This window comes from Halomonas sp. ANAO-440, assembly GCF_019915905.1.
In the GTDB taxonomy this organism is placed as follows: domain Bacteria; phylum Pseudomonadota; class Gammaproteobacteria; order Pseudomonadales; family Halomonadaceae; genus Halomonas; species Halomonas chromatireducens.
The window spans coordinates 153,141-201,884 of record NZ_JAHXBV010000011.1; the positions used below are offsets into that span (position 1 = coordinate 153,141).

At 56.7% G+C, this 48,744-nt stretch carries 39 protein-coding genes, 5 tRNA genes and 2 pseudogenes; 33 read left to right on the plus strand and 13 right to left on the minus strand.

The window, feature by feature from the left end:
• Positions 1-151: 151 nt before the first annotated feature.
• The 10 genes from KZO25_RS09995 to KZO25_RS10040 all read left to right on the plus strand — a co-directional run bounded on the left by KZO25_RS09995 (position 152) and on the right by KZO25_RS10040 (position 4,790).
• Positions 152-227, plus strand: a tRNA-Glu gene (locus tag KZO25_RS09995).
• An 8-nt stretch (positions 228-235) separates the two neighbouring features.
• Positions 236-310: transfer RNA gene (locus KZO25_RS10000), tRNA-Gly, on the plus strand.
• Between the two features lie 4 nt (positions 311-314).
• Positions 315-390, plus strand: a tRNA-Glu gene (locus KZO25_RS10005).
• Between the two features lie 32 nt (positions 391-422).
• A tRNA-Gly gene (locus tag KZO25_RS10010) sits at positions 423-497 on the plus strand.
• 393 nt (positions 498-890) lie between these two features.
• Entirely contained in the window at positions 891-1,853 is a 963-nt protein-coding gene (locus KZO25_RS10015; protein WP_223136834.1) for an ABC transporter ATP-binding protein, read from the plus strand.
• A complete protein-coding gene (locus tag KZO25_RS10020; protein ID WP_066450000.1) occupies positions 1,850-2,623 on the plus strand; it encodes an ABC transporter permease in 774 nt (257 codons plus the stop codon). The genes KZO25_RS10015 and KZO25_RS10020 overlap by 4 nt, the downstream gene beginning before the upstream one ends.
• A 4-nt stretch (positions 2,624-2,627) precedes the next feature.
• Positions 2,628-3,458, plus strand: coding sequence for an NADPH-dependent 7-cyano-7-deazaguanine reductase QueF (gene queF, locus KZO25_RS10025; protein ID WP_223136835.1), 831 nt, complete (start codon positions 2,628-2,630; stop codon positions 3,456-3,458).
• A 72-nt stretch (positions 3,459-3,530) separates the two neighbouring features.
• Complete coding sequence (locus tag KZO25_RS10030; protein WP_223136836.1) at positions 3,531-4,091, plus strand: nitroreductase; 561 nt, start codon at positions 3,531-3,533, stop codon at positions 4,089-4,091.
• A gap of 2 nt (positions 4,092-4,093) precedes the next feature.
• Positions 4,094-4,597, plus strand: a complete 504-nt coding sequence (locus KZO25_RS10035) for a YiiD C-terminal domain-containing protein (RefSeq protein ID WP_223136837.1) — start codon at positions 4,094-4,096, stop codon at positions 4,595-4,597.
• A 105-nt stretch (positions 4,598-4,702) separates the two neighbouring features.
• A tRNA-Ser gene (locus KZO25_RS10040) sits at positions 4,703-4,790 on the plus strand.
• Positions 4,791-5,156: 366 nt separating this feature from the next.
• On the opposite strand, the gene KZO25_RS10045 is transcribed toward KZO25_RS10040, so the two are convergent.
• The gene (locus KZO25_RS10045; RefSeq protein WP_223136838.1) at positions 5,157-6,050 is read right to left on the minus strand and encodes a hypothetical protein; all 894 of its coding nucleotides are present in this window, start codon (positions 6,048-6,050) and stop codon (positions 5,157-5,159) included.
• 475 nt (positions 6,051-6,525) lie between these two features.
• Here KZO25_RS10045 and KZO25_RS10050 point away from each other — a divergent pair, with 475 nt between their 5' ends.
• Complete coding sequence (locus tag KZO25_RS10050; RefSeq protein WP_223136839.1) at positions 6,526-6,726, plus strand: helix-turn-helix transcriptional regulator; 201 nt, start codon at positions 6,526-6,528, stop codon at positions 6,724-6,726.
• Positions 6,727-6,859: 133 nt separating this feature from the next.
• On the opposite strand, the pseudogene KZO25_RS10055 reads toward KZO25_RS10050, so the two are convergent.
• The 6 genes and pseudogenes from KZO25_RS10055 to KZO25_RS10085 form a co-directional block, all read right to left on the minus strand.
• A pseudogene (locus KZO25_RS10055) lies at positions 6,860-7,347 on the minus strand (JAB domain-containing protein).
• Positions 7,348-7,358: 11 nt separating this feature from the next.
• Positions 7,359-7,970 carry a lambda exonuclease family protein gene (locus KZO25_RS10065; protein WP_223136841.1) on the minus strand — a complete coding sequence of 204 codons (612 nt, stop codon included), beginning with the start codon at positions 7,968-7,970 and terminating at the stop codon, positions 7,359-7,361.
• A 58-nt stretch (positions 7,971-8,028) separates the two neighbouring features.
• Complete coding sequence (locus KZO25_RS10070; protein ID WP_223136842.1) at positions 8,029-8,787, minus strand: ERF family protein; 759 nt, start codon at positions 8,785-8,787, stop codon at positions 8,029-8,031.
• Between the two features lie 10 nt (positions 8,788-8,797).
• A complete protein-coding gene (locus KZO25_RS10075; protein ID WP_223136843.1) occupies positions 8,798-8,983 on the minus strand; it encodes a hypothetical protein in 186 nt (61 codons plus the stop codon).
• Positions 8,984-9,098: 115 nt separating this feature from the next.
• Positions 9,099-10,067, minus strand: a complete 969-nt coding sequence (locus KZO25_RS10080) for a DUF932 domain-containing protein (protein WP_223136844.1) — start codon at positions 10,065-10,067, stop codon at positions 9,099-9,101.
• Positions 10,068-10,198: 131 nt separating this feature from the next.
• On the minus strand, positions 10,199-10,531 hold the full coding sequence (locus tag KZO25_RS10085; RefSeq protein WP_223136845.1) for a hypothetical protein: 333 nt from the start codon (positions 10,529-10,531) through the stop codon (positions 10,199-10,201).
• A 612-nt stretch (positions 10,532-11,143) separates the two neighbouring features.
• Between KZO25_RS10085 and KZO25_RS10090 the strand changes: the two genes are divergently transcribed.
• Together KZO25_RS10090 and KZO25_RS10095 are read left to right on the plus strand one after the other, a co-directional pair.
• Complete coding sequence (locus tag KZO25_RS10090; RefSeq protein WP_223136846.1) at positions 11,144-12,289, plus strand: inovirus-type Gp2 protein; 1,146 nt, start codon at positions 11,144-11,146, stop codon at positions 12,287-12,289.
• A 268-nt stretch (positions 12,290-12,557) separates the two neighbouring features.
• Positions 12,558-12,800 carry a helix-turn-helix transcriptional regulator gene (locus KZO25_RS10095; protein WP_223136847.1) on the plus strand — a complete coding sequence of 81 codons (243 nt, stop codon included), beginning with the start codon at positions 12,558-12,560 and terminating at the stop codon, positions 12,798-12,800.
• 284 nt (positions 12,801-13,084) lie between these two features.
• Here the strand turns inward: KZO25_RS10095 and KZO25_RS10105 are convergent, their stop codons facing one another.
• Positions 13,085-14,374, minus strand: coding sequence for a hypothetical protein (locus tag KZO25_RS10105; RefSeq protein WP_223136849.1), 1,290 nt, complete (start codon positions 14,372-14,374; stop codon positions 13,085-13,087).
• Between the two features lie 220 nt (positions 14,375-14,594).
• On the opposite strand from KZO25_RS10105, the gene KZO25_RS10110 reads away from it, so the two are divergent.
• The 12 genes from KZO25_RS10110 to KZO25_RS10165 all read left to right on the plus strand — a co-directional run bounded on the left by KZO25_RS10110 (position 14,595) and on the right by KZO25_RS10165 (position 35,073).
• Positions 14,595-15,257, plus strand: coding sequence for an SH3 domain-containing protein (locus KZO25_RS10110; protein WP_223136850.1), 663 nt, complete (start codon positions 14,595-14,597; stop codon positions 15,255-15,257).
• A gap of 222 nt (positions 15,258-15,479) precedes the next feature.
• Positions 15,480-18,746, plus strand: coding sequence for a DUF499 domain-containing protein (locus KZO25_RS10115; protein WP_223136851.1), 3,267 nt, complete (start codon positions 15,480-15,482; stop codon positions 18,744-18,746).
• Between the two features lie 9 nt (positions 18,747-18,755).
• On the plus strand, positions 18,756-19,388 hold the full coding sequence (locus KZO25_RS10120; protein WP_223136852.1) for a hypothetical protein: 633 nt from the start codon (positions 18,756-18,758) through the stop codon (positions 19,386-19,388).
• A gap of 133 nt (positions 19,389-19,521) precedes the next feature.
• On the plus strand, positions 19,522-22,812 hold the full coding sequence (locus tag KZO25_RS10125) for a DUF1156 domain-containing protein (protein WP_223136853.1): 3,291 nt from the start codon (positions 19,522-19,524) through the stop codon (positions 22,810-22,812).
• Between the two features lie 12 nt (positions 22,813-22,824).
• On the plus strand, positions 22,825-24,219 hold the full coding sequence (locus KZO25_RS10130; protein ID WP_223136854.1) for a DUF3696 domain-containing protein: 1,395 nt from the start codon (positions 22,825-22,827) through the stop codon (positions 24,217-24,219).
• Positions 24,216-24,755 carry a hypothetical protein gene (locus tag KZO25_RS10135; protein WP_223136855.1) on the plus strand — a complete coding sequence of 180 codons (540 nt, stop codon included), beginning with the start codon at positions 24,216-24,218 and terminating at the stop codon, positions 24,753-24,755. Before KZO25_RS10130 ends, KZO25_RS10135 begins: the two co-directional genes overlap by 4 nt.
• Positions 24,748-25,431, plus strand: coding sequence for an RNA ligase family protein (locus tag KZO25_RS10140; protein WP_223136856.1), 684 nt, complete (start codon positions 24,748-24,750; stop codon positions 25,429-25,431). Before KZO25_RS10135 ends, KZO25_RS10140 begins: the two co-directional genes overlap by 8 nt.
• Before the next feature lie 31 nt (positions 25,432-25,462).
• Positions 25,463-27,163 carry a DUF262 domain-containing protein gene (locus KZO25_RS10145; RefSeq protein ID WP_223136857.1) on the plus strand — a complete coding sequence of 567 codons (1,701 nt, stop codon included), beginning with the start codon at positions 25,463-25,465 and terminating at the stop codon, positions 27,161-27,163.
• 15 nt (positions 27,164-27,178) lie between these two features.
• Positions 27,179-30,958: a helicase-related protein gene (locus tag KZO25_RS10150; protein ID WP_223136858.1), complete on the plus strand. Its 3,780-nt coding sequence runs from the start codon at positions 27,179-27,181 to the stop codon at positions 30,956-30,958.
• A 14-nt stretch (positions 30,959-30,972) separates the two neighbouring features.
• A complete protein-coding gene (locus tag KZO25_RS10155; protein WP_223136859.1) occupies positions 30,973-32,427 on the plus strand; it encodes a hypothetical protein in 1,455 nt (484 codons plus the stop codon).
• A 38-nt stretch (positions 32,428-32,465) separates the two neighbouring features.
• A complete protein-coding gene (locus KZO25_RS10160; protein WP_223136860.1) occupies positions 32,466-34,226 on the plus strand; it encodes a hypothetical protein in 1,761 nt (586 codons plus the stop codon).
• 202 nt (positions 34,227-34,428) lie between these two features.
• Positions 34,429-35,073 (plus strand): HEPN domain-containing protein, encoded by a 645-nt coding sequence (locus tag KZO25_RS10165; protein ID WP_223136861.1) that lies wholly within the window; start codon positions 34,429-34,431, stop codon positions 35,071-35,073.
• Between the two features lie 207 nt (positions 35,074-35,280).
• On the opposite strand, the gene KZO25_RS10170 is transcribed toward KZO25_RS10165, so the two are convergent.
• Together KZO25_RS10170 and KZO25_RS10175 are read right to left on the minus strand one after the other, a co-directional pair.
• Complete coding sequence (locus KZO25_RS10170) at positions 35,281-36,363, minus strand: helix-turn-helix transcriptional regulator (protein WP_223136862.1); 1,083 nt, start codon at positions 36,361-36,363, stop codon at positions 35,281-35,283.
• A 59-nt stretch (positions 36,364-36,422) separates the two neighbouring features.
• Positions 36,423-37,055 carry a DUF2201 family putative metallopeptidase gene (locus tag KZO25_RS10175; protein ID WP_223136863.1) on the minus strand — a complete coding sequence of 211 codons (633 nt, stop codon included), beginning with the start codon at positions 37,053-37,055 and terminating at the stop codon, positions 36,423-36,425.
• Positions 37,056-37,353: 298 nt separating this feature from the next.
• Between KZO25_RS10175 and KZO25_RS10180 the strand changes: the two genes are divergently transcribed.
• Together KZO25_RS10180 and KZO25_RS10185 are read left to right on the plus strand one after the other, a co-directional pair.
• Positions 37,354-38,205 (plus strand): hypothetical protein, encoded by an 852-nt coding sequence (locus KZO25_RS10180; protein WP_223136864.1) that lies wholly within the window; start codon positions 37,354-37,356, stop codon positions 38,203-38,205.
• 30 nt (positions 38,206-38,235) lie between these two features.
• Positions 38,236-39,669, plus strand: coding sequence for a hypothetical protein (locus KZO25_RS10185; protein WP_223136865.1), 1,434 nt, complete (start codon positions 38,236-38,238; stop codon positions 39,667-39,669).
• A 63-nt stretch (positions 39,670-39,732) separates the two neighbouring features.
• Here the strand turns inward: KZO25_RS10185 and KZO25_RS10190 are convergent, their stop codons facing one another.
• From KZO25_RS10190 to KZO25_RS10200, 3 genes are all read right to left on the minus strand, one after another.
• Complete coding sequence (locus tag KZO25_RS10190) at positions 39,733-40,923, minus strand: tyrosine-type recombinase/integrase (protein ID WP_223136866.1); 1,191 nt, start codon at positions 40,921-40,923, stop codon at positions 39,733-39,735.
• Between the two features lie 484 nt (positions 40,924-41,407).
• Positions 41,408-42,679: a Y-family DNA polymerase gene (locus KZO25_RS10195; protein WP_223136867.1), complete on the minus strand. Its 1,272-nt coding sequence runs from the start codon at positions 42,677-42,679 to the stop codon at positions 41,408-41,410.
• 2 nt (positions 42,680-42,681) lie between these two features.
• On the minus strand, positions 42,682-43,122 hold the full coding sequence (locus tag KZO25_RS10200; protein WP_223136868.1) for a LexA family protein: 441 nt from the start codon (positions 43,120-43,122) through the stop codon (positions 42,682-42,684).
• A gap of 508 nt (positions 43,123-43,630) precedes the next feature.
• Here KZO25_RS10200 and KZO25_RS10205 point away from each other — a divergent pair.
• The 6 genes and pseudogenes from KZO25_RS10205 to KZO25_RS10230 form a co-directional block, all read left to right on the plus strand.
• The gene (locus KZO25_RS10205; RefSeq protein ID WP_223136869.1) at positions 43,631-44,488 is read left to right on the plus strand and encodes a tyrosine-type recombinase/integrase; all 858 of its coding nucleotides are present in this window, start codon (positions 43,631-43,633) and stop codon (positions 44,486-44,488) included.
• Positions 44,481-45,632 (plus strand): IS91 family transposase, encoded by a 1,152-nt coding sequence (locus tag KZO25_RS10210; RefSeq protein ID WP_223136870.1) that lies wholly within the window; start codon positions 44,481-44,483, stop codon positions 45,630-45,632. The genes KZO25_RS10205 and KZO25_RS10210 overlap by 8 nt, the downstream gene beginning before the upstream one ends.
• 351 nt (positions 45,633-45,983) lie before the next feature.
• Complete coding sequence (locus tag KZO25_RS10215; protein WP_223136871.1) at positions 45,984-46,841, plus strand: hypothetical protein; 858 nt, start codon at positions 45,984-45,986, stop codon at positions 46,839-46,841.
• Between the two features lie 111 nt (positions 46,842-46,952).
• Entirely contained in the window at positions 46,953-47,387 is a 435-nt protein-coding gene (locus tag KZO25_RS10220) for a hypothetical protein (protein ID WP_223136872.1), read from the plus strand.
• A 357-nt stretch (positions 47,388-47,744) separates the two neighbouring features.
• A complete protein-coding gene (locus KZO25_RS10225; protein WP_223136873.1) occupies positions 47,745-48,158 on the plus strand; it encodes a hypothetical protein in 414 nt (137 codons plus the stop codon).
• 269 nt (positions 48,159-48,427) lie between these two features.
• A pseudogene (locus tag KZO25_RS10230) lies at positions 48,428-48,700 on the plus strand (sodium:calcium antiporter); the annotation flags it as partial.
• Positions 48,701-48,744: the final 44 nt, after the last annotated feature.

Below are 48,744 nucleotides of genomic sequence, written 5' to 3' on the forward strand. Positions count from 1 at the left end.
GCCTTGCCAAGGCGAGGGTCGGGAGTTCGAATCTCCTTTCCCGCTCCAAATCCTGCTTCGGCAGGTATGAGCAAGTCTAGGTGAAGATCGTGAGCTGGTAAGCCAGCTGGCCGATCTCCACTGTTGCTCAAGAGGTTACGGAAGTCATTGCGTCCCATTCGTCTAGTGGTCCAGGACACCGCCCTTTCACGGCGGGAACAGGGGTTCGAACCCCCTATGGGACGCCACTCGTTTTGCGGGAATAGCTCAGTGGTAGAGCATCGCCTTGCCAAGGCGAGGGTCGGGAGTTCGAATCTCCTTTCCCGCTCCAGTTCGTCCCATTCGTCTAGTGGCCTAGGACACCGCCCTTTCACGGCGGGAACAGGGGTTCGAACCCCCTATGGGACGCCATACAGTCTGATGTATCCAGGCAACACTAATAAGCGGGAATAGCTCAGTGGTAGAGCATCGCCTTGCCAAGGCGAGGGTCGGGAGTTCGAATCTCCTTTCCCGCTCCAGTTTCTTTTTCCAAATTCGAACGTGCCAAGGCTCGGCCCGAGAGCCGGAGCGCCGGACCGTCGAGTCTCCTTTCCCGCTCCAGTTTTCTTCTCAATCTCCAAGATGCCAAGGCTCGGCCCGAGAGCCGGGGCGCCGGACCGTCGAATTTCCTTCCCGCTCCAGTTTCTTTTTCCAAATTCGAATGTGCCAAGGCTCGGCCCGAGAGCCGGGGCGCCGGACCGTCGACTCTCCTTTCCCGCTCCAGTTTCTCCCCCTATAGAATTTGATTACCTTGCCCATGGGCGAGGGCTTCTGCGTTTTTCCCGGTCACGACTTGAAAAAATGCTTCGCGCCCTAATCTCTTGAACTTGCATTCTGTCCCAACGCAAGCTACCCCAACCCAAGGATGTTTCATGGCCGAACCGGCGCTGTCGATCCGTGGCCTGACCAAGGTCTACGGTAATGGCTTTCACGCCCTCAAGGGTATCGATCTCGACGTCGAGCAGGGCGACTTCTTTGCCATGCTGGGCCCTAATGGTGCCGGCAAGTCCACGACCCTCGGTATCGTATGCTCGCTGGTGCAGAAGAGCGCCGGCAAGGTTTCGATCTTTGGCATCGACATCGACAGTAACTTCGCCAAGGCCAAGTACCTCATGGGCGTGGTGCCACAGGAATTCAACTTCAACCAGTTCGAAAAGGTGATCGATATCGTGCTGGCCCAGGCGGGCTACTTTGGCATGACTCGCCGCGAGGCACTGCCCCGGGCCGAGCGGTTGCTGAGGGACCTGGGGCTTTGGGACAAGCGCAACGGTAACGCCCGCATGCTCTCCGGCGGCATGAAGCGCCGCCTGATGATCGCCCGGGCGCTGATGCATCGCCCCCAATTGCTGATCCTCGACGAGCCCACTGCCGGGGTCGATATCGAGCTGCGGCGCAGCATGTGGGAGTACCTGCGCCGCATCAATCGCGAGCAGGGAACCACCATTATCCTGACCACCCACTATCTCGAGGAGGCGGAGAGCCTCTGCCGCAACGTGGCGATCATCAACCACGGTGAGATCATTCGTAACACCAGCGTGCGAGGCCTGCTCGCCGAGCTCGATACCGAGACCTTCCTGCTCGACCTGGCCCATCCGGTGAGCGAGGCGCCGGCCATCGAGGGCTTCGACGTTCGCCAGGTGGACGCCGCCCAGCTGGCGGTAGTGGTACATCGCGGACAGCGTGTGAACGATATCTTCACCGCGCTGAGTGAGCAGGATATTCAGGTGGTTTCCATGCGCAACCGAGCCAATCGGCTGGAAGAGATGTTCGTTACCATGGTCGAGCAGGGCAACGAGGCAAAGGCAGAGGCTGAACGCACGGAGGCCCGTTCATGAATCCGATCCAGACCGCCATCGCCCTGTGGACCCTGGTACACAAGGAGATCAAGCGCTTCACGCGGATCTGGCCGCAGACACTCCTGCCGCCTTCGATCACCATGACCATGTATTTCATCATCTTCGGCAACCTGATCGGGGCGCGCATTGGCGAGATGGATGGCTTCAGCTACATGGATTTCATCGTCCCCGGGCTGATCATGATGGCGGTGATTACCAACAGTTACTCCAACGTGGCTTCGAGCTTCTTCTCCAACAAGTTCCAGCGCTCCATCGAGGAAATGATGGTCTCGCCCATGCCCAACTGGGTAATCCTGGCCGGCTTTGTGCTCGGTGGCATGGCCCGCGGATTGGGGGTGGGGCTTATCGTCACCATCGTGTCGCTCTTCTTTACCCGCATCAGCGTGGCACATCCATTCCTGACCATCGGCGTGGTGGTGCTGACGGCAGCACTGTTTTCCATCGGCGGCTTCATCAACGCACTGCTGGGCAAGAAATTCGATGACATCTCGATCGTGCCGACCTTCATCCTGACGCCGCTGACCTACCTGGGCGGGGTCTTCTACTCGATCTCGCTGCTGCCGACCTTCTGGCAGGGGGTGTCGATGCTCAACCCGATCCTGTATATGGTCAACGTGTTCCGCTACGGCTTCCTGGGTGTCTCCGACATTCCGGTTGGCTGGGCGCTGGTCGCGATCGTCACCTTCATCGTGGTGCTGTTCGGCATCGCCCTATGGATGCTGGAGAATGGCAAAGGCATCAGGAGTTAAGAATATGGATCGCCCTGACACCCTCGAGCACGCCCCGCTGGGGCGCGAGTCCGCCTACCCGGAGCGCTACGACGCCGGGCTGCTCTATCCCATTCCCCGTGCCGCCAATCGGGCGCCGCTTGGCATCGATGAGGGCAGCCTGCCCTTCGTCGGCGAGGACGAGTGGCATGCCTTCGAGGTGAGCTGGCTCAACGGGCGTGGCAAGCCGATCGTTGCCGTGGCGCGCTTCCGCCTGCCGGCAGACTCGCCGAAACTGATCGAGTCCAAGTCCTGGAAGCTCTATCTCAACGGCTTCAACCAGACCCGCTTCGACAGCCGCGAGCAGGTGATCGACACCCTGGTGGCGGACCTTTCCGCCGCCGCGGGTGCACCGGTCTCCGTTGAGCTGTTCGGTGTCGACGACGACGCCCTTGCCGTACAGCGCCTGCCGGGCGAGTGCCTGGACGAGCTGGATATCGAGATAGCCGATTACACGCCCAGCGCCGAGCATCTGCGGGTAACAGAGGAGGTCGTCGAGGAGACGCTATACTCGCATTTGCTCAAGTCCAACTGCCCGGTGACCGGCCAGCCCGACTGGGGCAGCGTGCTGATTCGCTATCGTGGACCGAAGCTCGACCGTGAAGGCCTGCTGCGCTACCTGATCGGCTACCGTCAGCATCAGGATTTCCACGAACACTGCGTCGAGCACATCTTTACCGACCTGATGGCCCGGGCGCGCCCGGAACGGCTGCTGGTGCTGGCGCGCTACGTGCGTCGCGGCGGGCTGGATATCTCTCCCTGGCGCGCCACCCCCGGCGAGCGACCGCCCGAGCCGCTGCGGCTGGCACGTCAATAGCAGCTTGGGTAAAGTGCTCAGGATTCGAATCGGCAACCAACGGGGCCATGCGCCACCGATGAGGAGAACATCATGGATGCGATGACGCTGCTGCATGAACGCAGCTCCATGGGCAAGCTCATGGGGCCGCCGCCTGGCCCCGAGCAACTCGAAGCGATCTACCGGGCCGCGCTGCGGGCACCCGACCACAAGGAGCTGCGGCCCTGGCGCTTCATCGAGTTTTCGGGGGAGGGGTTGGCGCGTCTGGGCGAGCTGTTCGCCGAGGCCGAGTTCCGCGAGGACCCGGAAGTCGGCGATGCGGCTCTGGATGCCGTGCGCAAGAAGCCGCATCGGGCCCCCATGATCATTGCCGTGGTCGCGAAGGTGACACCGGATATACCCAAGGTGCCGAAGATCGAGCAGGTGGTCTCGGCCGGCTGTGCCGGCCACGCCATCCTGCTGGCGGCCCACGCCCTGGGGCTGGGTGCCATGTGGCGCAGCGGAAAGTACGCCTTCGATCCTACCGTACGCAAGGGGCTCGGCCTGGATGAAGACGACGAGCTGATTGCCTTCATCTACCTGGGGCAGCTCGGGGGGCGTCACCGTCCCGTTCCCGAGCACCGCCTCAGCGACTTTGTCGAACGCTGGACCTGACAATGCGCGAAGTCGGCATACCCCATCCACGCCTGTCGCTGCCCGAACCTGGGCAACGGGACGACCCGCAGGCCTTCCTGGCCTGGCTCAGTGATGCGATCCCCATGGTCGAGCACCTGGGCATTCACGAGATGCGTTGGGAAGGGGAAAGCCTTGTGTGGGAGCTCTCTCTGGTGCCCAACCTCAACGACAAGGGCACCGGCTTCGGCGGTGGACTCACTGCCCAGACCACGCTGCTGGGCTGGTGCTGGACCACGCTATGGCTGCGAGAGCGCGGCTATGCGCGCGACGTCGTGGTGGCCGAAGCCACACAGCGCTTCCTGGCGCCAGTCACCGGTGACTACCGACTCACCTGTGCTCCCGAGAGTGTGCAGGGTCCCGAGAGGCTCGATGAGCGTTTGACGAGCCGTGGACGAGGGCGGATCGGCCTGGTTCAGCAGCTCTGGTGCGGCGACACGTTATGCCTGGAAGCGCATGGCAATTACGCCGTGCTGCCCGCTGCCTGAAGGCGTCAGAACCAAAAACCGGCTTGCAAACGCGCACTTAAGCCGTTAGACTTTGCGCCGTTCTGACGTGCAAGGCACAGCCCAAGGGCGTGAGGACCACAATGTGGAGGGGTGTCCGAGTGGTCGAAGGAGCACGCCTGGAAAGTGTGTAAGTCGAAAGGCTTCGAGGGTTCGAATCCCTCCCCCTCCGCCACGAATATCGAATAAGTCGCTGATTTCAGCGGCTTTTTCTTTTTCTGACTATCCGCAGTCCCCCACTCAGTCCCCCAGCCGTTTTTGTAATGGGGGACCGCGTTATTCAGGCCCCTTGAGCCATCGTTCGCCATCTGTGGCAGCGGGCCGGCGACAGATGCCAGCCTTTCCTTCGGCAACGTCATTGCTGCCCTGTCACTCCTCGGCTGTAGCCGACCCTTGGCCCAGAGATCAATTTCGTCTTCTATGCCCTTCAGTGGCTGGATAGCAGCACGCATGCAGGGCATAGGACTAGACCGAGGTCATAAAGGGTGAGACTGCGGACCGCTACTTGAAGCACTCCTACCGGGAGGTCCGCTCAACACCCTCAAATATGACTGTCATATTCTTTATCGATCAGCCACTCGAGTGTCTTGTTTATATTTTGCCCGCGCTGCTTGGCCAGATAATCAAGCCTCTGCTTGGAATCTTCGTTGATGAATGTATTTAAAGGCTTTTTCCCTTTTAGGTTTTCGCGATATTTTTTCTGATCACATGCCTTCTTCATGTTCATCAGGAAAATTCTTTTTGTATCCCTATGGACACCAGATAAGTCCATGGAGGCAACGGCTGAAAGGTATTTCTCTTTATTGTTTGTTGGGCTGAAAGTGGGCGTGCTGACACCATGTTTTTGCAAGTATTCCCACGCCCAGGCGCACTGTGTCTCATTTGAAGGGTCGATAAATTTCAACGGATGTGGATTGTCCAAAACCGATATCCATATTGTTTTCATGCTCTCAATAAGTTGCTTCTTAGCTTCTAAATTTACTGGTCCAGTGTCGAAAAAATAAACTATCGAATAGAATCGTTCTTTGGGACTGGTAGGGAAGGTCACTAAGCTGTTCTGGAATTCGGTTGCAGGAGGGTAAGATTTGCTTCCGTCAGGATTGGCGGGTGGTTCGCTGAGATGATTTTTCATTAGCCATCCCCAAGCCCAACAGCATGCACGCTCATCGGTCTCTATCCAGTCGAAGCATTCATCTGGCAACAAGCTTAAGTTTCTACATGAGTTAAGCCAGTTTATTTTTTCGGTTCTATCGGCACCTGTGTATCTAGTTAGATAATTTATTACTACTTGCCTGCATGCATCAGGGCTTGCGGCGGTCGTGCTAAATGTCTGATTGTTAATAGCAAGCAGGTTTGAATAAAAAACAAAGTCTCTGCGGGATGTGCCATCTAGGCCTTTAATCGCCTCATGTTTTTTTCCTTTGTGGATAGTCATTAGTTGCTTCCTTCTCGTTTTAAACAGTTTGAAATGTCTTTTTAAATTATAGAACTACGTAGATTTATTGTATATTTATAGCAAGAATTATGTTTGTATGTCAATGGATTTTCAAGGCATTCCTGTAGAATTTACAAACTTTTTTTATTGTAAGAAAATCCATAAACTCATTAAAATACAATGGCTTATTGATACTGCGTCGGCGCAAATGGCGGATTTTTCTTCTGAATGCAAGGTGTGTGGCGGCTGCGAGCGCCAGTCTTCTGCTGTGGGCGATTAGGGGGTGTGAATGTTTAGCTTAGCCTGCTCAATCTTGAATGACTCATTTGGAAGCTGGGGGTGTCCGCCATCCAGCCTGACTATATGTCTGGGACTGGATGGGGTCCACTTAAGCCAGCATCGGCTCGATGGGAGTGATTTTAGTAATTTCTCACATGCATGGCCTATCTCATGGGATAAAATCGGAGACTTTCTCATGAGGCTCATCAAGCTTGCAAAGGTCATGGATAATACAGGGCTCTCACGTTCAACTATTTACAAGTACATTTCCGATGGGAGTTTTCCAAAACCAGTCTCCTTGGGGGTTAGGAATGTTGCTTGGGTTGAAAGTGAAGTGGAAGACTGGATTCTTGAAAGAATAAGAGAAAGAGATGACTATGGTTTAACTGCATACTGAAATTGGCGGCTCAATGAGCCGCCTACCCATCAGCATAATCTGTTCCATCATTTTAGGACCAAAAAAATAACATCCTATCGCCATAGGCTACTGTGACGCCCACCGGCGTCACAGTAGCCTATATATCGCGAATTTATAGGTATCCAAGGCCTGCAAATTCAGAACAGCCTTCGTTACCGACTACAGTGTGGTCAATGACTCTTGCCTCGATAAGTCCCAGCGCTTCTTTCAGGCGCTGCGTGATGCGCCGCTCGGCTCGGGGTCGCCACTTGGGTGATTGTGAACCAGTATTAAAGAGGTGCTGTTACAGGTTAAAGCCTGCTTGACGACCTCCCTCGGGTACACGCTGGCCGAGTCGATTGTGCCGCGGAACAACTCCTCGAAGCATATGACGCGGTGTTGGCTGTCGAGAAAGATGGCACTGATTACCTCATGCTCGTAGTCTTGCAGCAGAATCTACAGGTACTCGAATGCCAGCGCCGGCTGAGTGTTCTTGCGTCCCCGGGCCAGACGACGACGGGCGAAGGCCTGGGCGATGCTCAGGAGCTCTGCTTCGGTCACCGTGTCGGTGATGCGATAGGTGCCGGCGGTCTCGCCGGCACTCAGCTTGCGATGGTTCATGGTGTCTCTCCTCAGGCCGCCATCACTTGCGCCATGCGACGCTCCATTTCCTCGTAGAACGCATCGACCCGCTCGGCGATGGTGCGGATCAACACCTCGTCCCGATAAGCCCGCTTCACGAACAGCGGCATGCCCGGCCAGTAGCTGACGAAATCGATCCACTCCCGCTCGCTAACCCACAGCCCGCCCTGGCACTGCGCCACGTGCTCCTGGGGGAGCTCACCCTCGAGCAGCAGCTCGATCTGGTACTTGGGCAGCTTGGTTTTGATCTCGGCCAGCCCCTGGCTGTCCACCAGGCAGTCGGGGGAGTAGCCCACCCCGTGGTTGAGGATGATGCCGACCTGCTCCAGGCGGGGCTGGCCGGTGGCTTCCTGGTAGAGCTCACGGGCCACCGGTTCCAGCGCGTGGCCACGCTGGGTGTGGGCATTGCCCTGGAAGGCATCCGAGGGCTCACCGGTGATGCGTTCGCCGATCAGCTGATGCATGTAGCTCAGCGCACCGGTACCGAAACCAGCTGGCCCTTTCCCCTTGACCAGCAGGGTCTTCAGCTCGGACATGGTGACGATACCGAGGCGGGCGGCATGCCACTCGGGCGTGCCCTGTTCCAGTGTCAGGATCTGCATGACGATCTCCTTGATGGCATGACGGCATAGCGGCGAGGGAAGGCCCCTCGCCGATGGCTCAATGGCGTTGACGGTTGGGCTTTACCCGCTTCTGCAGCGAGGCTCGTAGCTTGTCGAAATCGCTGCGGGGGACCCGATCGACCTCGCCGTACTTGCCGACGAACCATTCCTGGGTAGTGATGGGACAGGCGGTGATCAGCTGCTTGAGCTGACTCGCCTGGAACGGCGTGACCACCTTCATCGGTGGCGCGGCGCCATGACCGTTGTCGTCCTGGCCGCGGGTGGTGATGTTGAGCAGCGCGCACAGCACATAGCGCTTGCCGTAACTGGTGGAGGAGCCGAAGGATTGCACGGCGTTCTTGTTGCCGCTGACGTCCGCCGGCAACAGCATGCTGGTCTCCTCGCGATGACCTCCCTGGTGCATCAGTACGCCGGTCACCTGAATACCGCGTTCCTGGGTCTGGATACGGAAGCTCACCGCAAAGCCGAAGCGCTGCATGATCGGACGCACGGTGTCGACGATGTCCTCCAGGGTGGCGTAGGCGCCGTTGTTGCCCTGGCCTCGTTCGGTAATGCTCGGCAGCTCCGTCTGCATTGCCGCCATGGCAGCGCTGTAGGCCATCAGCGCCTGGCGGTCGAGGACGCGCTCCTGCATCTGCAGCAGGCGCTCCATCTTGTCGATGTCGACTTCGGGGTTGAGGGCGGCCCGCTCGATCACCTGAATGATCGCGGTGCTCTCCTGGAGCGGCTGGGCAGCGGGTTGGGTGGATAGCTGGCTATTGCCCTTGGCAGGCTGGGGTTGGATCGGGGTAGCCATGATGGCCTCCTTACAGATAGCGGTTGAAGACTTCATGTAGTTGGTCGGCAGGGACCGGCTCCAGGGACACGACCACGCGATAGACCTGGCCCTTGGCCAGCACGTGGGTATGAGCATGTTGTTTACCGGCCCCCAGCAGCTCTTGGGATAGCTGGGTCAAGGCGCGGCAGATCTCGAATGTCATGGGCGGTTGCATGAGTGCCTCCGAAAAACAGAAATGCCCGGTCTGCGAAGGACCGGGCGCCATGCCGTGGAATGGGTGGGAAGGTTAATGGGGTGGAGCGTGAACGATAGGCGACGGCGGGTGCCGATCAGGCCACCAACGCCATGGCCGACTCCAGTGCCTTGTCCTTGAGGCTCGCCCCCTGGCCGAACCAGGCGGAGTCTATGCGGTAGTCGTTGCTGCGGGCGCGCTTCTCGTGGTCGACGTACTCGGTGATGGCGTTGAGCAGTCCCCAGGCGGTGCCCTGAGCGGTACACAGCTGGGAGCCACGCCCTTCGCCGTGGTAGAGCTTCTGGACGCGATTCAGCGCCCGGACGTTGGGCAGCTTGGAAGGATCGTCCAGCGGTTCCTCTGCGTTGCAGATCACCGACTGGAAGTAGGTCTTGATCTCTGCCTGGCTGACCTTGCGTTCGGCCAGCATCTTCATGCGGTACATGAAGTCGTCCCACTGCGAGACAGAGATGCCCAGCTGCTGCTTGACCTGCTGCGGGTTGAACTCGGTGCTGTGCGGTACCTTCACGCCCTGGCTCATGCCATCCACCGCGATGGTCAGGGTGTTGTTGCATACCACCCGCACCGAAGTGGGTGTCGCCACCGTCGCCAGCGAGCCGTCGCAGGACGTCGCCAGCAGCAGGTAGGCGTTGACCTGGTCCTGGCCCTTGATGGCAGTGCCCAGGCCGCTGCGGGCCAAGGCCCAGAACTTGCGGCCGCCTTTGAGCACCCCCGCCGTCTCCAACTCGTAGCCGGCGTACTCGGTCAGGTCGCGGTAGAACTCCAGCACCTCCTCAGGCTGGACCACCTTGTAGCGCTGTGAGACCACCGACAGCGGTGCCCGGGTATCCGAGCGGTAGAGCACCTTCTGCTCCGGGAAGGAGTGGATACTGCCCAGGTGGGCGGCGCCATCGGCGATGAAGCGCACCGGCGATTCCTCGATGTGCCAGTCCATGCCGGCCTGCTGCCGCCAGACCTCCAGCGGTTGATGACGCGACAGTTGCTGCCCCAGGCCATGCCAGGGAGTGTCGCCGACGTAGGCCATCTGTTCGATTTGGTGTGCCATGGGTCTATTTCCTTGATGATTTACAGTCACGGCATAACGGCCCGCTACCTCAATGCAGCGGGCTAGTCATGACATAGTGAAAAGAGAAAGAGGGGGAGAATCGGACCGGAGCGTGATGGCACACTCACGGTTTAATCAGCGCGAGGACGAAAGGTGTGATGACAGCGACAGCACTGGTAGTTGTCGAGCACCTTGTTATCCAACTCCTCTCCCAGACGTGCCCCGGTGATCCCGCCTGCTGTTCCCCCGACCAGCCCACCAAAGGCGGCCCCAGCCAGACTGCCGATGGTGGCCCCCAGGGGACCACCCACCGCACCGACCAGGGCACCGGCCTTGGCCCCTGTCAAAGCACCGGCAGCGCCTGACGCCGTGCCCGCAACCGCTCCGGTTGTGCCGCCGACCTTGCGACCGATGTTGCGCGTGATGACGTGATGCGAGCCGCAGCTCGGACAATGGATCGACATGCGCTTACCTCCTGAGTCGTGGTGTGAACGTTCATCGAAGCTATCGCCTGACAGCTTCATGGAGGTAATACAGGGCTGAGATTTTTTTGACTCGAATCGGTAGGTGGGCATTCAGCAACACAGTGGCAAGCCTGGTCTTCGACACTAACTTTTTCAATCGCTTACGGCCCAACTTCCCGGCGAATACCGACCTTGAGGGTTCTCTTCTTCCCGTATTCTCTACCTGAGCCACCCATGCTGATTTGGCTTTGTATGTTATTAGTTATAACCGGTAGTTCTAATAGAGCTAATCAATAGCCTCAGAGAGACCAATGGACTCACGTAGTAAGAGTCCACAAGGAAGAACAGCAGGGAGAGGCGAAGGCTGGGAGGGATATCCCCTAAGCAACGAACCGACCTCACGATCTGCGAGAACACCATGAAAGACGAGACCCACAAGGGAGTGACGGCAACGCAACGTCACGACACCCAACAGCGGTAGCGACCCAGGTACCTATGGGCAAGCGCTTTGAGGATGGACTGACCCGTTTCCCGGTGGTGACGTAAATTTCTACAGGTCTCGGCGATGGTACGAGCAGACCGCTCCATGACCATCAAGAGAGGCCTTTCCCCATGTTCGATGATGTTTACGACGACACCTTGAACGAAGCCGACATGCTGGCCATCTGCCAAGGCATGAACAGTACCGTGTTGGAAACCACCGCTCTGGGCCAGGAGATCGCCACGCTGTCCCACCACCTCTGGCGACAGGACTTGATCGAGGTGGATCGCCAGCTCAAGGCATTGGCGACGACAGAGGCCTTGCTGGACAGCCAGCGTTTAATTCTGCCGGATGGCTACGGCAGCGATATCGTGGTGCTGGCCCCGGATGCCTTGCTGGACACGCTGACCACGCTCTATACGGTGCTGGTGACGATGTTCCAGGAGACCGATATCGGTCAGCACTATCGGCCGAGCCCCTACGCTCTGCGTTTTCTGTGGGCGTTTGCGAGCAGCGCTTACCTGCGCGAGGTGGGGTTTCATCAGTCCCCCACCATGAGCCGGCAGGTAGCAGAACAGACGATCGTGGAACTCAACCAACGACTGACGGCTTGGTATCAATGCCTGAAGCAGCCGGACTTTGCCTACGAGTGCAGCCGGAATCGCCGTAATAGCCGCAACAACTACCAGCGTCTCCGGGATTTGATGGATGCCTTGTTCGCTCGCCATAGCCGCCTGACGGTACTGAGAGTGGATCTAAGCTATAGCGAGCATGATGGCCCCTACGTCGACTACGAGACAGCACGCTACCATCGTAAGCAGCTGTGTCAGGTATTCCACACGAACCCGCTCTTCAAGCACTTGCTTGGCTATGCCTGGAAGTTGGAGTGGAAGCCCAAGAAAGGCTTCCATTATCACTTCGTGTTCTTCTTCGATGGCCACCAGGTGCAGGAAGACATTACCCAGGCCCGGCGCATTGGCGAGCTGTGGGCACGCTCGATCACCGGCGGACAAGGGCATTACTTCAACTGCAATCGCAATGCTGAGAACGTCTATCACTACAACGCCTTGGGGCGCGTCGACTACCACGACTTTGAGAAGCAGCGCGGATTGGATTACATCGCTCGCTACCTGACCAAGGTCGACGAATACGCCGCCATGCTGGTAACCGGACGCAAGTTCCAAACCAGCCCCCTGCCTGATGTACCTGAAGGACCTCGCCCTGGGCGTCCACGTCAGCCTCCCGCCACCTGGTGTTACGGCGAGCTGAGTTTCTGACATCCCACCTGCCTATGCTATGTCACGTCCCGGCGGTCACGGGAAAAAGCCGGGGATTCCGCCCGCCGACGACTAATGCCGGGTTGGTTTTCACGCCACACGCCACACGGCCTGCCCTTCTGGGAGCAGGCCTTCTTCGTTCTACCATAAGGAGTTCGCCATGTTCCCGTTCCGCTTCCGACCGGACACCCATCAGAACGCCGCAGACGCCGCTCAACCAAACGCAAGCCACTCAAGTGGCCCATTGCCCTGGCAGAGTGCTGCCGACATGCCAGTAGACGCTCAACGGCGACTCGATGCGATGGAGCGAGATGAACCCAAGCGACGGCTGATCCGGGATGCCAAGGCGCTGGCCAAGACCCGCAAGATCACACAGGCACAGATGGCCGAGGAGATGGGTGTGCCGCACCGGACCCTGGAGGAGTGGTTACAGTTCCGGCGGATGCCCAAGGCCCCCGGAACAACGCTGCTTCGGCGGTGGGTAGAGACGTATCACCGCGAGGAGCTTTAAAAATTCCCACTTCGACTCCCCTCCCAGGAGTGCGTTACCGCGGCGATCATCTCAGTACCAGTAGCGCAGTGAGCTCATTCTGCTGCTGGTTCACCCATCACAGGAGATGATCATCATGGCAAAAGGTAAGACACCCATGACCCAGGCAGCTGCCTCACGTGTCCAGAGCAGCACGGCGAAATCGAGCGGTGGCAATGTGTCAAAGGGTAGCTTTGCTGCTCGAGCTACCAGAGCGGCCGCTCACAATACGGGTGGAAATCGCAGTAAGAAGTAGCCATCCAGTGCTATGGCCCAGGCTCACCGCTGGTGGCCTGGGCTTTTACATGCGCCCAGTACTCCGGGTATCGGGAGAACCTCTCCACAAGCCATTCAGGACTCATTTCTTCGGAAAGGGCTGGGGTTTCTTTAGCTAGCTGATTAAGTAGGGTTATCTCTTGCTCTATCCATTTGGTCCAGACGGTGGCTACGCGTGCCATGATAAATGGAAAAAAAGCATCACAATTCTCAACTGTCAGAGATTCCAAAAAACCGATCAGCTGCTCGGCTTCAGGAACAGTTCCAGCCCTCCATTCTTTTAGCCTGGTGAGCCGGGTTGCATCGGCAGCATTCTTGATATCTTGTTGATCCGCCAGCCCTCTGACTCTTGTCCTACCCTCATTAGGGCGGGGCAAGTGCTGCGCCATGAGTCGGTACGACATCGGCCTCTCGCCGAGTGGTGAGAGAACATCCCGCCAGAATTCGTAAAGCTGATACGTCGGAGTTGTTAACTTACCCTTTGCTAGCAGAGGCATCAATTTCCCCATGCCACCGTGGTTGACCAGAGTATCTGTCAGTTTGTCTGGCAGCCTGAGCGATTCTTTTATTTCCAGCATGTCAGCCATGAGGTTGGCAAGGAGTTGATGGTAAAAATCGACTCGAAGGCAAAATAAACATTTTAGAACGTTTGCTACCATCGGTGTCGTTCTCGGCTGTCCAGGCCGACTGGCATCGATCATTGCAGCGCTATAGCTTTGGATCTCTTGTGAGTTTAGCAAGGTTTGGTGCCTGAACGCTTCGCAGATAGCCTTGCGCATTCGAGTAAGTTTCTCTTCAGGCGAGGCCTCCATCTTCCTGGCCTGATGGCACGTAAGAATCAGTTGCCTCTCCGCTTTGGCGCGCCTCTCCAGGAAAGAGAGCGTCAGGGGAAGTTCTAGCTTCTGTATTGGCTGATGCTGGTTGATTTCCTCCAGAAGTCCCTGGCTGAATACCAGCCACTTGGTTCCATTAGTATCTCTAACTATGGGCTCTTTTGGAGTAATATGACTGAGCAGCTCAGCCATATTTTTTTGTTCCGTCACTTTATGGAGGTTTCTCTCTATCTTCTTGGCACTGCGAGGAGATACCCCATCCTGGCAGGCCGTCTTGAGAGTCTGTCTGTGGACTGGTTCCAGTTTTAGACTTTCATCTTCCTGCATGCGATGGAGGAGGGTGTGCATGCCGGTGCATTTGTCGTCGAGCCAACCGACAAGCTCCCATACCGGTGGCATGAAAGGAAATAGGGTATCGGGTGTATCGATGATGACTTTCTCTGCCATTGAGTGACCTGCCAAGTCAGCGTGCTCCCCGCACAGGATGATGCCTCTCTAACCTACCCCATTCCCAGGCTACTGTGGCAGGTCGTCAAGTCTAATTCAGCTTCGCTTGCTGAGATGTCATGATACCGATGCGGAGGAGCGGGGTTGACTGCACACGTACCCACGCTGCTGTCGGTGGCGGGGCATTTGGATAGGGGCACAAGGGAACTTAGGGATGATAATGAGAAGAATTTTAATTTTTGCGTTGTTGTGGCTGATGCCGGTGGTTATGGCGGTGGCCATGCCGATTGGGATGACGACGGCGCAATCGTTGAATGTCCGATCAGCGCCCTCGGGTGAGGTGGTGGCCTCTCTGCCAATGGGCACGGTTGCTGGCGTGCTGGATATGCAGGGGGACTGGCTGAAGATCATGTACTTCGAAGGAGGGGACACCAGTCGTTCTCGCGAAGGTTGGATCCATAGCCAGCACTTCCGCTTAACCTCTGCGTCCGGTGTCGGTGGTTCGAGCTGCGAAACGGAATATCGTTCCGGGGCAGAGGTCTGCTTGAATATCATCAATACCAACCTGGATTGTCGTGAAGACTTTTCCAGCGGCACCTACCGAAGCTGCGACGTGACCGCCGAGTACGAACTGACGACCGACTACCGAGGGCAGTCGTCCCTGGGTGTGGATGTCTCTTGTGATGCCCAGATGACTCGCCATGCTGTCAACGGCATGCGCCGAAGTAGCTCAGAATCCAACTGGTTCAGTCATTCACTCTATTCTCACGGCTCCGACTGGAACTCTATGAATTTATCCTTCAGATTCAATACGTTTGATGAGGTCCATCGGGTTCAACTCGATTCGGTGACGTGCAGGATCGAGAGCGTTCAGCTGTGGTAGCCGGAGCAAGGGGAGGAAGGGCTCGCCGTATAGTAGTAGGTGACCCAAGACCGGCCTCATTCCCCTTACCCATCTTTGTCAGCTAGCGTAACATGGCATGCTAATACCCATAACTGAGCTGTCATAAGGCCTGTGCCTCTTCAAGCATGCCTTCATGCTGGCCTTGAACCACGCAGCCTGCTGGGATGCTACACCGGCCTGCTGCGCTGCAGGGAGCAACCGATGCGAGACGTTCTTTCCACCTGTCAGCCACGCCCTGAGATCCTGGCGGGCACCTTCAACCCAGAGATCTTCACGGCCAGCCTGAGCCGCGTGCTGAATGACTATCGCAAGGGGGAGGCCCGAGAAGGGGCCAACTCGCTGTATTCCGACCCAGTGGCCTTCTTCCGAGATGCGACGCACCCGACCCAAGGCCTCTGCACGATTCTGGACAACGCGCTAGCCAGGCTGACCAACGGCGACCTGTCGAGACCGGCGATGCAGCGTCTCGATACCGCCTTCGGTGGGGGTAAGACCCATACCCTGATAGCCCTTGCCCACGCAGCCATGCAGGGCCAGCCGCTTGCAGAGCACATGGCCGGCATCCTGGCCCCCGAGCGTTTGCCGAAGCCAGGCCAGGTGCAAGTGGTGGGAATCATCGGTGACACCGTGGACACGCTGCGGGAAACCGCCGGAGGCTCGTCTAGCAAGCCCAATACCCTGTGGTGGCAGATCGCCCAGCAGACTCTTTCATCCGACCAGCAGGCTTCCATTCAGGCGCGCCTGGATGATGCCTCGGCGCCGGCCTCGGATGAGTTCTTCGAGACCCTGTTCGGCGACCGGCCGACACTGATCATCGTCGATGAGATCGCCCAATATCTATCGCGCATGGAAGCCGCCTTCCCTGGCGTGGGTGCCGAGCAGACCGCTGCCTTCCTGATGTCGCTTTCAACCTACGCGGCAGGCAAGCCCAATGTGGCCGTGGTGCTGAGTCTGGCATCGGCAACCAATGCTTTCGGCGATTTCAATAAGCTGATCCGCAAGCTGCAGTCCACGCACAGCATGAGCTCGGCAGAAGCGGAGGCCGTGGTTCGCGAGGCACAGCGCGGCGTGCTGGACGTCGTTAACCGCACCTCGGAGGCCACGACGCCGGTTCAGGAGGGCGACCTGTCGCGCATCATGGCCAAGCGCCTGTTCGTGTCGGTCGATCTCGAGGCAGCAAGCGAAGTTGCCTCAGCGTTCATCGAGACCTATCGCCAAGCTGGGACGGATCTGCCGGCCGGGGCCAACGACCCACAGCTGCATGATCGCCTGGTAGCGCACTATCCCTTCCATCCCACGCTGATTGAGTTCCTCTCCGAGGAACTGGCTCAGGTGGAAGAGTTTCAAGGTACACGCGGCTTGCTGCGTACCCTTGCGCGGGCTGTGCGGCGGATCTGGGAGGCCAAGTTGGCCATTCCGCTGATCCAGACCGGCCACATCGACCTCTCCGACGGCACCATCCGCAGCGAGCTGCTGGGCAAGACCAAGAACACAGATTTCGTCGCCGTGCTCGACTCCGATATCTGTAAGGCTTCGGGGACTCAGTCCACTAGCCGCACTGTGGCCGGCGAACTGGATGCCGCCAACCCCCATCCCGATGGTTACCCTGTTCACGAGTGGGCCTGGCGCGTGGTTTTCCTGCACAGCCTGATCGGCCGTGGAGGTGGTCTGCAGGACGAGAAGTTCGGCATCGACATGACCTCGGCGGTCTATGAGATGGCCTCACCCGCCATCAAGCCGGCCACCGTGCGTTCCGCCCTGGAAACCATCGAGCGCGAGGCGAACTACCTTCGCGAGCGTAACGGTCGGCTGTATGCCGACACGGTACCGACGCTCAACAACATCCTGCGTCGTATCGAGGGCAACGTGGCCTACGCGGAGGCCATGACGCGCGTCGAGCAGGTCGTTCGGGGCCTGATCAAGCAGTCCTCCGTGTTCGATATCCATCCCAATATCGACGATGGTGAAGGGATTCCCGACAAGACGCGCAAGCCGCAGTTGGGCGTTATCGCCTTTGAGGTGGAAGAGCTGGATCCGGCGCGCTTTATCGAGCGCCGAGGCGAGGCAGTTCGCGAGTACCAGAACCAGGTGTTCCTGCTGGCTCCCAGCACCACCCATATTGCCGGCTCGACCTGGACAGAGGCGCGTACGCACCAGGAGCACCGCACCCGGCAGAACATCCTTACCCTGGCGCGCAAGGCCATCGCCGTGGAGCGCCTCAAGGAAAACCCCGAGAACTGGGGTGTCAGTCATGAGCAGCTTCAAAAGGGGGAGTTCAAAGAGCGGGCCGCTAAGGGTCCGGCCGAGCTGCGCACCGCAATCGATGAGTCCTATCGCTTCCTGATCTACCCGGGGCGTGATGGTGGCCGTGTGGTGGTGCGTGATCTGGGCAAGCGTGGTGCTGGTCCCACAGCAGGCGGCTCCAGCGGCCTGCATCTGGAAGATGCCATCCTCAAGCAGCTGGCCGAAGAAGGGGAGCTGATCACCGAGGAGCGCGCTACCACCGCAGAAGCGGCAACGCTGCTTGGCAAGCTGTTCTTCGAGAGCCTTAAACAGGTCAACGTCAGTGACCTCGTGGAGCGCTTCGCGACCCGCCGCAACTGGCCTATCCTGCAACACCCTGCGTTGCTGGCCACCGTGCTGGTGGAAGGTGCCAAGCGCAGCAGCTGGTGTCTGGGTCACATGCCAGACAAGAAGGCCCACAAGCCCGATGCCCTCTATCACAAGGACAACCCGCCGCCTCTGACGGTGGAGCCCCTGGAGAAGGACGGCGAAGGCTGGATTCTCTGTACCAAGGAGCATGCCAAGCAGCTGGGTTGGCTGGAAAGCATCGTACGCGATCCCAACACCGTCGCCGCCTGGATCGAGCAGACTATCCAAAGCCGTGATCAGGTCGATCTCAGCCAACTGCCGCAGATCATCGAGCAGGAGCACGACAAGGTCGACCCGCACGTCTACCAGCAGCAACTGGAGAACCTCTTTGCTCAGCGACAACTGGCTGCCTACCCTCAGGAAGCCTTCAACGAGGAGGGGGATGCTGATCCTGAGCAGGCGATGACGGGCGATACCGTACCCGTAGGTGGTGTGCCGGGTGGGATAGTGGTGCCCTACCAGACGGCACAGGCCCGGGGCTGGATCATCAAGCCCAAGGTGGAGAATCGCTCCTACGTTTTGAGGAAACCTGATAACGTCAAAAAGCTCTTCAACCTGTTAGCTGGTACTGTCCTAAGCCACTCCACCAGCGAAGTGCAAACCCTGCAGGTTTCAGCCGAAACGCCCGATAAGGGGCGCTTCCAGCTGGCCATGGGCCCTACCACTGTAGGGGGCCTGGTAGAAAGCCGCGCGTTGTTTGCGGCCCTGAATAACCGTTTACGCTTCGAGCAAGGCCGGCATGAAGTCCGTCTGACCCTTGGTGAACTGGACCAGAACTGCAAGTTCACCCAGATGCTCGAGCAACTGGAAGGATAAATACGACTGATGGCCACCACCGCCACCAAGACGTCGCCCCGCGGGCGCCGCAAGAGCTCACAGGCCGATGAGGCGCAACTGGCCAAGCTGGCCAGGCGCTCGCCCTATGTGCTGCGCCTGACGCGCCACAAGGATCTGCCGCCCCCGGTGCTGGTCGTCAAGGAGCGCATCGCCCCAGAAGACCGTGACGATACCGAAGGGCTGACTAACCCGCGGGCCAAGCACGTGGAGCGCGGAACCCTGCACGGCGAGAGCGTGCGCGCCTGCCTACCGGTACTCAAGCGCATCTTGGAAGAGGTAAAGGACGAGCAGGGCATCGCGCTGGGCCTGGAGCGCTTCATGTCCGCCCAAGGGCTCAAGCAGACCGATATCAACTTTCCCCTGGATGAAGCCGCTGGCGCACGCTTGGCGCTGTTCTTCCGCCTGCAGACCAAGGTGAAGGACGTCGACCGCATCGAGCTGATTGGCCGCCGTGTCGCGATGTTCTCCCGGGAGGAGGCTATCTACTGGCTTGCCAACGTGACGACCGCCGACCCGGCGCTGCGCAGCTGGGCCACCAGTGGATTGCGCATGCTGCTGTGCGGCGAGGCCGGTGACAGGCGCGTGCCGCGCATCCTGGAGAAAGTGCGCGCCCGTGGCTGAGGGTTAGGAATCGACGTGGCTCGCAGAGTGGGCCGGATATGGCAGCTTAGCCGCGCTAAGAGCGGCAGTGCCAAGAATGCATGATCAGCCAGGCCGGTTGCCTGGCTGTCGCCTTGTTAGAGGAAGCAACCGTATGGACGTCAACGAATCAGGCCTGCCTGCTACCAGCATGCCAGCCACCAGCACCGCCCAGTCATTGGTCGACGATCAGCGCCTGATCGAAGCCGGCTTTCCTTGTCACCAGGTGGGGGCGGAGACCCAGCGTGAACGTGGTGCCAGTTCGGCACTGCCCCCGCTCTACTACCTGCACGTCTGGTGGGCTCGGCGGCCCCTGACCCCCAGCCGCGCGGCCATCCTGGCGTCCTTGCTACCTGCCGATGCCGATCCGGAGCAATTTATTCGTGACCTGGGGATCGTGAGGTGGCAGGCAAAGCTCGGTGAGCAGCGCTGGACCTTGACCGGCGACACCATCACCAAGCGGCTGTATCAAGAGGATGATGGCAGCTGGGTGCTGCCCGTCGACAAGACGGTGCTCAAGGCAGTGGATAAGGAGCAGCAACGTCGCGAAGCCTGCCGAGAGATGATCGACCAGTTGGAAGAGGGAAGCCCCGAGTTCCACGAAGACCCCGTGGTGCAGGACTGGAAAGCAGAGGTTCAGGAGATGCCCACTATGGGCGTCTATGTTGGTGCCAAACTGGATGTGGTGCAGGCAACTGCCGACCCTGCCGGCGTCAAAGAGAAGATTGAGTTCGCCAAGCGTGATGACGTCAAGCAGATTCTCGGTACAGCGATTCGTTGGGACTCGGAAGACTCCTATGGCTACTCTCGCGCGTTTGCCACGCCGATTCAGCCGCTGCCAGAGAGTGAGCGCAAGGTGGTGCTGGATCCCACCTCGGGCGGGGGCTCCATTCCCTTCGAGGCGCTGCGTCTCGGCCATAAGGTCATTGCCAACGAGCTCAACCCTGTTGCCAGCGTCATCCTCAAGGCGACGCTAGACTATCCCTTGCGCTTCGGCGAGAGCCTGCTGGATGACATTCAGGAGTGGGGTGAGAAGCTCAGGGAAAAGGTCGAAGCTCGGATGGCGCCTTTTACCCCCTTCAGCCCCATCCCTGCCGATCAGCGAGCCAAGCTGGAAGCTCACCTACACAAGCACCCTGAGCTGGTCGAGGCGTATGCTACCGAACATGATCACATGGGGCTGCTCTATTGCCGGCAGGTGACCTGCCCCCACTGTGGAGGGGATGCACCATTACTCAATTCACAGTGGCTATCTCGTGAAGGTAATAAGTGGGGGGTTGCTATAGACACGAATAATAAAAAAGTAACATTTCGCCCATATGAAACTGAGAAGTCAAGGAGAGAAGGCAGTAAAACCTACTTTTATGGTCCAAATGGAGAGGAAATCGTTGATCAAGACAAGAAAGGCACCTTAACAAAAACGGTAGCCGACGGTGTCGGACAATGTGTTCATTGCCATCAAGCCATTTCTAGTGATGAAATCAAGCGACAGGCGCGCGGAGAGTCCGAGCACGGCAAGTGGAAGGACGTGCTTTACTGTGTGGTTAGTATCCGCTTGGAGCCCAAGCTTGACAAGCACGGCAAGGTGCAACGCTACGCGAGTGGCCACCGCAAGGGTGAGATCAAGACACAGAAGATTCGCTATTTCCGTGCTTCCAACGAGACAGATTTGAAAGCGGTACAGGCGGCCGAGCGGGAGCTGGAAGAGCGCCGCTTGGACTTCGAGATGCTGGGTTTGGTTCCTAACGAGCCATTTCCGCAAGGGAACGACATGCGCCCGGTTAACTATGGCATGCCGACATGGGCAGATATGTTTACTTCGCGTCAACTGTTAGGCCACTTGACTGTAATGGAGGCTTTGCAGAATTCCAAACCGAAGATTTTGGCTGAATTGGGTGAGGAAAAAGGACGTGCGATTATTACTTATCTTCAGTTTGCTATCGACAAGATAGTGGATTATAACAGTCGGCAGACTCGGTGGGAGTATACGCGAGGAGTAATTAAGGGCGGCTTTGGAAGGCATGATTTTTCACTAAAATGGACGTTTGGTGAGATGGTATATGCAGGCCCATCTTCTGGGTTTCGTTGGGGTCTTTCTCAGGCAATGGACGCCTATAAAGGTATCGAGGAGTTAGTGGCTGAGCGCGGAGTGATTGGGCTTGAAGCGGGAGATATTCGTCAGCTTCAAGGATCCGCCACCGATATGTCAGGAGTTAAAAGCCATAGTGTCGATGCTGTAGTAATGGATCCTCCTTACTACAACAATGTTCAGTATAGCGAACTATCTGATTTTTATTATGTATGGCAAAAACGGACCTTGGGCGACCTGTATCCAGGCTGGTTTGACCATGAGGTGACAGATAAGGCGTTAGAAGCGGTTGCTAATCCTGCACGAGATGGCTCAGCTAAAGGTGCTAAGACACGCTACGAGGAGCTAATGCAGGGCATCTTCGCAGAAAGCAAGCGGGTGCTTAAGTCGAATGGCATCATGACGTTGATGTTTACCCACAAGAGCTCCGATGCCTGGGAAACGTTGACCAATGCCTTGATTCAGTCTGGCTGGGATATTACGGCTTGTATGCCGGTCGAATCCGAAAGCGGTTACTCAACCCACCAGATGAATATGGCCTCGGCCGCCTCCACCATCTTTATCGCATGCCGACCCGCGGATCGCCGTGATCGCGAGCCCTCCAGCTGGGCCTATGAGGTCAAAGGCAAACTGGAAACCGCGGTGCGTGAGGGGCTGGGCGAGTTCGAGCGTCTCAAGCTCAACCCCGTCGACCGTATGATCGCTTCCTGGGGCCGAGCCCTGCGCGTCTACTCCGCCCACTGGCCGGTGCAGGATGGCGACGAGGACGTACCGCCGACCCGCGCCATGCAGGAAGCCGCCCGCGTAGTGGCCGAGGAAGAGGTCAGCAGGCTTTCCGGTGGCCTCGTCACCGTCGACGACCTGGATGCCGAATCCCGACTGGCGGTGATCGCGCTCGGCATCAACGGCCTTGGCGACTTCGCCTTCGATGACGCCCTGCAGATGAGCCGCTCCCTAAGCTTCCACTTGAAGAACCGTAACGGTAACTACCGCGTCAGCGACGATGTGGTGGCCTACGCCAACGTAAGCGAAGACGAGCGCGCCGCCCCGCTGGCCATCAAGGGTAACAAGCTGCGTCTGCTCAAGCCGGAAGAGCGCGCTGCCGCTCGCCTGGAGAATCCGCAAACCCTGTGGGATGTGCTGGGTGGTCTGATCGTTACCTATCGCGACGGCGGAATCGTGGCCGCTCGTAACTACCTCACCGCGCACGGTAAGCGTGACAGCGAAGCCCTGCGCGGCCTGATCAAGGTATGGGCCAAGGAGTGCCGCGATGACGAGCTCAAGCGCGAAGCCCAGATGATCGACTATGAGCTGTAAGGAGATTGGCCCATGCTGACTGAGCTGCGACTGCAGAACTTCAAGGCCTGGAAGGACACCGAGTCAATGCGCCTGGCGCCGCTGACGGTGATCTTCGGCACCAACAGCTCAGGCAAGTCGAGCCTGGGCCATCTTCTGCTGGCCCTTAAGCAGACCGTGCTGTTGACGGACCGCAAGCGCTCATTGCACCTAGGAGATGAAAACTCGCTGATCGACCTCGGCACCTTCGAGGATTGCTTATATGACCACGACCTCTCCAGGCTGATGAGCTTTGCGTTGAGCTGGAAGAGTCGTGGCGATCTGGTTCTGAAGGACATCCTCGATCCGTCGGCAATCTTTCAGGGCGATGAGTTGACCCTGATGGCTGAGATCGGAGCCAGCAAGACCGAGCAGCCAGAGACGCGTCGCTTTACCTATACCCTGCACCAGCAGGGTCATGAGGAACTGATAGCTAGTCACGGTCGCCGCGATGGCAAGCCATTTCTGGATTGCCATCCGCTGCGTCTGGTCCATGCACAGGGCAGGAACTGGGGGGTCGAGGCGCCAGAAAAATTCTACCGCTTCTCTGACAAGACGCTATCGCGCTACCAGAACGCGCACTTCCTCACCGATTTTGTGCTGGAAGCCGAGCACCTGCTGGAGAATTTCTACCACCTGGGACCGCTACGCAGCCCACCCAAGCGAGTCTATCCCTGGTCGGGAGATACCCCGCCTGATGTCGGTGCGGAAGGGGAGCTGACCATACCGGCGCTCCTGGCGGCCACCCAGCAAGGCCGAAAGCTGAATCGTGGCCCAAAGCAGAAGTATCAACCGTTCGATACTTTCATCGCCAGCTGGCTGAAGGATCTCGGAATCATCCACGAGTTCAAGGTCGAACCCATTGCAGCCGGACGCAAGGAGTATGAGGTACTGATTCAGGCCCATGGCAGTGCTCCCTGGGTCAAGCTGACCGATGTGGGGTTCGGCGTGTCGCAAGTTCTGCCTGCCTTGGTGCAGGCGTTTTATGCCCCATCGAACTCGGTGCTATGGATGGAGCAGCCCGAGATTCACTTGCACCCACGTGTACAAGCCAATCTGGCGGATGCCTTCATCAGCGCGATCCAAGCGCGAGAGGACGGTGAGAATCGCAATACCCAACTGATCATCGAGAGCCATTCCGAGCACTTCCTAAATCGTCTGCAGCGACGCATTGCCGAAGGCGGGGTGACACCCGATGAGGTAGCGATCTACTTCGTAACCCGCAATCGTCTTGGCGCCCACCTCGAGCCGCTACTACTCAACGAGTACGGCGATATCGAGAACTGGCCAGATGATTTCTTCGGTGATGACATGGAGGACATCACTCAGCGGGCGCTGGCGGCCGCCCGCAAGCGTCGGGCCCAAAAGGCACAGGGAGCCGATGCATGACACGTGCCGTAGTCGATACCAACGTGCTGCTGGTGGCGAATGATGATCATGAGGGTGTTTCAGAGGAATGCATCATTGCCTGTATCGAGACCATTGATGAGATTCGCCGCCGAGGCGTAGTGGTCATTGATGACGAGTGGAAGATACTTGGTGAGTACCATCACAAGCTGAACCCCAACAAAGGCCAGCCCGAGCCTGGGGATGCCTTTCTCAAATGGTTGCTGCAGCGCCAGGCCAATACGAAGCATGTCGTCCAGGTGCCGGTAACCGAAACGGCACAGGACTGGTTCGAGGAGTTTCCTGGACATAGTCTCCAGCGGGAGTTTGATCCGCCGGATCGCAAGTTTATCGCTGTGGCAGCCGCCGATGATGGTAACCCGCACGTGCTTCAGGCCGCCGACTGCAAATGGTTGAGCTGGTGGCCGCAGCTTGCCGAGGCAGGGGTTCGCTTCCGCTTTGTGTGCCCAGAGGATGTGAAGCGCTTCTACCGTGGGAAGTTCGACGGTCCTGTACCGGAGCTTCCTGAGGATGAGTGAGTTCTTCCGCTTCCCCCATACACCGCATCTTGCCTGGCTTGGCGAGGGCAAGCCCCGTGACGATAAGCTGCTCGATCGCTCCGAGGTTGAGGCGCTGCTAGCGGGCGACGTGTTGGTAGAGGAGAAGCTCGACGGCGCCAATTTGGGCATTTCCCGGGGAGATGAAGGCCAGCTGCGTGTGCAGAACCGTGGTGCCTACCTCGAGGCCCCTTACCGCGGCCAGTTCTCTCGCCTGAACCAGTGGCTGATGCAGCACCTTGCGGTGTTCCAACAGCACTTACCCGATCACGTCATTCTCTTCGGCGAGTGGTGCGCTGCGCGCCACTCGCTGGATTATGTCGCTTTGCCGGATTGGTTCATGGTTTTCGATGTTTTCGATCGCCAGGCCCAGCGCTTCTGGAACCAAGAAAGACGCAATGCCTTGGCCAGTCGGCTCGGCCTATCTGTTGTACCGCTACTCCAGCGGGGGTGCTTCACCGTCAAGGAGCTGGAAGCTCTGGTGCATACCGGTCGCAGCGCCTACCGGGATGGCAAGCTGGAAGGCCTCGTGATCCGCCAGGATGGGCCAAAGTGGTGTGAACACCGCGCCAAGCTGGTTCATCCGGACTTCGTGCAACAAATTGAGGATCACTGGCGGTCAAGGGCGTTGGAATGGAATGAGCTGGCGGTGAACTAGATTTCGATATTCGGAGGAGGAGTACGCAGGGATGAATTCGATAACAGGTCAAGATAAGAAAATTCACGAAATATTCTCTAAGGAGAATAAATTCATTATTCCTGAGTATCAAAGGCCTTATTCCTGGGGTGTGGATCAGTGCGATGAACTTTTGGGCGATCTGATTGGGTTTCAAAAAGAAGAAGAGTCTGATGATTACTTTCTTGGAAGTATAGTTGTCGCTAAAAGCCCTGAAGATAATTTTACTTTTGATGTTGTCGATGGGCAGCAACGCCTTACCACTTTGACTATATTGCTTTCTGCTATTTCTCATTGTCTGCTTGGTGAGAAAGGAGAAGGAGCGTTTGAACAGTATATTGCGCCTTCTGATGTATCGTTGAACATACCTCCGCAGCCTAAGCTTTTTCTCAGGAAGAATGATAGAGATTTTTTCAAAAAATTTATTCAAGATCCAAGTGGTGTCGAAGGGCTTAAGTCTGTAAAGGAATCCAGCTTGAAGGATTCTCAGTTTAATATATACAAGAACGCATTGTTCTTTTTGACCCGGCTTGGGGGCATGAGCTCAAAGGAGATATTAGAGCTCGGTCGCTTTGTTGTTGCCAGATGTGTGGTTGTTTTTGTGACAACTCAAGGAATTGAAACTGCATATCGTATCTTTTCAGTCATGAATGACCGAGGCCTTGATCTTCAAGCATGCGATCTTCTGAAAGCGGAAATAATAAGCAAGATAGAAAGTTCTGAAGAAAGAACGGACTACAATGAGATATGGGAGGAGATGGAGGAGAGGCTGGGTCGCGATTCGTTCAATTCACTATTCCCATATGTGAGAATGATTAAAGCTAAGTCCAAAGCTAGGAGGTCTACCGTAGAGGAGTTTAGGCGAGAGGTTGTTAAGGGGTGTGATTCGAAGAGTGTAGTTAATGATGTTCTGCTTCCTTATAGCGAGGCGCTGACTATAATTAGTCATCAATGCTATCAAGATGGGGGGAGTGAAGAAGGGAAGAACATCAACCAGTTGCTAACTTGGCTAGGGCGGCTAAACAACTCAGACTGGGTGCCAGTTGCCATGGAGCTGGTAAGGATATTTGAAAGTGAGCCCAAGATACTGCTTTCACATTTGGAAAAGCTGGAGCGCTTGGCGGCCGCAATCCTTATTCGTGGCAGCTATGTCAATTCTCGAATAAAGCGATACTCTAGAGTGCTGGCAGCGATAGAGGCCCGAGAGGACCTGCTCCAGGCTGGTTCCGCGCTGGACATTGCTGAGGAGACACAGCTTGAGGTACTCAAGTACCTTAACGGAGATGTTTACTGGTATGCAGGTCCGATAAAGAGCTATGTGATGCTTCGCCTGGATTCATTCTTATCTGGCGAGGGTGTGGATTATGAGCACAGCGTCACGACAATTGAGCATGTGCTGCCGCAAAACCCAAAAAAAGAATCGGTGTGGAACAAGGATTGGACAGAAGAAGAGCGTGTGAGATGGACGCACCGGCTTGGTAACCTAGTGCTTCTTTCCAGGAAGAAGAATCCGCAGGCCTCCAATCATGACTTCAAGAAAAAGAAAGAGGTTTATTTCAAAACCGATAAGGGAGTGTCTCCCTATGCATGCACCACTCAAGTATTGAACCATGAGAGCTGGACGCCAAAAGAGGTTCAGGAGCGGCAAAAGGACATGCTTAAGGTTTTGGCGAATCATTGGAGCTTGAAGGGACTCGAGCTCGTTGAGGTTTAAAGTTCGGAGGCAGGCATGACACTACGCGATTACCAATGGGAGCCCAGCTACGCCACCTCCGATATCCGCGAGGATGGCAAGTTGGTCGATGTGCTACACGATTTCTATATCCCGGCACTGAGGCGGTCGACCCACTATGATCGTGTCGCCGGCTATTTCACGTCCTCTTCGCTTGCAGCGGCATCACAAGGGTTTTCGCGTTTCGTCGAGAACGGTGGTGTGGCGCGGCTCGTGGTCGGCATGCAGCTCGACCCGGAAGATGCCGCCGCGATTCTGCAAGGCGATGAGCAGCGTGCCAGTCAGGTGATGCTGGCTCAGCTCGAGTCCTCCCAGCAATGGCCGACCGCATTACGCCATGGCGTCGAATTGCTGGCGTGGATGGTCGCCAACGGACACCTCTCCATTCGGGTGGGTCTGCGTGTACACGCTCAGGATGGTACCCCACAGTCAATGGACTTTGCCCAGGATGGCTATCTGCATGAGAAGTGGGCGATTATTGGCGATGGCCAGGATGAGCTATTCATTTCGGGTTCGTTGAACGAATCTCGAACGGCGCTTGCCATCAATGCCGAAAACATCACCGTCCAGCCTTCGTGGGAAGAGTGGAATCGCAAGCTCTTCGTACAAAAGCATCGCAGCTTTCTCGCTCTTTGGGAGGGGAAGCATCCTGCTATCAAGACGTTCTCTCTTCCTGAAGCGGTCAAGGCAGAGCTGGTGAAAATTGCCAGTAGCACCAGTGGGCTGTTTGAGATTGATGGCACGCCCATGTCGCGGGATCCACATGAAGTCCGTGAAAAAAAAGAGTTCAAGCCGAGCCCATCCGAGCGCCTACGCTTCGCCATGATCCGCCTGGCACCTCTGCTCCCCGGTGGTGAGCGAGTCGGGATCGAGACCACGCCAATCGAGCCCTGGCCGCATCAGCGCTTCGTTGCCAGCCGCTTGCTGGACACCTACCCACGTAATCATTTGCTTTGTGATGAGGTAGGTCTCGGCAAGACTATCGAGGCGGGCCTGGCTTTCCGCGCCTTATGGCTCAGTGGCCGTGCAGGATCGATTCGGGTGTTCGCGCCTGCCTCGCTCACTTCACAGTGGCTGGTGGAGATGGCCGAGAAATTCTTCCTGCCTTTCGTGCGCCGTACCACACGGAAAGGACGCTGGGAGCGTCTTGACATGCTAAGCGGCGAGCCCATCCAGGGCGATGGCCAGATGTTCGATGCCCCGCTGGAAATTGTCTCTACTGGCCTGGTTATCAACCGCCATGGGGGGAGATTGCTGGCGAACCTGCCAGAGACAGACCTGGTCCTGGTGGATGAGGCTCACAAGGCCAGGCGCCAAACGCCCGATAATCAGACCACCGTGCCTCGCTTCAACAAGCTCTATCAGGAGCTGCAGAGCTCGCTGTATGGCAAGTCAGGGACCTTGCTACTGGCCACGGCGACACCGATGCAGCTTAACCGAGTCGAGGCCTTTGATCTGCTCAAGCTGATGCCTTCTGCCGGCGCCGTACAGTTCTCTGAGGACCTGTGCGAGATCTTCTACCGAGTACGCGACAAGCTGCTCAACAACGAGCCCATGGCGGACTACGAGAGTGAGTGGCTGCACCGTTACCTGAACAATGTTCGCGCCTCATCTCCTGAGCAGTGGCATTTCGTGCAAGAGCATGTGCTCTCTACATTTGGTAAGAGTGGTTTGGACGACTTTGTGGAGCGCTGGGTAGAGCCTATATTTGGCTGGGATGAGGTGCAACCGGCGCTGAGCCTGTTGGCACCGCTGGGCCGGAGTATGCTTCGTCACACCCGCTCGCTTCTACGTGCTTATCAGCGAGAGGGCTTATTGAACGCTAACCTGGCATGGCGGGAAGTCCACCCTGGCATCATCCCCCTTACGAAGGTAGAGCGTGAGGTCTATGACCAACTGCAGGAGTACTGTGCTGACCTGGCAAGCCAAATGGCCGCCAATATGGAAGAGGGCCGGCAGCGTGCCGCAATCGGCTTCTATCTGAGCTTCCTGCGGCTGCGTTACGCCTCCTCCTTCCATTCCCTGCGCTGCTCCCTCGAGCGGCGCCTTGTAAAAATCCAGCAGACCCTGGACCACAAGGCGCAGCAATTCGCCAATAGCGACGCCGACCGGGAAGAATTGGAAGAGCTACGTGATGAAGAAGTAGAGAGCCTGGTTCTCAAGCACCGCACCGAGACCGACCTGACGTGGGAGCAAGGCGCTGTAGCTCGTTTGATCGCCACCATGGATCGACTACCGGCAACCCCCTCTAAGATGCATAGGTTGCTAGAGGATATCGACCAGCGGCGAATCAATGGCACCGACCGTGTACGGCAGCTGGTGCTGTTTACACGCTATGCCGATACCATGAACTACCTCCATGGTGAGCTAAGGCGGCTACTCCCTGGCTGCCCGATCGGCACTTTCTCCGGGGCTGGTGGCTCCTTGCGACATGCAGGTGAGTACCATCCCGAAAGACTTGACCGCACGACGATCAAACAACGGTTTGTCGCTGGCAACATCGACATCTTGTTGTGTACGGATGCGGCAGCTGAAGGCTTGAACCTGCAAAGCGCCGACCTGCTGATCAACTTCGACCTGCCGTGGAATCCGATGATGCTGGAGCAGCGTATTGGCCGCATCGATCGGATTGGTCAGCATCACGAGCATATCCACGTGTTGAACTACCTCTACCAGGATAGCGTGGAGGAGGTGGTGTACTCGCGCTTGGTCAGGCGTTTCCGTGAGGCACTTACTGTATCCGGCGAGCTGCAATTCTCGCTCCTGCCTATACAGCCTGAGGATTTCGAGGATTACGCCAAGGCCGAGGGTGAGGAAGGCAAGATCGACGAAGAAGAGCTGATTCGTCGTGCCCATCGGCATGCCGAGCGCATCAAGGAGCGACAACAACTCACTGAGTTCAAGGCGGAAGAGCAGAAAGCGGCCTATGAGCATCTCGAGGCCCAGCGTCGTGCAGTGTCGATGCCCGCCACTCTGGAGGATATCTGGCGGGCCATCAGCGAGAGCCAGTATCTCAGGGCTCTGGGAGGCGGCATCGAGAGCTTCAAGCATGGAGATGCTTACCGGGTGGTCGACGTCCCTGGGCTACCACAGGAGGTATTGCTGACGACCTCCCGGGGGCTCTATGAGCACGGCCTTGGGGAATCTGATCATCGCAGACTGCACTTTGCTACCTATGGCGACCCCGTCTTTGAGAAACTGTTGGACTACATGCTCCAACCGCTTGAAGCGGTACAAGCCGTATGGCAGGCGCGCAAACCACTAGGATCGGTGCGCGTAGCTGGCCAAGATTTGAACACCTCCGAAGAAGCCTTTGGTGTTGAAATTGGTAAAGAGAGTGAGATTGAGCTGGTGGAACGCTCACTCCCAGCAGTGAAACGGCAAGATGACCGGATAGGGCGTCAGCAGAAGGTCATGCTGGATACCGTATCCGCCAGCCTCGCTGAGCTGAAGCTAAAATCCAATCCCGATACACCAAGCAACCAGATTGCTGAGATCGATCGGTTCCGATCTGACGTCAACAACCGACATGGACAACGGGTTCACCTGAAGTTTGATGCGCCGGATCGTAGTGGAATGCTGGCGTTGAAGGACAAGCTTCTGTGGCCAGTGTTACAAAAGAATGATGGGCTAAAAGTCGATGCGGATCCTCTGCTGTTAAGCGCAGCTCGAGATGTCATATTCAGGCAGCTTGGGGATATGAAGAAAGACAGTCGGACTAGTCACGATGTGGCTAGGCGTTTAGATGACGGCGCAAAACAGCTCTTGTCGAGATGAGCAGGGGAGGGGATGTGAGCGAGACGTTACAGGATGAAGTTGCTGATATCAGTGAAGCCCAGAGTCTTCGTGAGCTGGATGACCAGCTGACTGCCGTTATGGCGGCTCGCCATGTGCAGGAATTCATCCATGGCGACCGCCTTTCCTTGATTGTACAGCGCGCTCAGGCGCTTTGTGAGTTGGATAGTGCTGAGGAGAGGCTGTTGTTGGCCTCGGTGCTGGGACGCCTTGCTGCCGTAGCGCGGGGCCGAAGCGGCGAGGTGTTTGAAGGTTTTCAGTACTTCATGACGGAGCCACCGGCTTCACTGGCAGTGCTACAGGATGGTGACGAGAAGGCCTATGCTGCCTTGGCATTAGCCAACTTGGGAGAGCTCAGCCCTGCCTGGTTGAGTGACTACGTCATTCGTGAGGCCTTCGCCCTGGATGCCGCCGAGAATGCCAGGAAGGCACTGCTGATCATTCTAAGGGATCATTCTGACGACTATCTGGCGATATTGAACAGCCTGGCTCAGGGCTTTGATGGCCTGCAGATCGAGGCACCGGATGCACGGCTGAGAAGAGTCAAGCGGGTGCTCGAGGCCTGGAAGGAAGTAGCTCAAGACCACTTCTGGGCGCTTGAGGCAAACCCAGGGGAAGCCATCTCCCGTGTCGTCAAGGCGGCCATGAGCAAAGTGACTGGAGCCAAGGAAGAAGCACTCGCAAATGAAGTTGGTGACCTGCTCTTCGAACTGCTGCTGCGCGTGGTGCAGCTTCGGTTCTCCTATGCGCTGGAGTCGGCTACCTATGCGCCTCTGGCTACCCTGAAGGCGCATCTGGGAACTCGTTTATGGACTTATCTGCGTGGTCACTCCGCCGTCAAGCCCCGGGTGCTCTCCTGCCTGCGCGAGGCGTGTCTCGTGCTGGCACGCCAGGGGCAGACTGACATGGCCATGCTCGATGCCATGAAGGTGATGTATGCCACTCGTACTAGTATGGGCAATGACCTGAGGCGCCACTTCGAAGGCCATCACGAGTTGGATTCCGAAGTGGCCGAGTGGTGGACCTCAGGGGGCACTAAACGTGCCTCCAACGCTAAGAAGGAAAAATCGCTAAAGTCCGATGAGGACATGCTGATCGGCCAGCTGTTGCTGGAAGGCGAAAGCGCCCGGCGCCCGCTGGACAATGTGCGAACCAATCTGCTGCCACTGATCGAGGAGTTCGTTCATGATCCTGTGGTGGCCGCTTCACTGCGCAAGGGGCTTGGTGGCTTCGTGGAGCTTTCCACGGTCCTGCGTCAGCTATGCCGCATGCGACGCTTGGAACTGTCTGAGCTTGAGGGAGAAATCATCACCTACAACCGCACCCGACATGAAATGGTTAGCGGGCATCAGCCGGGGGTGACGAAAGTCAGGGTCGTACGTGATCAGGTCGTGCAAAAACTCTATGGTCGTGAAAGAGTCGTGGTGAAAGCGTTAGTTGAGCCGGTATAGTCAGCAGGCGACTAAAAATATAAGGGAACGGAGGGGGGATGGACAACAACAAGGCAATGTGGCTGCTGGAGAATTTGCTATTTCGTTTGGCTGATCGAAACGACGGAAAGCAGGAGCTACCTGGCATTATCACCGAAGCGGAACAGCAGGCATTAGCAGCAGCTATCAGGGCATTGAGTACACCACCTCAGACGACACCGGAAGAGCCCACCGATACACCCTCTTTGCGTGCAAGGGAGCCGGTAGCCAGTATTGTTGCTGAGAAGTATAGCAGTGGCGTTAGTGGTGCCTTAGCGGACGAAGCGCAGGAAACTGCCGTAGAATCGGAGCCAGTCGATTGTGACGTTGAGATCGAAGAGCCACTAGAGTCGAAAGATGATGAAATTGAGATCAGCTTGCCTAGCTTCGCTGATGAGCCTGTATCGCCGGACTTCAGACTTTGCATAGACTTTGGCACGGCTATGTCCAAGGTAACCCTGGTACACGATGGAGCGGGAAAGGACGGAGGCGACGAGATCCGGGTGCTTGAGCTTGGCGAAGTCGCTGGTCAGGACCCTTCCGACGGCCCTCTAGAGCTGTTGATTTCCTCCGTCTACATTAGCAACGATGGCTTTGTTTATTTTGGCAAGGATGCTCTGGAGGTCTCCGAGCAAGAAGCCGGTGACGGCAACCGTCAGCGTATCGATAACATGAAACGTTTTCTCTCCGAAGACGGTATCGATCAGGTTCTTTCAGATGAGTTCAATCCGACCAGTGTCGAGATTGACTATCGCGATATCGTTCTATTTTACCTTGTCTACCTGACATGGGTGATCAACCAATGCTCGGATGAGCTGGGTTACGAGAAGGCGATCTGCCGGCGGTTCGCTATGCCATGCTTCGAGGTTGGCAAGGCACGACAGTATTCGAGCATGCTCTCCCGCATGCTGGGGGATGCGCAGGTGGTAGCTGATTTAGTGGCTGAGGAGATAAGCGAAGGCATTGTTCTTGATAAACTCAAGCTTATTTGTGATAAGGTTCAGGAAAAGAACTTTGAATACTCCTTTGTTGGAAGCCCCGTCACGGAACCTCTCGGCGTTGCGTCTGCACTGGTTAGTGAGGATGGTGCCGCAAATAATCTATCCATGGTTATCGATATCGGTGCTGGCACTACTGATATTAGTCTTTTCCGTATTCGCGTGGATTCCAATGAGAGTGTTTATGTTGCCAATCAGGTCCCTGGCGCTGCACGCGGTCTGACTATGGCCGGAAATTACATCGATCGTGTGCTGGTGCAGAAAATTCTTTCGTCAGCCGCGATAACCTACCAGTCAGACAATTATCGTCGTATCAGAAATGATCTCGAACGCAAGATCAGAGTGTATAAAGAGGAGCTGTTTGAAACCGGCAGTATCGATGTGCCGCTTCCAAACGGTGAAGTCATCGAGGTGATGCTTGAGGAGCTGCTTCAATCTCAATCTATCCATGAATTTCAGAAAGAGCTTCGCAACAAGATCGTAGAGGTGCTTGAGGAAGTTGATGATTTTATTCTCAGGACTGCTCCGCGTAAAGAGTTGGTTTTGGTGCTGACGGGAGGCGGTGCATCGCTCCCGTTTGTGCGAAGCATGGTGGGAGAAAATATCGAAGCCAGAAATATTTCACTTAAGACTGTCAAATCGCATGATTTCCCTGAATGGCTGGAGGAAGATCATGCGGATCTAGAGAATATTTTTCCTAGGATAGCTGTTTCACTTGGTGGTGCCAGAGAAAATGTCATTGTCCCGTATGATCAGAAAAAGGCAGAAGAAGAGCTAGTTTAATAACCTGTATTCGCTGCCTGAGTATTCTTCACTGGCTATCGCAAGGCCTTGCTCTTCAGCCGCCGGAGAAACCTAAGGCGAAGACCGAGATCTTTGCCAGTACGATGAAAGATTAGCAGGTGTCGAGTCATGACGTGAGCCGGCTGAACCGGGCGAGCGCATGCCCCATACTGGGGGCCACTATCCCAGGTAGGAGAGCCACATGTTGACCCACGACCACCTCAAGTCGCGCCAGCGGGCCGAGCGCCATGCCCATGCAGAGGGCATCGCCCTGCGTATTCATCGTGCGCTGAGCTGGCTGCATCGTGCTGAGCAGTGTGAAGATGAAGATGGCCGTTTCATCTTCCTGTGGATCGCCTTCAACGCCGCCTACGCTAATGACCTGGGAGAACTACGCATCACCGAGGGCCGCATGTTTGGTGACTTCCTCCAGCGGCTGGACGGCCTGGATGACCAGAACCGTCTCTATGAGTTGACCTGGAGCCGCTATCCCACAGCCATCCGCCTACTGCTGGACAATCGCTACGTCTTCCAGCCGTACTGGGATCACCAGAATGGTCTCGGTGGCAGCGAGGACTGGGAGGAGCGCTTCGACGTGGCAAGGCGAGCGGCCAACGCCGCCCTTGCCAGCCACGCCACCGGCACCGTGCTGAGCATCGTCTTCCAGAGGCTGTACACGCTGCGCAACCAGCTGATTCACGGAGGAGCGACCTGGAACAGCTCGGTGAACCGCGAGCAGCTCAGGGACGCCAAAGGAATCCTGGGCGACGTGGTACCTGTCATCATCGAGATCCTGCTGGACAACGCCGGCAAACACTGGGGTGATGCCTGCTATCCGGTACGCTAAACAGAATCACGCACGCCTGTAGAGATGAAATCCTGATGGTGACGTTTCCGCATCAGACTATGATCTCTAGCCGTTGCAGCAGGAGGTGATCAGAAGCTCTTCGATGCTGAGGCGCTCATCATTTGACCGGTGTCGATGCGTATCAACCTCGTGGTCAATGAGAGCGCCGAGCTGATCGAGTCCGTGACGCGGTTGAGCACACCGCGTTCAGGTAGTTGATTGCCTGTCTGGTGGGGGACTGGTCTGCGATCCATAGGAAGGCGCGTAACCTCCATGGGGATCGCCCTCCGTTCTGGCGACGATCGCCCGGGCCGTGGAGAGAATCTCCTGCCGCCAACCAACCGGCTCAATCACTTCCACATTTGCTCCCATGCCCATCAGCCACCACAGGGTCTGCTGTTCGTCGGGCACCTTGGCCGTTAAGCGCTTCCAGTCGCTGTCGGGAAGAGGTGCAAGGTTCTGCTCGATAGCCAGGGGGGTCTCGGTCAGCAGCCAGGCCACCTGGGGCGCCACGTCGGCGACCAGCGTCACATCCTCGGGGCTCTGCCGATAGCCGAAGGCACCGCGGCGGATGTAGTCGTCCAGCTCGAAGTCGGGGGCTTCCCGCCAGGGGGCGTCACTGATCGTGGCGGACTTGAGGCGGTGCAGGGCGAACTGGCGGATGTCCGCGTAGTCATTCACCGTGGCCAGCAGATAGGTAACGCTGTGGCGGCTGACCAGCCCCTGAGGGTGCAAGGTGAAGATCTTCTCCGCTTCGGCGCTGCGCGATAGGTAACGCACGTCCAGTGCCTTCTGCTCTAGCAGAGTTTGGGTGACAGCCTGCCACACACGCTCTTCCAGCGGCGCCGGAATCAATGCCATGCCGTTGGGGATGGCGCGCACGCGCCTGGCCCACTGGCTCAGGCCATTTGTCTCCAGGTCATCAAGCAGCTGCCTGGCATCCCGGAACTGCGGTGACAGCTGGCCCACCACCACCGGCGGCAGCAGGCCCTTCAGGTACTCTTCGGCCAGCACCAGGGTTAGGGCGCTGGGTACGTCCAGTGCCGGCAGGTTGCGGTGGAAGTCGCGATCGAAGTACCAGCGATAGGGCTTATGAGTATCGTCGCAGGTGAGCGGGAAGTGCAGGGCTAACTTATCGCGCAGATCGCGCTGGAGCGAGCGGGTGTCGATCTGGAAGCCACGCTCGTGAAGCTTTTCGAGCAGCACCGGTGTCGAGATGCGCCCGGGGCTACGCGGAATCAGCTGCAGAAGGGTCAGGTAGCGGAACAGGGTATCGCGGATCTCGGACATGGACGGTCCTTGTCGTGAGCGGCCAAGATGGCCTATAGCCTAACCGGATTTAAGTCTGCTCACCAGCGGTTGAGCAGCCATGACGCAATCACTGCAGGCAGTTGTGGACTGCCTAGGTATCGCTTCACCAGCTCATGGATGCGCGGTGGCCAAGTGGTGCTGGGGAGGGATGTCTCCATGGTCACGACGAGCCAGGGAGGGGCGTCCAGGCTGTGTTCGTCATCAAGCAGCGGGTTGTCGGCCAGCCAGGCATACACCTCTGGCAACGGCCTTCCCACGCAGGCGGGAAACAGCACCGCCTGCGGCGGCAGGTGCATCCCCAGCATCAGCAGCGCGGCGTTGACCTCATGATCGCAGGCCAGGTGCCAGCGGCGTAGGTCAGCGTTGGGAGCAGGCTGAAGACGGAAGTGTCCCGCTGCGCAGTGCCAGACCAGGTGGGCCTGCATGAAGCGGCGCGTAGTGTCATCAAGGCCAGCACTCCAGTCTGGGTTCACCAGGAGCCGAGAGCCATCGGTGGTGGCCGTCGCCACGGTCGAATTCGGCGTGATCACGAGTGGAAGATGTTCGGCGAGGAAGGCATTGACTGGCTGAGACATCCGCCAATTAACGCGATCGGCTTGCCACAAGGCATATTGCTGGTGCTCAAGTTTGTGTTCGCCGTGGCGGGCCTGGCCTTCCTGGTTGACTGTCATGACCGTTATCCTTTGATCGCATACACCGAGCAGTAAGCTTCGCGGATAGATGCGACGGTTTGTGTCGCATTTTTCAGTCAATCCTGGTGTTTACCTCAAATGCTCCCTCCTATAGTGCAGTGGTCGGCTGTGTGAAATGAGTGACGAGCTCTCCGTCAAACGTTGGCTCGGAAAAATCTGCATTTTCTCGCTAAAGATTCTTCGGCTTTGGCCGATAATAAATACTGCACTGGCTTTCTTGTTATTAAGAATATGCTGGTTGCTAAAAGACTAATTAAAGTTTGATAAAGGAATTGTCATGCTTAATCGTAGCCTAAAAAAAGATGCAATATCTGAACTAGAAGCAACACATCATAAATACGAAAAGCGGGCTGCCGATGTGACTAAGGCAGCTGAGGCGCTAATGGAGACGCGAGCGAAGTGTAGTGAAGAATTAGTTGGGAGGGTAGAAAGCTATATAAATACTCTGGCGAACTCGCCCAAAGAGTTCGATCGGAGCTTTTCTGAGTTTAAAGCTGAGTATCAGGCTTTCGATGGTCTCATGCAGGAGGTAAGAGCTGAGGCAGAGAGGATTGAGGTTAAAGCCGGAGGTAGCGCTGCGGCAGGTATTAGTGCGGGTGTTGCAACAGCTGCATTTGCACCCAGTGCTGCAATGGCAATTGCCACTACTTTTGGCACTGCCTCAACTGGAACAGCTATCTCGGCACTCTCAGGTGCTGCTGCCTCTAAAGCAGCCTTGGCTTGGTTGGGAGGTGGTGCTTTGGTAGCAGGTGGAAAGGGAATGGCAGGGGGTGCAGCTATTCTTGGTCTCGCCAATCCTGTGGGTATTGCAATCGGTGTTACTGCTTTGGTTGGTAGTGGCTTCTTCGCCCGGAAAAAAAATCGTAAAATTGCCGAGGAATGTCATGTAAAACGTAAGGAGATAGAGGTTCTTGATGCAGCTTTAAAAGCCTCGCTTGTGGATATAGAGAGCTTACATGATGCAACTAAGGAGCACGCCTCAGGTATGGACGCTCTGCTCACATGGCTAAGCGTAAATGGAGCTCAAGACTACCAAGATTTTGATAAAGAAAGTAAGGATAAGCTAGCTGCCTTGGTTAACCATATGCAAATTCTCACACCGCTAATCAATAAGACTGTGTCGAGGTAAGCAATGGCTAATCATCCTCCTAGAGATCACTTGATCAAGGACCAGCTTGCTGGCTTAGTGGTTGACAGTGTAAATAAAGTAAGGCATGAGGCAGAAGCACTTCGGCAAGCTGGCCAAGATCAGGCTTTTTTTCAAGCTCAGGAGCAAGTCAATAAGATTCGCTCGTTCATCGGCAGCCCAGAAAATATACTTGGAAATCCGCTCACCAAGCATGGTGAAATCGCTGAGCAAGTTGAAGTTGGTATTCGTAATGCCCGTGCTGCCGTTAACCTTGAGGCTATGACCGCTACCTTCGAGGGGGTCGGACGAACAGCCAGAGCTGATTATCTCATTGATGGCTTGGACGTTCAGTCAAAGTTTTACAATGGGCCAGGTGGTGGGTCGCTTGGTGGCATAGTCGATCACTTAAGCAAGTATTCTGATTTTACTGAGTCAGGCGGCTACTACCATATACCAAAAGATCAATATGATATTGTAAATCGGATTGCCTCAGGAGAGGCTTCTGGTATTAATTATTCGGGTGGCGAGCTGAATGACTCCACAATTAACTCAATAAGAGCTAAGGTTGAGGAGATTGAGAGGCGAACCGGTTTGCCTTTTAATGAGGCTGTTAAGCCTGGGGTTTCTGATTATTCAGAGGTTCAGCAAGGCGCAATTCATGACACCCTTGATCGCCATGATAATGATATTAAGAAAATAAATGAGCGTCGTAAGGAAGAGATTTATAAGGAGCACGAAGCCTCTTTTTCTGAAGGGGTTAAGGCAACCGGGATTGCTGCCGGTATTGGTGGTGGCGTTGCTTTAGGTGTTTCTCTATATGGGAAGTATCGTGAGGGAAAGAACCCCTTCAGAGGTGATTTTGCGCAGAAAGACTGGGCGGAAGTAGGTATTACAACTGCTAAGGGGGCTATTGGCGGGGCGGTTGCGGGCGCGTCACTCTATGCTATGACCAATTATGTTGGCATGGGGGCGCCGTTCGCTTCTTCAGTAGTGAGTGCTACCAAAGGTGTCGCCTCTTTGTCCTTACAGTTGAAGAAAGGAGAAATTAATGCAGATGAGTTTGTCGATCTGGGGATGATAGTTTGTTCGGAAGCTGCAATTGTAGCGATGGCCACTGTAGCAGGACAGGCAGCGATTCCAGTCCCAGTTCTTGGTTCTTTCGTGGGCGCGCTTGCTGGTAGGGTACTTGCTGAAGCTGCGACAGGTGCAACTGCAGAAGTTGCTGAACGGCTCGAAGCGGACATGCAGGAGTTTTTGGAACGTGTTGATGCCGAGTCGAAAATGCTACTTGCGGAAATAAATTCTGAATATGCCGCACTGGGTAGCATTATGGAGGCTGCATTCATGGTAGAGCTTAACTATGGCCTACGCGAGCGTAGTTTAGCTCTTGCGGAAGTGTTTGATGTGCCAAAAGAACAGCTAATCCATAATGATGGTGAGTTAGACAATTTTATGCTTTCATGAAAATTGAAACTAAAGTTGCAATGGCAAGTTGGCTGAGACAGCAGGAGAACCCCTGCTGTCTTATCAGGCTTTTTTCGTTATATAGTTAGCCCACTCCTGCATCATCGCACGCCGCTTCTCGAACAGATCGCCACGCCGGTATGCAGCCTCCACCTTGTTCTCGATGGTGTGAGCCAGCGCCATTTCGGCCACATCACGGGGGTAGCTGGTGACCTCCCCGGTCCAGTCGCGAAAGCTCGAGCGGAAGCCGTGGGGTACATAGTCTCCACAATTGCCACCGACGCCATACCCCATGCCGCGCATCAGTTGCAGCATTGCCATGTTCGACAGGGGCCTGCCGAGCCGTGCCCCAGGGAATACGTATGGGTTACCCTGCACCCGCGGCAGGTCGGAAAGCAGTGACACAGCCTGGGTGGATAGCGGAACCCTATGCTCCCGGCGCGCTTTCATGCGATCGGCTGGTATCGCCCAGGTCTCATTGTCGAGGTCGATTTCTGGCCACTCCGAGCGTAGGACTTCCGAGGTGCGTGTCGCTGTCAGCATCAGTAGCTGCAGCGCCTTGGAGGAAATGCTGGTATTGCCCTGAAGCTCGGCCATGAAGGCAGCAACTTCATCGTATGGCATAGCGGGGTGGTGGCTGACCTTCTTGACCCGGGAGGGCTTGGCCAGCAGCTTGTCCAAGTGGCCGCGCCATCGCGCAGGATTGGCTTCATCGCGGTACTTGTGAGCTGCGGCATAGTCCAGGACGTTTTCGATTCGCCCCTGTACCCGCTTGGCTGTTTCTGTCTTCGATGTCCAGATAGGATTGAGAATCGATACGATATCTTGGGTGTCGATCTCGTCCACTGGCATATTGCCAATTACCGGGCGAGCGTATGTTTTCAGCGTGCTGACCCACTGTCGAGCGTGTTTCGCATTGCGCCAACTGCGCCGGTGGGATTGGATGTACCGAGCAGCGCAACTCGTGAAGGTTGGCGTAGAGGTCTCTTGCTGTTCTGCATCTCGTGCCTGAATCGGGTCGGCTCCGTCCTTGGCGAGACGACGGTAATGCTCAGCCTTGCGACGAGCATCAGCCAGGCCGGTGTCAGGGAAGCTTCCCAGCCCCATCTCACGGCGCTTGCCCTTCAGCGTGAATCGGAGCACCCACTTCTTTGCTCCGCCCCCTGAGACTACCAGACGAAGGCCGCCGCCATCCTCATGCTTGCCAGGCCCTGCTGTGGCGACCTTGCGTGGACTGAGTTTGTGTATTGCCATCGCTGCCCTTTCTCCATGGCAGGGGAATGCTGGTCCCCCAAATGGTCCCCCAAGATGATAGGATTACGATAGACCTTGCGGGACGTTGATGCAATACAAGTGTCTGATATTAAATGGATGAGTAGAGCTTTCAGGACATCCTGGGAAACTAAGATAACGGACTCCCCCTCCGCCACTGAATATAGATAAGCCGCTGATTTCAGAGGCTTTTTCTTTTTACATCTTTCAATAGCCCATACTCCAGCCCATACTTTGTTCCTGGCTTCCCCTGAACTCTCCTGGAGCCTCTCGGACAATCGAGCTGCGCCTGACTCACTTCGAGAGCCCGTCCCCGCCTTGATTTCAGCCTTCTGCATTGAGTGCATTCTTTCTGTATCCCGTTAATTCCTTTCTGCAAACCACCACTTCCACTCTTCAGGGCATACCCCATCCGGTCTTGCGGAGGCACGTTGGCCACAGCGCCTTGGATGATCAGCGTAGGGCTTCAGCTTATCTTGGGTATCTCTTCCCAGCGCGTAGTCCAGCGCGGCGTTCGATGGGCACAGCGCAAGTGCCAGGCAGCGCCCGGGCTTGGGGTACCCAACTTCACTGTGCCGCGGCCCATCTTCTGGTTGAGCTTGTCTAGCGTGGCCATGAGCTTGTGGCTGCGCTCGCGCTCGGCCTCGCTTTGTGGGGTATCGAGTAGCGAGAGTTGCTGGCGGTTGGCATCGACCAGGTCGAGCAGCATGACGCCGGCTTTCATGAACTGGTAGTGGGGCCGGTAGATCTCCTCGAGGGCGTGGCTGGCGGCGTGGAGGATCTCGCGGCTGTCGTCGGTGGGGTGCGCGAGCTCGACGACGACGCTGGGGGAGTACTGCGGCAGGTCTGGCCGGTGGCGGTTGGTCTTGAGAAAGACCATGACGGCGCGGGCGAGGCTGTCCTGGCTGCGGAGCTTTTCGGCGCTGCGCTGGCCGTGCTGGCGAATGGCTTGGTGGATCTCGGCCTTGTTCTCGGTGAGGCGGCCGAATGAGCGCGAGGTCATGATGCGCTGGCGGCCTTCGTTGGGGTCATTCATGTCGATGGCAGGCTTGCCCTGCAGCTCGATCACGGTGCGCTCGAGGGTGGTGCTGAACTTGCGCTTGATGGCTTTGTGGTCTTGCTGGGCGAGGTCCCAGGCGGTGCGCAGGCCCATGACGGCGAGGCGTTCGCGCAGGCGGCCGCCGACGCCCCAGATATCGTCTAGGGGTGTGCGCTGCAGGATGCCTTTGAGTTCGGCGCTGCCGGCGTTGAGCACGCAGACGCCGCCGTAGCCGTCGATCTTCTTGGCGGCGCGGTTGGCGAGCTTGGCCAGGGTGCGGGTGGGGGCGATGCCGACGCAGACGGGAATGCCGGTGTAGCGGCGCACCTTGTGATGCAGCTCCCGGGCGTGCTCGAGCAGGGCGGCGGGGGTGAAGCCGTGAAAGTGAGCGAACATCTCGTCGATGGAGTAGGGCTCGACCTCGGGGGTGGACTCTTCGAGCACGGATTGCACGCGGCGGCTCATGTCGCCGTAGAGCTCGTAGTTGGAGGAAAGCAGGTGGATCTGGCCGCTGCGCACCAGGTGCTGCAGCTGAAAGGCAGGCGCGCCCATCTCGACCAGGGGCTTGATTTCGTTGCTGCGGGCGATGACGCAGCCGTCGTTGTTGGACATGACGCCCACGGGGCGGCCATTGAGGCGCGGGTTGAAGACGCGCTCGCAGCTGACGTAGAAGTTGTTGCAGTCGATAAGGCCGATCATGGCTACACCTGGAATTCGTGGATGACGGAGCGGACCACGCCCCACACCTGGCAGTCGAGGTCGGTGAGGGCGACGGGCTGGTAGCGCGGGTTGCCCGAGCAGAGGTAGGGACGGTTGCCGATCTGCTGGTAGCGCTTGATGGTGATCTCGCCCTCGACCAGGGCGACCAGGATGTGCCCGGGGCGCGGGTCAAGGGAGCGATCGACGACCAGGGTATCGCCGTCGTGAATGCCGAAGGCGTCCATGCTGTCGCCAGTGACGCCCATGAAAAAGGTGCTAGCGGGGCGCTTGATGAGGTGCTCGTTGAGGTCGAGCGTGCGGCCCTCGTAGTCCTGGGCTGGGCTGGGAAAGCCCGACAGCCCAGCGCGGCCGAGGGCTAGCGGGTACGGTAGTGCCAATGGTGGCGGCGCGGGATGAGCGCGATAGGGGGTATTGGGTTGCATGGAATGGTGCCTCTCTCTGTATGCTGTATCTATGTACAGTATCAGCTGTGGCACGGCTCCTGCCAAGGCCTGCCTTTCACGGTTGCTCGCTGAGCATGGGCAAGCTAGTGATGAAAATGCTAGGGTGACGGGACATTAGAATCCTAAGAATAAATGCCATGATCGAAACACTGAACGCTTCAGATGGGATGTCGCTTCACGACCCAAAGCGGACATGCCGGAAAAGGCAGCATGCTCGTTCATTGGGGATCTGCAGCAGGCACGATGATCGGTGCTACGTTTCAAAATATTACTTAATTTCTAGTGTTTTCAATAATATAAGAGATGGGCGAGCGCGCAAGATAACATTATTGAACGTGCGTGCGCGTTCAGGTGGAATATCAAGCGTGCGGCCTAATGCCTGTTGAACTAAACCGCTTCGCGGTAGCTGTCGTCGCATCCTGTCTTTCGCCCCATCGCACCACACTGTTCATTGACCCACGTGGGTCAGAGAACAGGAGTGATGACGATGACTGCCTTACGACAGAAGATGATCGAGGCCATGCGTCAGCGTGGCTTTGCGCAACGTACCCACACGACCTACCTGATGGTGATCACCGACCTGGCGTGCTACTTCCATCGGTCGCCTGACACGTTGAGCACCGACGACTTGCAGCACTTCTTCCACCATCTGGTCCAGGAACGTGGTTTGTCCGCCGCCAGCTGCCGCGTCTACCTGCATGGCGTGCGCTTCCTATACTTGCACGTGCTGCACTGGCCGTCGGTGGAGGTATCGCTGGTGGTGCCGAAGGCACCGCAGCGGATTCCAGAGCTGCTGACGCGCGACGAGGTGAGGCGGATCCTGGCCGCGTGCCACAACCCCAAGCATCGCATGATGCTCGAACTGTGCTATGGCTGCGGACTGCGCGTGAGCGAGGTCTGCCACCTGCGGGTCAGCGACATCGACAGCCAGCGCGGTCAGCTGCGTGTGGCCCAGGGCAAGGGCGCCAAAGACCGTATGGTGCTGCTCACGGCGACCCTGATCGATCGCTTGCGCGATTACTGGCGAGCCTATCGACCGCGGACCTGGTTGTTTCCGAGTGCCCTGTTCCCGGATCGTGCGCTGCATCTGAGTGCGCCACAGAGGGCCTTTAGCAAGGCCAAGCGGCTGGCCGGTGTCGAGCGCATCGGAGGCATCCACAGCCTGCGTCATGCCTATGCCACGCATGTGCTGGAACAGGGGCTGCCGGTGCATCAGCTGCAGCGTCTGCTGGGCCACCGCAGCGTCCAGTCCACGATGCGCTACATGCACTGGCTGCCGGGGCAGCAGGGGGCCGGTCAGGCGCCTATCGACCTGGTCGCGTCCCTGGAGGTGGGGCATGGCTAAGACCGCCACCCTCCAACAGGCCTTGCTGCGCTTTCTTGACCTGGCCAGCCTCGATCGTCAACGCCGCCGGGTATGCCATCACCTGCTGGCGTGTCGTACCGAGGCGATGGGCGGCATGATCCTCACGTGTACGGACTGCGACCACACCCAGCCGCACTACTTCGGCTGTCGTGATCGCCACTGTCCGCAGTGCCAGGGCCGCGCCATGCACCAGTGGGCCGAGCGTCAGCAAGCGAATATCCTGCCGGTGCGCTACTACCATGTCGTGTTCACGCTGCCCCACCGCCTCAACGGCTGGGTTCAGCTGCATCCCGAGGTGATCCACCGGCTGCTGTTCCAGAGCGCCTGGCAGACGCTGCGCACCTTCGGTCGCGATCCCAAGCGCCTTGGCGGCGACATGGGCATGAGTGCCGTGCTCCACACCTGGGGCCAGAACCTGAGCCAGCATGTGCACCTGCACTGCCTGGTTCCTGGCGGAGCCTTGGGCGACGATGGCCGCTGGCATGGTGCGCGTAGCCATTACCTGTTCCCGGTGCGGGCGCTATCGCGCCACTTTCGCGGTCACATGGTCAGCGCCCTGCGCCGGGCGGCTACCGCCGGCGAGCTCCACCGGGTCACCCGGCCCGGTGACGTGGATCACCAGCTCAATGCCCTGATGGCCACCGAGTGGGTGGTCTACAGCAAGGACTGCCTCGAGCACACCCAGGCCGTGGTCCGTTACCTGGCACGCTACACGCGCCAGATCGCCATCAGTAACGCCCGCATCCTCGCCGTGGACGACCACCAGGTCACCCTGCTCTACAAGGATTACCGTGACCGTGACCGCCACAAACGGCTCGTTCTTGATGGCGAAGAGTTCGTGCGCCGCTTCCTGCTTCACGTCCTGCCCAAGGGGCTGATGCGGGTCCGTCACTACGGCTTTCTGGCCAATCGCTGCCGGCGACGACGACTGGCCCAGATCCGCCAAGCGCTGATGGTGGCGGAGACGGCACCGGAGGCCGTTACTACCACCAACGACGAAGATCGCGTCTACACCTGCCCGCACTGCCGGCGATCGACACTGCGCGCCACCGGGGCCCTTACGCCTCAGCGGCCGCCCCTCGGTCGACCACCCAACCACAGGGGACAACGCTATCGAGCATGAGGTAACGCCAGACATACCACGGAATCGGGCCAGACAATGGACTCGACGATCCGGCCCGCTAGCGGGCCGTGGCGGCACTCGTTCTGGCGATGGCTTTTGGCCAGTCGGCGCGTTACGTTGGGGTAAATTGGGTCGGGAAAAGATGGGCATAGTGATCACGAACATTGTTTATACACGTCACCAGGGCACTGCGGCCGAGCGATCTATCTGCCCAGGCAGCGCAGCGGCCAATACAATACCCTATAGAAGCGGCGCAGCAGCTTGACGGGCGGCTTAGTCCAACAGGCATTTATTCGCCATGCTGCGCACAGCGAACAAATGCTGAACAGTTAGCCGTCAAGGGGGAAAGGTATGGAGACAGCCGAAATCGCAGAACCGCTATCAGGTGACAAGCTGTATCAGAAACGAGCGCGTAAGGCCTTGCCAATTCTTGTAAGGCAGGCGCTTGCTTGTACTCCGATTACGTATGAGGATCTTGCAGATGAACTGGCAATGCCAAATCCACGCAATCTGAACTATGTCCTCGGAAGCATCGGAACTGCCCTTGGCAATCTTGCTGAGGATTGGGAGGAAGAAGTCCCACCTGTTCAGTGCTTGGTTGTGAACAAGACCACCCGCCTACCAGGCGAGGGAATTGCGTGGTTTTTGAGCGATCTAAAGACGTACAAAAAACTACCAATGAAGCAGAAACGGGAGTTGGTTCAAGCAGAGCTGACCAAAATATATTCCTACAAGCACTGGCCTGAGGTGCTCAAATATTTCGGGCTCAAACCAGATGCGTCTGATTACAACAATCTCCAAACTAAAGCAGCCCGGGGGTATGGCGGTGAGGGGCCCGAGCATAAAGCGCTAAAGGAGTTCATCTGCACACATCCAGAATCAGTGGGGATTTCCGCAGCTTTCGGAAACGGTGAGGAGGAGCATCCGTTGCCGTCCGGTGACTCAATAGATGTACTTTTTCAAAAGGGGGCTGAGCAAGTCGCAGTTGAAGTTAAGCCCGCTTCGTCCGGGGAGGCCGAGATCGTCAGAGGGCTATACCAGTGCATCAAGTATGTTGCAGTGTTGGATGCTCGGCAGTCTGTGGAGCGGAAGCCCCAGAACGCTAGGGCAATTCTCGCACTTGGCGGAAACTTTCCTCGTTCATTGGTCGGCCTTAGAAACATGCTCGGAGTTTCGGTCTGTGAGAACGTCAGTGCAGTTGCCGGCTAAAAAATTGCTGCAGGTGACGTTTGATCCGCCACGCACTTTTTGCTATCGCAAAAGCACGCCTCGCCTCAAACGTCACCTGAGCTCACGCGTTAGGTATCAAGAATGAGAACCATGGAACAGAAAATAGAGTGTATAAGAAGGGTTATTCTTAATGCTCAAGATCATATTCAAGTAGGAGATCCAAAAAGAGTATATTCACAGTATGTGCGTTATGCTTTAGATGAGGTTTCAGGTATAAATTTCTGTAGATCGGTTAAGGCAAAAGGTTTGAAACGAAAGGATGTGATTCATGAGCATGTTGTTCCGCATTTAATAGTAATGGATAAGCTTCTTTCTTTAGATCAGTTGACGAATGAGAATATAATAAATGTAATAAATAAGTACTATGTGATTTGCGCCATTACAAAAGAAGAAGACAAAAAATTAAATGCTGCGGGTCTAAGGTCAAAAATGCCAAAAAATTGGAACGATGAAAGCGGTAGTGTTTTTGCGCGGTACGAGACAGTAGGGATTGATATTTTAAATGTTGAAAAGGAAAATTGCTAATAATAGTAATCGCTTGACGGATAAGCTACGCTTTTCAGATCAAGTGTTGTAGTCGTCCTACATTAGGATATTTCCAATGACCGCTCTTGGCCGAATGGTGAATTTCAGCCTATGCTGATGGAGTTGCGGAGGCAGTTGGCAATCCATAGCTGGTGTAGGGACAAGTTGCATGATAGTTTATCAATATCATCCAGCCTATAGGGTTATTCGCACTTCATTTCCAGTATATGGTTTTTATTCTTTTATGATTGGCTGCGTGCGTGAGCGATGCTCGAAATAACTAGAGCTAAGGTGTCGGTGTGGACCAGCGAATAAGCGAATTGAAAGTCTAGTCTAGTTAGTTTTAAGGAGAGTTAAATGGAAAAGTTCAACAGGTTGGTCGCTTTACTTTTCGGGACGTTGTACGAAGAGTTTCCGGTTCCTTATCGACTCGATGCGGCGAAATTTCTGGAAAAAGTAATAGATCAGAGCGACGAGGAAGGGGCGTTTAACTTTCCAGAATATTTTGAAAGTACTGTTAAGTGGCTAGAAACAGCTGGCTATATTTGGATTGTTAATGACTATACGACACTTGGCGGTTACGAAGTTGAGGTGGTACTTAGTGAAAAGGGGTTGGAAGCACTCCGTCAAGTACCGAGTTCGCTGGAGGGGAGTGAGTCTATAGGTGAGAGATTCGCAAGCTTTACTAAGTCGAAAACTTCAGAGGCTTTAAGCACTCTCATATCAATTGCCATTAGTAGCGCAATTAATGGTGGTACCGCTCCCTCCTAATCAAGCCAAGCGCCGTGACAGTTTTTCGGTTGCAGCTTCGACTGACTTAAGATGTACCGCGAGATGAAAATAACATATACAAGCGTATGTTCATCGTCCGCTTCTGGCCGAAAGTGGAAGGTTCGCCTATGCTTGATGCAAGGCAATTTTCTGCTTATGACGCAAAAATGACATTCAGGAAAAGGCAGCAGGCATGGTCATTGCCGTTAGTTATTTCATGAAAATTCAGAAATTTCTTATTAATACCGAACCTTGAGGCTAAAACTTTGTTGAACCTGCTGCTTGTCGCGATCGGGGTTTTGCTTCTGACAGGTGGCGGTGAGGCGCTTATCAGAGGTTCACTGGCTGCTGCAAATCGACTGGGGATTTCACCTTTGCTCAGCGGGTTGCTGATTGTAGGTTTCGGTACGTCTGCTCCAGAGTTGGTTGTTTCAATCGAAGCGGCTTTGAGTGAGCGGCCAGACATCGCAATCGGTAACGTTGTGGGGAGCAATATTGGCAATATATTGCTGATTCTAGGTTTGTGCGCGCTGATAACCCCCCACTGTCAAGCTAGATGGAGCCTCAGCGGCTGTTAGACTCTGAA

Bases quoted from the DNA above. Each gene is read 5' to 3' on its own strand.
- KZO25_RS10035 (WP_223136837.1), top strand. From the start codon at position 4,094: ATGCGCGAAGTCGGCATACCCCATCCACGCCTGTCGCTGCCCGAACCT.
- KZO25_RS10050 (WP_223136839.1), top strand. From the start codon at position 6,526: ATGAGGCTCATCAAGCTTGCAAAGGTCATGGATAATACAGGGCTCTCA.
- KZO25_RS10070 (WP_223136842.1), bottom strand. From the start codon at position 8,787: ATGGCTACCCCGATCCAACCCCAGCCTGCCAAGGGCAATAGCCAGCTA.
- KZO25_RS10075 (WP_223136843.1), bottom strand. From the start codon at position 8,983: ATGCAACCGCCCATGACATTCGAGATCTGCCGCGCCTTGACCCAGCTA.
- KZO25_RS10120 (WP_223136852.1), top strand. From the start codon at position 18,756: ATGGCCACCACCGCCACCAAGACGTCGCCCCGCGGGCGCCGCAAGAGC.
- KZO25_RS10180 (WP_223136864.1), top strand. From the start codon at position 37,354: ATGCTTAATCGTAGCCTAAAAAAAGATGCAATATCTGAACTAGAAGCA.
- KZO25_RS10080 (WP_223136844.1), bottom strand. From the start codon at position 10,067: ATGGCACACCAAATCGAACAGATGGCCTACGTCGGCGACACTCCCTGG.
- KZO25_RS10205 (WP_223136869.1), top strand. From the start codon at position 43,631: ATGACTGCCTTACGACAGAAGATGATCGAGGCCATGCGTCAGCGTGGC.
- KZO25_RS10195 (WP_223136867.1), bottom strand. From the start codon at position 42,679: ATGATCGGCCTTATCGACTGCAACAACTTCTACGTCAGCTGCGAGCGC.
- KZO25_RS10090 (WP_223136846.1), top strand. From the start codon at position 11,144: ATGTTCGATGATGTTTACGACGACACCTTGAACGAAGCCGACATGCTG.
- KZO25_RS10225 (WP_223136873.1), top strand. From the start codon at position 47,745: ATGGAAAAGTTCAACAGGTTGGTCGCTTTACTTTTCGGGACGTTGTAC.
- KZO25_RS10215 (WP_223136871.1), top strand. From the start codon at position 45,984: ATGGAGACAGCCGAAATCGCAGAACCGCTATCAGGTGACAAGCTGTAT.
- KZO25_RS10020 (WP_066450000.1), top strand. From the start codon at position 1,850: ATGAATCCGATCCAGACCGCCATCGCCCTGTGGACCCTGGTACACAAG.
- KZO25_RS10065 (WP_223136841.1), bottom strand. From the start codon at position 7,970: ATGCAGATCCTGACACTGGAACAGGGCACGCCCGAGTGGCATGCCGCC.
- KZO25_RS10085 (WP_223136845.1), bottom strand. From the start codon at position 10,531: ATGTCGATCCATTGTCCGAGCTGCGGCTCGCATCACGTCATCACGCGC.
- KZO25_RS10220 (WP_223136872.1), top strand. From the start codon at position 46,953: ATGGAACAGAAAATAGAGTGTATAAGAAGGGTTATTCTTAATGCTCAA.
- queF (WP_223136835.1), top strand. From the start codon at position 2,628: ATGGATCGCCCTGACACCCTCGAGCACGCCCCGCTGGGGCGCGAGTCC.
- KZO25_RS10210 (WP_223136870.1), top strand. From the start codon at position 44,481: ATGGCTAAGACCGCCACCCTCCAACAGGCCTTGCTGCGCTTTCTTGAC.
- KZO25_RS10200 (WP_223136868.1), bottom strand. From the start codon at position 43,122: ATGCAACCCAATACCCCCTATCGCGCTCATCCCGCGCCGCCACCATTG.
- KZO25_RS10165 (WP_223136861.1), top strand. From the start codon at position 34,429: ATGTTGACCCACGACCACCTCAAGTCGCGCCAGCGGGCCGAGCGCCAT.
- KZO25_RS10095 (WP_223136847.1), top strand. From the start codon at position 12,558: ATGCCAGTAGACGCTCAACGGCGACTCGATGCGATGGAGCGAGATGAA.
- KZO25_RS10140 (WP_223136856.1), top strand. From the start codon at position 24,748: ATGAGTGAGTTCTTCCGCTTCCCCCATACACCGCATCTTGCCTGGCTT.
- KZO25_RS10170 (WP_223136862.1), bottom strand. From the start codon at position 36,363: ATGTCCGAGATCCGCGATACCCTGTTCCGCTACCTGACCCTTCTGCAG.
- KZO25_RS10190 (WP_223136866.1), bottom strand. From the start codon at position 40,923: ATGGCAATACACAAACTCAGTCCACGCAAGGTCGCCACAGCAGGGCCT.
- KZO25_RS10115 (WP_223136851.1), top strand. From the start codon at position 15,480: ATGCGAGACGTTCTTTCCACCTGTCAGCCACGCCCTGAGATCCTGGCG.
- KZO25_RS10045 (WP_223136838.1), bottom strand. From the start codon at position 6,050: ATGACTATCCACAAAGGAAAAAAACATGAGGCGATTAAAGGCCTAGAT.
- KZO25_RS10145 (WP_223136857.1), top strand. From the start codon at position 25,463: ATGAATTCGATAACAGGTCAAGATAAGAAAATTCACGAAATATTCTCT.
- KZO25_RS10160 (WP_223136860.1), top strand. From the start codon at position 32,466: ATGGACAACAACAAGGCAATGTGGCTGCTGGAGAATTTGCTATTTCGT.
- KZO25_RS10125 (WP_223136853.1), top strand. From the start codon at position 19,522: ATGGACGTCAACGAATCAGGCCTGCCTGCTACCAGCATGCCAGCCACC.
- KZO25_RS10130 (WP_223136854.1), top strand. From the start codon at position 22,825: ATGCTGACTGAGCTGCGACTGCAGAACTTCAAGGCCTGGAAGGACACC.
- KZO25_RS10175 (WP_223136863.1), bottom strand. From the start codon at position 37,055: ATGACAGTCAACCAGGAAGGCCAGGCCCGCCACGGCGAACACAAACTT.
- KZO25_RS10105 (WP_223136849.1), bottom strand. From the start codon at position 14,374: ATGGCAGAGAAAGTCATCATCGATACACCCGATACCCTATTTCCTTTC.
- KZO25_RS10110 (WP_223136850.1), top strand. From the start codon at position 14,595: ATGAGAAGAATTTTAATTTTTGCGTTGTTGTGGCTGATGCCGGTGGTT.
- KZO25_RS10135 (WP_223136855.1), top strand. From the start codon at position 24,216: ATGACACGTGCCGTAGTCGATACCAACGTGCTGCTGGTGGCGAATGAT.
- KZO25_RS10150 (WP_223136858.1), top strand. From the start codon at position 27,179: ATGACACTACGCGATTACCAATGGGAGCCCAGCTACGCCACCTCCGAT.
- KZO25_RS10015 (WP_223136834.1), top strand. From the start codon at position 891: ATGGCCGAACCGGCGCTGTCGATCCGTGGCCTGACCAAGGTCTACGGT.
- KZO25_RS10030 (WP_223136836.1), top strand. From the start codon at position 3,531: ATGGATGCGATGACGCTGCTGCATGAACGCAGCTCCATGGGCAAGCTC.